The organism is Arthrobacter sp. ISL-28, assembly GCF_018613875.1.
Lineage (GTDB): Bacteria > Actinomycetota > Actinomycetes > Actinomycetales > Micrococcaceae > Arthrobacter.
Window position 1 is genome coordinate 114,103 of the sequence record NZ_JAGGPJ010000014.1, and the last position, 55,462, is coordinate 169,564.

Annotated in this window: 54 protein-coding genes and 1 riboswitch (1 of these 55 cut by a window edge); of the genes, 21 read left to right on the forward strand and 33 right to left on the reverse strand. The window is 65.9% G+C overall.

The genetic code is table 11. The features are described from left to right. Positions 1-1,015 carry the 3' portion of an APC family permease gene (locus J7E80_RS11280; protein WP_251036745.1) on the forward strand. 683 nt of this gene lie to the left of the window's left edge, so the window shows 1,015 of its 1,698 coding nt (coding positions 684-1,698); its start codon lies off the left edge, out of view; it ends in the stop codon at positions 1,013-1,015. A 129-nt stretch (positions 1,016-1,144) separates the two neighbouring features. On the opposite strand, the gene trmB is transcribed toward J7E80_RS11280, so the two are convergent. Then, positions 1,145-2,122 (reverse strand): tRNA (guanosine(46)-N7)-methyltransferase TrmB, encoded by a 978-nt coding sequence (gene trmB, locus J7E80_RS11285; protein ID WP_251036746.1) that lies wholly within the window; start codon positions 2,120-2,122, stop codon positions 1,145-1,147. A gap of 328 nt (positions 2,123-2,450) precedes the next feature. Here trmB and J7E80_RS11290 point away from each other — a divergent pair, with 328 nt between their 5' ends. Continuing rightward, positions 2,451-3,728: an MFS transporter gene (locus J7E80_RS11290; protein WP_311380811.1), complete on the forward strand. Its 1,278-nt coding sequence runs from the start codon at positions 2,451-2,453 to the stop codon at positions 3,726-3,728. Positions 3,729-3,821: 93 nt separating this feature from the next. Here J7E80_RS11290 and J7E80_RS11295 read toward each other — a convergent pair whose 3' ends face one another. After that, positions 3,822-5,111, reverse strand: coding sequence for an MFS transporter (locus tag J7E80_RS11295; protein ID WP_215051570.1), 1,290 nt, complete (start codon positions 5,109-5,111; stop codon positions 3,822-3,824). A 24-nt stretch (positions 5,112-5,135) separates the two neighbouring features. Next, positions 5,136-6,392, reverse strand: coding sequence for a M20 family metallopeptidase (locus tag J7E80_RS11300; protein WP_215051572.1), 1,257 nt, complete (start codon positions 6,390-6,392; stop codon positions 5,136-5,138). Between the two features lie 131 nt (positions 6,393-6,523). Here J7E80_RS11300 and J7E80_RS11305 point away from each other — a divergent pair, with 131 nt between their 5' ends. Beyond that, positions 6,524-7,558, forward strand: coding sequence for an Lrp/AsnC family transcriptional regulator (locus J7E80_RS11305; protein WP_215051573.1), 1,035 nt, complete (start codon positions 6,524-6,526; stop codon positions 7,556-7,558). Here J7E80_RS11305 and J7E80_RS24610 read toward each other — a convergent pair. After that, entirely contained in the window at positions 7,470-7,676 is a 207-nt protein-coding gene (locus J7E80_RS24610) for a MerR family DNA-binding transcriptional regulator (protein ID WP_396020757.1), read from the reverse strand. The genes J7E80_RS11305 and J7E80_RS24610 overlap by 89 nt on opposite strands. 120 nt (positions 7,677-7,796) lie before the next feature. On the opposite strand from J7E80_RS24610, the gene J7E80_RS11315 reads away from it, so the two are divergent. Beyond that, complete coding sequence (locus J7E80_RS11315; protein ID WP_215051576.1) at positions 7,797-9,179, forward strand: MFS transporter; 1,383 nt, start codon at positions 7,797-7,799, stop codon at positions 9,177-9,179. Positions 9,180-9,215: 36 nt separating this feature from the next. Here J7E80_RS11315 and J7E80_RS11320 read toward each other — a convergent pair whose 3' ends face one another. The 5 genes from J7E80_RS11320 to J7E80_RS11340 form a co-directional block, all read right to left on the reverse strand. Next, positions 9,216-9,920, reverse strand: a complete 705-nt coding sequence (locus J7E80_RS11320; protein ID WP_215051578.1) for a cyclopropane-fatty-acyl-phospholipid synthase family protein — start codon at positions 9,918-9,920, stop codon at positions 9,216-9,218. 3 nt (positions 9,921-9,923) lie between these two features. Further along, the gene (locus J7E80_RS11325; RefSeq protein WP_215051580.1) at positions 9,924-10,319 is read right to left on the reverse strand and encodes a DUF1801 domain-containing protein; all 396 of its coding nucleotides are present in this window, start codon (positions 10,317-10,319) and stop codon (positions 9,924-9,926) included. 119 nt (positions 10,320-10,438) lie between these two features. Continuing rightward, complete coding sequence (locus J7E80_RS11330; RefSeq protein WP_215051582.1) at positions 10,439-10,774, reverse strand: Rieske 2Fe-2S domain-containing protein; 336 nt, start codon at positions 10,772-10,774, stop codon at positions 10,439-10,441. Next, positions 10,771-13,284, reverse strand: coding sequence for a nitrite reductase large subunit NirB (gene nirB, locus J7E80_RS11335; RefSeq protein ID WP_215051584.1), 2,514 nt, complete (start codon positions 13,282-13,284; stop codon positions 10,771-10,773). The genes J7E80_RS11330 and nirB overlap by 4 nt, the downstream gene beginning before the upstream one ends. After that, positions 13,284-13,631, reverse strand: coding sequence for a molybdopterin oxidoreductase (locus J7E80_RS11340; protein ID WP_215051585.1), 348 nt, complete (start codon positions 13,629-13,631; stop codon positions 13,284-13,286). The genes nirB and J7E80_RS11340 overlap by 1 nt, the downstream gene beginning before the upstream one ends. A 501-nt stretch (positions 13,632-14,132) precedes the next feature. On the opposite strand from J7E80_RS11340, the gene J7E80_RS11345 reads away from it, so the two are divergent. After that, positions 14,133-16,022, forward strand: a complete 1,890-nt coding sequence (locus J7E80_RS11345) for a DEAD/DEAH box helicase (RefSeq protein WP_215051587.1) — start codon at positions 14,133-14,135, stop codon at positions 16,020-16,022. A gap of 90 nt (positions 16,023-16,112) precedes the next feature. Here the strand turns inward: J7E80_RS11345 and J7E80_RS11350 are convergent, their stop codons facing one another. The 7 genes from J7E80_RS11350 to J7E80_RS11380 form a co-directional block, all read right to left on the reverse strand. Next, positions 16,113-16,763: an MBL fold metallo-hydrolase gene (locus J7E80_RS11350; RefSeq protein WP_215051589.1), complete on the reverse strand. Its 651-nt coding sequence runs from the start codon at positions 16,761-16,763 to the stop codon at positions 16,113-16,115. Between the two features lie 128 nt (positions 16,764-16,891). After that, entirely contained in the window at positions 16,892-17,896 is a 1,005-nt protein-coding gene (locus tag J7E80_RS11355) for an aldo/keto reductase (RefSeq protein WP_251036747.1), read from the reverse strand. Positions 17,897-17,995: 99 nt separating this feature from the next. Beyond that, positions 17,996-18,394 (reverse strand): multidrug efflux SMR transporter, encoded by a 399-nt coding sequence (locus J7E80_RS11360; RefSeq protein ID WP_251036748.1) that lies wholly within the window; start codon positions 18,392-18,394, stop codon positions 17,996-17,998. Then, positions 18,391-18,714, reverse strand: a complete 324-nt coding sequence (locus J7E80_RS11365) for a multidrug efflux SMR transporter (protein WP_215051593.1) — start codon at positions 18,712-18,714, stop codon at positions 18,391-18,393. Before J7E80_RS11365 ends, J7E80_RS11360 begins: the two co-directional genes overlap by 4 nt. 8 nt (positions 18,715-18,722) lie before the next feature. Further along, a riboswitch (guanidine-III (ykkC-III) riboswitch) is annotated at positions 18,723-18,788 on the reverse strand. A gap of 113 nt (positions 18,789-18,901) precedes the next feature. Beyond that, positions 18,902-19,636 (reverse strand): GAF and ANTAR domain-containing protein, encoded by a 735-nt coding sequence (locus J7E80_RS11370; RefSeq protein ID WP_215051595.1) that lies wholly within the window; start codon positions 19,634-19,636, stop codon positions 18,902-18,904. Positions 19,637-19,685: 49 nt separating this feature from the next. After that, positions 19,686-20,216 (reverse strand): ferritin, encoded by a 531-nt coding sequence (locus J7E80_RS11375; RefSeq protein ID WP_215051596.1) that lies wholly within the window; start codon positions 20,214-20,216, stop codon positions 19,686-19,688. A 68-nt stretch (positions 20,217-20,284) separates the two neighbouring features. Further along, a complete protein-coding gene (locus J7E80_RS11380; RefSeq protein WP_215051598.1) occupies positions 20,285-21,007 on the reverse strand; it encodes a HutD family protein in 723 nt (240 codons plus the stop codon). A gap of 164 nt (positions 21,008-21,171) precedes the next feature. Here J7E80_RS11380 and J7E80_RS11385 point away from each other — a divergent pair, with 164 nt between their 5' ends. The 3 genes from J7E80_RS11385 to J7E80_RS11395 are packed head-to-tail and all read left to right on the forward strand — an operon-like array spanning position 21,172 to position 23,406. Next, positions 21,172-21,768: a phosphoribosylanthranilate isomerase gene (locus tag J7E80_RS11385; RefSeq protein ID WP_215051600.1), complete on the forward strand. Its 597-nt coding sequence runs from the start codon at positions 21,172-21,174 to the stop codon at positions 21,766-21,768. Between the two features lie 25 nt (positions 21,769-21,793). Further along, a complete protein-coding gene (locus J7E80_RS11390) occupies positions 21,794-23,008 on the forward strand; it encodes an MFS transporter (RefSeq protein WP_311380808.1) in 1,215 nt (404 codons plus the stop codon). Beyond that, a complete protein-coding gene (locus J7E80_RS11395; protein ID WP_215051603.1) occupies positions 23,005-23,406 on the forward strand; it encodes a YccF domain-containing protein in 402 nt (133 codons plus the stop codon). Before J7E80_RS11390 ends, J7E80_RS11395 begins: the two co-directional genes overlap by 4 nt. A gap of 13 nt (positions 23,407-23,419) precedes the next feature. Here the strand turns inward: J7E80_RS11395 and J7E80_RS11400 are convergent, their stop codons facing one another. The 3 genes from J7E80_RS11400 to J7E80_RS11410 all read right to left on the reverse strand — a co-directional run bounded on the left by J7E80_RS11400 (position 23,420) and on the right by J7E80_RS11410 (position 26,311). Next, positions 23,420-24,301, reverse strand: coding sequence for a DUF4031 domain-containing protein (locus tag J7E80_RS11400; protein ID WP_215051604.1), 882 nt, complete (start codon positions 24,299-24,301; stop codon positions 23,420-23,422). A 212-nt stretch (positions 24,302-24,513) separates the two neighbouring features. After that, positions 24,514-25,503, reverse strand: coding sequence for a glycosyltransferase family 2 protein (locus J7E80_RS11405; protein WP_311380809.1), 990 nt, complete (start codon positions 25,501-25,503; stop codon positions 24,514-24,516). A gap of 13 nt (positions 25,504-25,516) precedes the next feature. After that, the gene (locus J7E80_RS11410) at positions 25,517-26,311 is read right to left on the reverse strand and encodes a glycosyltransferase family 2 protein (RefSeq protein ID WP_215051608.1); all 795 of its coding nucleotides are present in this window, start codon (positions 26,309-26,311) and stop codon (positions 25,517-25,519) included. Between the two features lie 309 nt (positions 26,312-26,620). Here J7E80_RS11410 and J7E80_RS11415 point away from each other — a divergent pair, with 309 nt between their 5' ends. Then, entirely contained in the window at positions 26,621-27,496 is an 876-nt protein-coding gene (locus J7E80_RS11415) for a glycoside hydrolase family 16 protein (protein ID WP_215051610.1), read from the forward strand. A gap of 3 nt (positions 27,497-27,499) precedes the next feature. Here J7E80_RS11415 and J7E80_RS11420 read toward each other — a convergent pair whose 3' ends face one another. After that, positions 27,500-28,372 carry a metallophosphoesterase gene (locus J7E80_RS11420; protein ID WP_215051611.1) on the reverse strand — a complete coding sequence of 291 codons (873 nt, stop codon included), beginning with the start codon at positions 28,370-28,372 and terminating at the stop codon, positions 27,500-27,502. 479 nt (positions 28,373-28,851) lie between these two features. Between J7E80_RS11420 and J7E80_RS11425 the strand changes: the two genes are divergently transcribed. The 4 genes from J7E80_RS11425 to J7E80_RS11440 are packed head-to-tail and all read left to right on the forward strand — an operon-like array spanning position 28,852 to position 32,067. Further along, entirely contained in the window at positions 28,852-29,262 is a 411-nt protein-coding gene (locus J7E80_RS11425; protein ID WP_215051613.1) for a molybdopterin-binding protein, read from the forward strand. After that, positions 29,259-30,110, forward strand: coding sequence for a molybdate ABC transporter substrate-binding protein (gene modA / locus J7E80_RS11430; protein WP_215051615.1), 852 nt, complete (start codon positions 29,259-29,261; stop codon positions 30,108-30,110). Before J7E80_RS11425 ends, modA begins: the two co-directional genes overlap by 4 nt. 59 nt (positions 30,111-30,169) lie before the next feature. Then, positions 30,170-31,012 (forward strand): ABC transporter permease, encoded by an 843-nt coding sequence (locus J7E80_RS11435; protein ID WP_251036767.1) that lies wholly within the window; start codon positions 30,170-30,172, stop codon positions 31,010-31,012. After that, on the forward strand, positions 31,009-32,067 hold the full coding sequence (locus J7E80_RS11440; protein ID WP_215051617.1) for a sulfate/molybdate ABC transporter ATP-binding protein: 1,059 nt from the start codon (positions 31,009-31,011) through the stop codon (positions 32,065-32,067). Before J7E80_RS11435 ends, J7E80_RS11440 begins: the two co-directional genes overlap by 4 nt. A gap of 11 nt (positions 32,068-32,078) precedes the next feature. On the opposite strand, the gene J7E80_RS11445 is transcribed toward J7E80_RS11440, so the two are convergent. After that, the gene (locus J7E80_RS11445) at positions 32,079-32,414 is read right to left on the reverse strand and encodes a YciI family protein (protein WP_215051619.1); all 336 of its coding nucleotides are present in this window, start codon (positions 32,412-32,414) and stop codon (positions 32,079-32,081) included. Between the two features lie 247 nt (positions 32,415-32,661). On the opposite strand from J7E80_RS11445, the gene clpB reads away from it, so the two are divergent. Continuing rightward, positions 32,662-35,331 (forward strand): ATP-dependent chaperone ClpB, encoded by a 2,670-nt coding sequence (gene clpB / locus J7E80_RS11450; protein WP_215051621.1) that lies wholly within the window; start codon positions 32,662-32,664, stop codon positions 35,329-35,331. Between the two features lie 102 nt (positions 35,332-35,433). Here the strand turns inward: clpB and J7E80_RS11455 are convergent, their stop codons facing one another. Next, on the reverse strand, positions 35,434-35,985 hold the full coding sequence (locus J7E80_RS11455; RefSeq protein WP_215051623.1) for a septum formation family protein: 552 nt from the start codon (positions 35,983-35,985) through the stop codon (positions 35,434-35,436). 508 nt (positions 35,986-36,493) lie between these two features. Between J7E80_RS11455 and J7E80_RS11460 the strand changes: the two genes are divergently transcribed. Beyond that, positions 36,494-36,727 carry a DUF3073 domain-containing protein gene (locus tag J7E80_RS11460; protein WP_205652002.1) on the forward strand — a complete coding sequence of 78 codons (234 nt, stop codon included), beginning with the start codon at positions 36,494-36,496 and terminating at the stop codon, positions 36,725-36,727. 395 nt (positions 36,728-37,122) lie between these two features. Continuing rightward, positions 37,123-37,950, forward strand: a complete 828-nt coding sequence (locus J7E80_RS11465) for a VOC family protein (protein ID WP_215051624.1) — start codon at positions 37,123-37,125, stop codon at positions 37,948-37,950. 122 nt (positions 37,951-38,072) lie between these two features. Here the strand turns inward: J7E80_RS11465 and purM are convergent, their stop codons facing one another. The 9 genes from purM to J7E80_RS11510 all read right to left on the reverse strand — a co-directional run bounded on the left by purM (position 38,073) and on the right by J7E80_RS11510 (position 47,154). Further along, entirely contained in the window at positions 38,073-39,281 is a 1,209-nt protein-coding gene (purM, locus tag J7E80_RS11470; RefSeq protein WP_396020758.1) for a phosphoribosylformylglycinamidine cyclo-ligase, read from the reverse strand. Continuing rightward, positions 39,278-41,020: an amidophosphoribosyltransferase gene (gene purF, locus J7E80_RS11475; protein ID WP_215051626.1), complete on the reverse strand. Its 1,743-nt coding sequence runs from the start codon at positions 41,018-41,020 to the stop codon at positions 39,278-39,280. Before purF ends, purM begins: the two co-directional genes overlap by 4 nt. A 47-nt stretch (positions 41,021-41,067) precedes the next feature. After that, positions 41,068-41,529 carry a hypothetical protein gene (locus J7E80_RS11480; RefSeq protein WP_396020759.1) on the reverse strand — a complete coding sequence of 154 codons (462 nt, stop codon included), beginning with the start codon at positions 41,527-41,529 and terminating at the stop codon, positions 41,068-41,070. A gap of 27 nt (positions 41,530-41,556) precedes the next feature. Continuing rightward, positions 41,557-42,414 (reverse strand): fumarylacetoacetate hydrolase family protein, encoded by an 858-nt coding sequence (locus J7E80_RS11485; protein ID WP_215051628.1) that lies wholly within the window; start codon positions 42,412-42,414, stop codon positions 41,557-41,559. A gap of 10 nt (positions 42,415-42,424) precedes the next feature. Beyond that, the gene (gene uraH, locus J7E80_RS11490; RefSeq protein WP_215051630.1) at positions 42,425-42,763 is read right to left on the reverse strand and encodes a hydroxyisourate hydrolase; all 339 of its coding nucleotides are present in this window, start codon (positions 42,761-42,763) and stop codon (positions 42,425-42,427) included. Further along, entirely contained in the window at positions 42,760-43,257 is a 498-nt protein-coding gene (uraD, locus tag J7E80_RS11495; protein WP_215051631.1) for a 2-oxo-4-hydroxy-4-carboxy-5-ureidoimidazoline decarboxylase, read from the reverse strand. Before uraD ends, uraH begins: the two co-directional genes overlap by 4 nt. A gap of 219 nt (positions 43,258-43,476) precedes the next feature. Continuing rightward, positions 43,477-44,304 (reverse strand): IclR family transcriptional regulator, encoded by an 828-nt coding sequence (locus tag J7E80_RS11500; RefSeq protein ID WP_396020761.1) that lies wholly within the window; start codon positions 44,302-44,304, stop codon positions 43,477-43,479. Positions 44,305-44,381: 77 nt separating this feature from the next. After that, a complete protein-coding gene (locus J7E80_RS11505; protein WP_215051635.1) occupies positions 44,382-45,638 on the reverse strand; it encodes an aminopeptidase P family protein in 1,257 nt (418 codons plus the stop codon). Between the two features lie 109 nt (positions 45,639-45,747). Then, positions 45,748-47,154 (reverse strand): MFS transporter, encoded by a 1,407-nt coding sequence (locus tag J7E80_RS11510; protein ID WP_215051637.1) that lies wholly within the window; start codon positions 47,152-47,154, stop codon positions 45,748-45,750. Positions 47,155-47,685: 531 nt separating this feature from the next. On the opposite strand from J7E80_RS11510, the gene J7E80_RS11515 reads away from it, so the two are divergent. From J7E80_RS11515 to J7E80_RS11530, 4 genes are all read left to right on the forward strand, one after another. Then, positions 47,686-48,828, forward strand: coding sequence for an S-(hydroxymethyl)mycothiol dehydrogenase (locus J7E80_RS11515; protein ID WP_215051638.1), 1,143 nt, complete (start codon positions 47,686-47,688; stop codon positions 48,826-48,828). Next, a complete protein-coding gene (locus tag J7E80_RS11520) occupies positions 48,825-49,445 on the forward strand; it encodes an MBL fold metallo-hydrolase (protein WP_215051640.1) in 621 nt (206 codons plus the stop codon). The genes J7E80_RS11515 and J7E80_RS11520 overlap by 4 nt, the downstream gene beginning before the upstream one ends. Positions 49,446-49,574: 129 nt before the next feature. After that, positions 49,575-51,893 carry an FdhF/YdeP family oxidoreductase gene (locus J7E80_RS11525; RefSeq protein WP_215051642.1) on the forward strand — a complete coding sequence of 773 codons (2,319 nt, stop codon included), beginning with the start codon at positions 49,575-49,577 and terminating at the stop codon, positions 51,891-51,893. A gap of 137 nt (positions 51,894-52,030) precedes the next feature. Then, positions 52,031-52,327 (forward strand): hypothetical protein, encoded by a 297-nt coding sequence (locus tag J7E80_RS11530; RefSeq protein WP_215051644.1) that lies wholly within the window; start codon positions 52,031-52,033, stop codon positions 52,325-52,327. A 96-nt stretch (positions 52,328-52,423) separates the two neighbouring features. On the opposite strand, the gene J7E80_RS11535 is transcribed toward J7E80_RS11530, so the two are convergent. Together J7E80_RS11535 and J7E80_RS11540 are read right to left on the reverse strand one after the other, a co-directional pair. Further along, the gene (locus J7E80_RS11535) at positions 52,424-53,551 is read right to left on the reverse strand and encodes an RNA polymerase sigma factor (RefSeq protein WP_215051645.1); all 1,128 of its coding nucleotides are present in this window, start codon (positions 53,549-53,551) and stop codon (positions 52,424-52,426) included. A gap of 186 nt (positions 53,552-53,737) precedes the next feature. Beyond that, on the reverse strand, positions 53,738-54,031 hold the full coding sequence (locus J7E80_RS11540; RefSeq protein WP_215051647.1) for a hypothetical protein: 294 nt from the start codon (positions 54,029-54,031) through the stop codon (positions 53,738-53,740). Positions 54,032-54,467: 436 nt separating this feature from the next. Between J7E80_RS11540 and J7E80_RS11545 the strand changes: the two genes are divergently transcribed. After that, positions 54,468-55,151, forward strand: a complete 684-nt coding sequence (locus J7E80_RS11545; RefSeq protein ID WP_215051648.1) for an RNA polymerase sigma factor — start codon at positions 54,468-54,470, stop codon at positions 55,149-55,151. Positions 55,152-55,462 lie beyond the last annotated feature (311 nt).

The window sequence follows — 55,462 nt, forward strand, 5'->3', positions numbered from 1 at the left end:
GGTCTTCCTCATCGGCGCCATGGCTTCCGGCTACGTGATGTACGGCTTTGACACCGCCAGTTCCCTCGGGGAGGAGACCAAGGACCCGAAAAAGACCGCTCCCAAAGCCATCCTCCGTGCGATCACGGCGTCCTTCGTGCTGGGCGGCCTGATCCTCCTTGGCGGTCTCCTGGCCGCCCCTGACCTGAACGACCCCAAGGTGGGGGCCGCCGACGGCGGCCTGCAGTACATCGTGCTCTCCGTCCTCGGCGGCCCGTTCGGGAAGGCCTTCCTGGTGTGCATCGTCGTGGCAGTGATCGTGTGCACGCTCGCCGTCCACGCCGCCGCCATCCGCATGATGTTCGCCATGGCCCGGGACAACAACCTGCCCTTCAGCCGCCAGCTCAGCAAGGTCCACCCCGAGCGGAAGACGCCCACCGTGGCGGCCATCGTGATCGGACTCATCGCGATCATGCCGCTGATCGTCAACATCTCCCAGCCGGCGATCTTCACCATCCTCTCCAGCATCAGCATCGTCCTCATCTACCTGTCCTACCTCCTGGTCACCGTGCCGATGCTGCGGCGCCGCTTCCTGAAGAAATGGCCCCTCCCCGACACAGGATCAGAAGCAGGATTCAGCCTCGGTAAGTGGGGCCTGCCCGTGAACATCCTCGCGGTGCTCTGGGGCGGGGCCATGACCCTGAACCTGATCTGGCCGCGCCCCGAGATCTACAACTCGGTGCCGCCCTTCGAGTGGTACCTGCAGTGGGGCGGCGTCATCTTCGTCGGGACCGTTGTGATCGGCGGGACGCTGCTCTACCGGCTGCGCATCAGGCACCGCACCGGAGTCCTGGCCGAGCATGCCGCGGCACATCCGTCCCAAGGCTCCGCCCGGACGGCAGCTCCGGCTGCCACCCAACTGGCGTCGGATCCTGTCCAAGCCGGAGCCACGCGGTTCTCTGAGGACGTTGTCAGTGAGATCCCTGACGCGCTGGCAGGCGATCGTGCGATGTCAAAGCAAGGTACGGGGTCGTAGGTTGGCCCCCTGCCGATAATGTGCACCGGGGTCAGGCAGCACCCGCAGCCCCGGACGAGCATCTCTTCGCCAATGCCGACCGGCGGAGGGATGCTCGTCGGGCGTCTGCGTACACCGCAGGCGGGCTGCTCAGACGCGGCGGTAGCAGAGGTCGAAGATCATGCGGCCCGCTTCGTGGGCCTTGTTCTCGAAACTCGTGCGGATGCGGCCCTCGAATCGCGGCGCCCAGCCACCGGTTTCATCGATGCCCTCGTTGGGACCCGTGTGCTCCGTGCTGACCGGCGCCCTGCCTTCCTTCACGGGGGCGCCGCCTACGAGCGACTCCACACCGGTCTGCCAGACGTGGGTGAGAGGGCTCTCGGGCCCCCTGCGCTCACCATCATGCATGTTAACGAATGCCGTGGAGCCAGCGAGAACGTCGCGCACGTGCACCGCGTAGTTTGACCAATCCGTGGCGATCCGCCAGAGTCCGCCCGGCTTCAATGCCTTGGCCGCCAGTTCTGCGAACTCGGGCTGAATGAGCCGGCGCTTATGGTGGCGGGACTTGTGCCACGGGTCGGGGAAGAAGATCCACAGCTCGCTCACTGATCCTGGCGGAAGCATGGTGGCGAGGACTTCGGGGGCGTTGGCCTCCACGACGCGGACGTTGGTGAGGCCCCTGCTGTTGATCTTGATCATCGTGTTGGCCAGTCCGGGGGTGTAGACCTCCACGGCGAGGAAGTCCTTGTCCGGGTTTTCCTCGGCAGCGTGGCAGACGGCATCACCAAGTCCCGAGCCGACCTCAACGATCAGCGGGGCCCTGCGGCCGAACTCTGCCTCGGCGTCAAAGGTGTAATCCGGGTGGACCGAGGTGTTGGCCACGTGGCGGGGGACGTCCACTGCCCAACGGTCCGAATGCTCTTCCCAGGCAGCCTGCCGACGGCCCTGGAGGCGGGTTCCGCGCCGCACAAAACTGACGGGCCGCCCGCCATAGGTGCCGAACGAGGCCTGGCTTCCGGGCGTCACGGGCCGCGGCGGGTTCGGCCTTTGAGGCGGCTGGTTCTCATGCTGCCGGTTCTCGGCCGGCTCGTTCTCAAGCGGCCGGGGGGACTCTGGGGTTTCACTCATCACCTCCAGAATAGTGGAGTTCGCGGGGTAGAACCCGCCGGCATCAACGATGAGGGCGGCGTGCAGGGCGTTTCAGGACACGACCGTGATAATGCCGTGGATGGCCGCTGGAACAAGAAAAAATTCGGCTTCCGTTCCCACAATCCAGAGCCATGCCACACCCGTGCTCCAGGCCGTGGTGTCGCGTGCGTGCCGCCTCACGGCGGATAACTCCCCGGGCACCGGCCGCGTCGGCTTGGGGGCCGGCTACCCGTTCCGTCGCAGCCAAGAGCGGCACCGCCTAAGCTGCTGCAAGAATGGGCGGGTGACTGAAGGGGAGAATGCGGCAGTGAGGAACGAGGTGCGTCAGAGCTTCCCCGATGTCGGACCGGGCTCGCTGGTGGACGCGGAGGTGGATGAGGTCCCCTCCGCGGAGCCCACGCGCGTTGGCGGCCGCCGGGCGCTGGCGTACCTTGGCCTGTGCCTGGTACTGATCGGACTGAACCTGCGCACAGTATTCTCCAGCTTTTCGGCGGTTCTTCCCGAAATAACATCGGATGCCAGCCTGCCGGGCTGGGCAGTCGTGGTACTGACGACTGTCCCCGTGACTCTGCTTGGCGTGTTCGCGCCGCTGGCGCCGGTCCTTGCCCGGCGGTTTGGCGCAGAGCGTGTCCTGTTGGGGGCCATGGCGGTGCTTACGGCCGGACTGCTGCTGAGGCCTGCCGCCGTCCCGGGCGGCGGGCACCTTCCCGCGCTCCTGGCGGGAACGGCCGCGTGCGGAGCCGCTATTGCACTCTGCAACGTGCTCCTGCCGGGTCTGGTGAAGCGCGACTTCCCCCACCGGCTCGGACTGATGGGCGGCCTCTACACGACGGCCATCTGCGCGTCCGCTGCCCTCGGGGCCGGCTTCACCTACCCGGTCTTCAGCGCGACAGGACAGTGGACTTCGGCGCTGTGGTTCTGGGCGGTGCCGGCCGCCGTCGTCCTTCTCCTATTCCTTCCGGTTGCCGTTCGGCAACGTCACGGCCAGCACAAGGCAGTGCACAGCGGCGTGAACGTGTGGCGCTCCGCGATGGCCTGGCAGGTGACCCTCTTCATGGTGCTGCAGGCCATGATGTCCTTCAGCGTGTTCGCGTGGCTCGCCCCGATCCTCCGGGAACGCGGGGTCGACGGCGGAACGGCCGGGCTGATTGTGTCCGCCTCGATCGTGCTGCAGATGCTGGGCTCGCTCTTCGCCCCGGCGTTGGCAGCGCGCTTCCGGGACCAGCGGGCGATCAACACGGTGGTCGCGCTGATGACCGGGGGCGGCTTCGCGCTGAGTATCTTTGGCCCCCTGGAACTGATCTGGGTGTGGACCGGACTGCTCGGCCTGGGCCAGGGGAGCCTGACGGCTGTGGCCCTGACCATGATCATGCTCCGCACCCGGGACGGGCACACGGCTGCGCACCTCTCCGGCATGATGCAGGGCGTGGGCTACGGGGTCGGTTCCACTGGCACGCTCATGGTGGGCCAGCTGCACCAGGCAACGGGATCGTTTGCGGCCGCCGGCGTGCTGTTCCTCGCGGTCGGGTCCGCCGCCGCGGTTTTCGGGTACCGGGCCGGGCGGAACCGCTACATCGGCGGCTGACCACCCTAATAGATAGCAGCACGCGCCGTTCTGAACGTTCAGAACGGCGCGTGCTGCTACCTGGTTGGGGAAAGGGTCAAGGTGGGGAAAGGGTCAGTGCGTCAGGTCCTTGCCCTTGGTCTCGGGGAGTGTGAAGACGAACGCCGCGCTCACGGCCAGGAGCACCACCGCGTAGACGTTGAACAGGTTGGGCATCTGGAGCGTGGTGCCGAGCCACTGCTGCAGGTAGGGGGCGGTCCCGCCGAACAGCGCCACACAGACGGAATACGGCACCCCCACGCCCACGGTCCGGATACTCGTGGGAAACAGTTCCGCATACACGGCCGGGACAATGGCGGCGCTCGCGGCAATGAAGATGAGCATCACGGACATGCCCACGGCGAGCTGCCACGCGGAATCCTTCAGGAGCCAGGTCATGGGGAAGTGCATGACGGCGGAACCGATGGCGCCGGACCACAGCACCTTCTTGCGGCCGATCCGGTCGGAAAGCTTGCCCCAGAAAGGCAGGGCGGCGATGAACACGATGTTGCCGATGACGCCTGCCCACAGTGCTTCGCCGCGGTCGATCTTCAGGGCCGTGGTGGCGTAGCTAGGCGCGACGACGCCCCAAATGTAATAGATGACCGTGAGGCCGACCGTCAGCCCTATGACCTGCAGGGCCTGCCTGCGGTACCGCACGATCTGCGGCCAGATCGGAGCGCGCTTCTCGGCCGTGGTTTCGCCTTCGAACGCGTCCGTCTCATGCAGCCGGGAGCGCATGATCAGCGCGTAGAGGCCCATTGCAGCGCCGATGAGGAACGGAATGCGCCAGCCCCAGGCATTCATGACCTCCGTGCTCAGAGCCATGTTCAGGATCGCCCCCAACAGCGTTCCGAACAGGATGCCCACCGTGCCGGAGGTGTAGATCAGCGTCGCCCAGAAGCCGCGGTGCTCTTTGGGCGCCATCTCCGAAAGGTACGTTTGCGACGACGGCAGCTCGCCTCCGTGGGCCAGTCCCTGAACCAGCCGGGCTACCAGGAGCATGAGCGAGGCCCACGCGCCGACGCTCGCAAACGTCGGTGCAATGCCGATCATCAGGCTGCCGAGGGATGCCAGCCCGACGGCGAGCGTCATGGAGGCCTTGCGTCCCACCCGGTCGCCGATCCAGCCGAAGAGGAACCCGCCGAACGGGCGGGCAACGAAGCCGACGGCGAAAATCGCCAGAGTGGAAAGCACCGCCGACGCGGGATCCGACTTGCTGAACAGCTGGCTGGCGATGAACGGTGTGAAGGTCGCGTAGATGGCCCAGTCGTACCATTCGACGGCGTTGCCGATGCCGGTGCCGACGACGGTCTTCCGCGTGGACACGCGGTCCGCACGCTGCTGGCTGATGGTGGTGGTCATGGTTTCTCCCTGTGGTGGGCGGAGTTAGGAAGCTGCGGAGGAGGTGGTGGCGGAGGCCAGCGTGGCCAGCCGCGACATGGCGAGTTCCGCGTAGAGTGCGGCCCCGTCAGCCAGCACGCCGTCGTCGAACGTTGCGTACGGTGAGTGGTTGAAGGGTGACGTGGCATGGTCCGCATCCCGGGGCACGGCGCTCAGGCCGACGAACGTGCCGGGCACCTCGGCGAGCACGCGGGAAAAGTCCTCGGAGCCGCTGAGCGGGGTGCCCCAGCGCGCGAGCCTTGAATCGCCGAAGAGCCCGCTGATGACCTTCTCTGCGGTATGCGTTTCGTCCTCGTCCGTGACGGTGAGGGGGTACTCCTGCTGGTAGTCCACGTCGACGTCGAGGCCGTGCGCGGCTGCGATTCCCTTGAGGAGCCGGGGCACGGAGGCCATCATCTTCTGCCGGGACTCGTCGGAGAACGTCCGGATGGTGGCCTCGATGCGCGCCGTTTCCGGGATGACGTTGCGTTTGGTGCCGGCGTGGAGGACGCCGACGGACAGGACCACGGGATCGAACATGTTGAACTGCCGGGTGACCATGACCTGCAGGGCTGTCACCATTTCGGCCGCAGCCGTGACCGGGTCCTTGGCTGAGTGCGGGGCGGAGCCGTGGCCGCCGGCGCCAAGCACGGTGACCACGAGCCCGTCGGAGGAGCTGAGCATGACCCCGGGCTTCGTGCAGAACGTGCCGTGGGGTTCGAGGGAGGAGAACACGTGCATGCCGTAGGCGGCATCCACACGCCGGCCGGCGGCATCCAGCACGCCCTCGCGGATCATGTAGCTCGCGCCGTCGAAGCCTTCCTCGCCCGGCTGGAACATCAGCACCACGTCCCCGGCCAGCCGGTGACGGCGTTCAGCCAGGAGCGTGGCAGCTCCGGCGAGCATAGATGTGTGGAGGTCGTGGCCGCACGCGTGCATGGCGCCGTCGATCCTGGAGGTATATTCGATGCCGGTTTTCTCCTGGACGGGCAGCCCGTCCATGTCCGCGCGGAGGAGGACCGCCGGGCGGTCGGCTCCGGAGCCGGTAGTACCATCGGCGCCCGGTGCCTGGCCGCGCAGGACGGCGGTGACCGACGTCGTGTCCTGGCCCAGGGTTATTTCGAAGGGAAGCCCGTCCAGGGCCTTGAGGACCTTTTCCTGCGTCCGCGGTAGCTCCAGGCCGATTTCCGGCTCCCGGTGCAATGCGTGGCGGAGCCGGGCGATGTCTCCCTGCAACTCCCGGGCGTCTGCGGCAATCGGCACGTGTACTCCTTGTCTTCGGTTTCCTGCTCTGGTCTATTCTGAAGTGACCGGCTTCACAGTGCGGGAAAGTGCTGGAAAAATGCAGCAGACGCGGAGTGTCACAGGATTCATGCAAATCAGAGGAGGCGGCAATGGAGCTCAGCGAGGATGACCTGGCCCTGATCAATACCCTGCAGATCGCGCCGCGGCTCAGCTGGGCCGACGCTTCAGAGGTCCTTGGGGTTCATGCGACCACGCTTGCTGCGCGCTGGGACAGGCTTCGGGCGGCCGGGGCTTCCTGGGTGACGGCGCATCTGGTCGGGGACCCCAAGCAGATGTGCCTCGCTTTTGTGGCGGTGGACTGCGAGATGCACCGCAGGGAGCACGTCACGGCCAGTCTGGCCGCTGTCCCGGAAATCGTCACGGTGGAGGAGGCCGCCAGCAACCGCGACCTGATGCTGACCGTTGTCACGCGGTCGCTCGAGGAGTTCAGCACCAAAGTGGCGGCGCGGCTGAAGGGGACCGAGGGCCTGGTGAAGTACCAGACGGCGCTGTGCACCAGGCTCCACACCGGGGGTGATGCCTGGCGGCTCAACATCCTGAGCAAGGCACAGCAGGCGTCCCTCAGGGCATTGGCACGGCCCGGGCAGTCCGGCCCCGAACGTCCGGACGCCGTGCGCGAGCCGCTGCCCGCAAGCCACCTGGACCTGCTGCCCTACCTGGCCAAGGACGGGCGAGCGACGGCAGCGGACATTGCACGCGGCCTGGGACGCAACCCGGCAACCGTCCAGCGGCAGCTGAACCGTGTGCTCGCCAGCGGGATCCTGTCCCTGCGCTGTGAGGTGGCGCAGCGCTACTCGTCGTTTCCGGTCACCTGCCAGTGGTTTGTCAACGTTCCGGCCGGGCAGCACGAGGCTGCGGCGGCGGAGATCCGGTCGATCCGGAATGTGCGGCTCAGCGCGTCGACCACCGGCCCCACCAACTTCGTGATCATCATGTGGCTTCAGTCCCTCGCCAGCGTCATGGACGCCGAGCTTGCCCTGCAGCAGAAGGTCCCAGGGATCGAACTGGTGGAGAGCGTCGTCATGCTGACAACCGTCAAGCGGGTCGGTTGGATGCTGAACGAGGACTCCACGGCGAGCGGCGCCGTCGTCGTTGATGCCCAGGGCCTCGAGTTCGCAGGTTAGCCCCCGGCGTGATGAGCCCGTTGCGTTCGTAGAAATGAAGGGCCGACGGCGCCACGCCGCTGCGCTGCGACAGCTCACCAATGCTCAGTGCGTGCGTCCCGGCAGCCTGATGTGGCATGCTGTCCCCCTAGCTCCAGAGACGGCGCCCGCCGGCACCGTCGCCCGCCCATGACCGCCCGCCCCTCGTGGAGGCACAACCTTGACCTCAACCTTAGTTGGGGTTTTTACGGTTGCATCCATGACTACCGATCAGGCTGCCGTGCACGAATCCGCTCCGCCGCTCTCCGCAGCATCTGCCGCAGGGATCCTCCGGCGACCCTACCTCCTGGTGACCATCGGGTCATGCGCCCTCGTGTTCCTGGCCGCCTTCGAATCGCTGGCAGTCACCACCATCATGCCGCTGGTAAGTCGCGAGCTCGACGGCGCAAGCCTCTATGCCCTCGCGTTTGCCGGTCCGCTGGCTACGGGCGTGATCGGAATGGTGGGAGCGGGCAACTGGTCCGACCGGCGGGGCCCCTTGGCGCCGCTGTACGTTTCCGTGGCCGTGTTCGTGCTGGGCCTGCTGATTGCGGGCACGTCCGGCACCATGGCCGTCCTGGTGGCGGGAAGGCTGGTCCAGGGCCTGGGCGGCGGCGCGATGACCGTGGCGCTCTATGTTGTGGTGGCCCGCGCCTACCCGCCCGGGCTGCACGCCAAGATCTTCGCTGCCTTCTCCGCCGCGTGGGTCATACCGTCCCTCGTGGGGCCGTTTGCCGCCGGGATCGTGGCGCAGCTGGTCGGCTGGCAGTGGGTGTTCCTTGGTGTCGTGGCCCTGGTGGTCCCCGCCCTGGCGATGCTGGTCCCGTCGCTGCGCGGTGTCCGGTCGGGGCCCGAGGAAGAGCCGGTTCCCTGGGCCTTCCGCCCGCTGGCATGGGCTGCGCTCGCCGCCCTCGCCGTGCTGGGCCTGAACCTGTCCCCGCGGATTCCGGTGGCCGGCGCGCTCGTGGCGGGTGCCGCCGTCGTGGTTGCCCTGCTGGCCGTCAGGCCGTTGGTTCCGCGCGGAACCCTTGCCGCCCGACGCGGCCTGCCCAGTGTGATCCTGACGCGCGGCCTGGCTTCTGCCGGGTTTTTCGGCGCCGAAGTGTATTTGCCCTACCTGCTGGTGGAACGCTATGCCTTCTCGCCCACGTTCGCCGGACTGACGCTGACCGGTGGCGCGCTCTCCTGGGCGGCGGCGTCCGCGATCCAGGGGCGGCTCGGCGGGCGGCTGGCCAGTCCAGTCGCGGTCCGGATAGGCTCGCTGCTGGTGCTGTCCGCGATCGTTATCGCCCTGGTGACCACCGCCTTTGACTGGCCGGCCGCCGTCGTGATTGCGGGCTGGGTCCTCGCCGGCAGCGGCATGGGACTGATGTATCCGCGGCTGAGCGTCATGACGCTCGCACTCTCCACACGGGACACTCAAGGCTTCAACAGCTCAGCCGTGTCCATTGCCGACTCCCTCGGCGGGGCTCTCGCGCTCGCCGCTACCGGCATCGTATTCACCGCGTTTACGACGACGGCGGCCTCCTTCGCCGGGGTCTTCGCCCTCACGGCGGTGATCGCCGCAGCCGCGGTGATCACCGCGCCCCGGGTCGCGGACTGACGGTTGGGCCGGGTCGTTCGCTAATGGGCGGGCCGGTCAGGCGGCTGGGCGGGCCAGCCGGGTGGCGCGGAGGACGGCGTCCGCGAGGATGGCCGTCTGCCCGTCCGGACCTGTGGCTTCCCGTTCCCGGCTTTCCGCCACATCCACGCTCCACTCCGGCGCTGCAATGCCCAGCTCGGCCGTGAGCTGTTCCGCCGTGAAGAACATCCCCGTGTCCGCATGGCTGCCGCCCTGGTGACTGCCGTCCTGGTGACTGCTCCAGGGCGGAAGGCCGTCCGGGTGGTGCCCCACAATCAGGAGCGTCCCGCCTGGCCGCACGGCGTTGGCCGCAAGACGGTGGGGCGGCTGCCACGGTGCGACCGTGGAGTGCAGGAACTGCACGGACACGAGGTCAAACTGTTCCTCCGGGGTCCACGTTGCCAGGTCCCGCTGCAGCCAGGTGACGCGGTCCCCGATCCGGGCTTCGGCCGCGTGGGCGGCAGCCCGTTCAAGCGCGACGGCCGACACATCCACGGCGGTCACCGTCCAGCCCCGTTCGGCGAGCCACAGGGCATCGGCACCTTCGCCACAGCCGAGATCCAGTGCCCTGCCCGGGGGGAGCCCGGCTGCTTCCGCGACCAGCTGCGGGTTAGGCCGTCCGCTCCAGACGCGCGGACGGCTCCGGTACATTTCGTCCCAAAGCTGGGCGGCGCCGTCGTGCGCTGCTTCGTTGCTGCTGGAGTGGTGCTCGGAGGAAGGCATGGACTAACCGCCGCTCTTGATCTGGCGCCAGCCACCGGCGCGGTTGTTGGCGATCATCGCCCGGAACATCTCCGACAGGGCGGCGGCGTTGATCGCTTCGCCCTCGTAGAAGGCCACCGTGCGGGCCGTCTTGTTTTCATGCCCGCTGGTGATGATGTGCTCCGGGTCCGGCACGATTCCGCCGTCGTAGAGGAAGACGTTGACGTGGTCCTTGGCAGCCAGGAGGGCGCAGATGTTGCCCTGGAGCTCGAAGTAGGGCTGCCGCGTGCGCTTAATCGTCTCCGTCACTTCAGGATCGGCGGAATGGACCAGCTCGCGGACCTCCCGGCACACCGCCTGCTGCCACTCCGGCAGGGCGTCAATGTAGGCGTCCACGCGCGGATCTGCGGTGTAATCCATGGGGACTACCCTGCCACAGAATCGCCCGCCCAACTAGGTATCCCCCGCCCAACTATGTAGCAGCACACGTCGTTTTAGGCCCTGGGAACGGCGCGTGCTGCTACGTACTTGGGAGAGCGTCAGGGAAGCTGCAGGACGATGTTCCCCTCGCCGTCGGCGGTCACGGGATAACTGTGCAGCGGCCCCGCCCCGGTGGTGGAGCATCCGGTGGCGAGGTCGAAGGAGTGCTGGTGCAGCGGACACATCACCACCGTCCGGTCGATCGTGCCGTCGGCGATCGGGCCGCCCTTGTGCGGGCAGACCGCCGAAACTGCCCGGAGGGACCCGTCCCGGAGCCGGAACACCGCGATCTGCTCGCCCGCCACGCCGAACGCGCGCCCCTCGCCTACGGGTACCTGCTCGAGCGGACCGAGCACGTGCACGGCGCCGGGGACAGGACCAGCCCCGGCGCTCATCGGACCGGCACCTGGGGGAGGACCGTGAGCGGAAGCGAGGTGCGGAACTGCCCGGGGGTGAGGGGGTCGTCCCGCTCGGCCCAAGGGTCAACGTAGGCGTCGACGGACTGCTGCATCGCGGCGTCGAGCTGCGCGCCCAGCCCCTCGGCGTCGTCGACAATCACCGAGCGGAGGTGCTCGATCCCCACCCGCGGCACAAACGCGTAGGTCCGCTCCAGCCAGTTGGCACGCTCGCGGTAATACTGCATGAAGCGGCCGGCCAGCAGCGTCACGGTCTCGGGATCATCCACGGTGGCCAGCAGGTCGCCCTTGCGGATGTGCGCCCCCGCCGCGCCGCCCACGTAGATCTCCCAGCGGCCGCCCTCCACCGCGACCACGCCCACGTCCTTGACCAGCGACTCGGCGCAGTTCCGCGGGCAGCCGGACACGGCCAGCTTCAGCTTCGCCGGCGACTCGATGCCCTGGAAGCGGGATTCGATCTCGATCCCGAGCTTTGTGGAGTCGCCGGTTCCGTAGCGGCAGAACTCCTGGCCCACGCAGGTCTTGACCGTGCGGAAACTCTTGCCGTAGGCATAGCCGGACGGCATGCCGAGGTCGGCCCAGACCTTCGGCAGGTCCTCCTTGGGAACACCCAGCAGATCGATCCGCTGCCCGCCGGTCAGCTTCACCAGCGGAACCTTGTACTTGTCCGCGACATCCGCGATCCGGCGGAGCTGGTCCGGCGACGTCACGCCGCCCTTCATCTGCGGCACCACCGAGAACGTGCCGTCGCGCTGGATATTGGCGTGGACACGGTCGTTCACGAACCGCGCGTCACGCTCGTCGATGTACTCGCCGGCCCACATCATCTTCAGCAGCGACGCCAGGCCCATCTTCGACTTCGCGTCCTCGGCGCCGCCTGGGGCCAGCGCTGCGAACACCGCAGACACGGACCGCAGCCCCTGCTCGCGGACGGCCTTCAGCAGCTCGGCCTTCTCCAGCGGCACCCCCGGCACGTAGTAGCTTGCCGCCAGATCCTCCGCCACGGCGCCGTCGGCAGCCCATTCCACCACCTGGCGCACCAGCAGCTTGCACGAACCGCAGCCCTTGCCCGCGCGGGTCGCATCCATGACGCCCGCCAGCGTGGTGCAGCCGCCTTTGACCGTATCCACGAGCGCCTGCTTGCTGACTCCGTTGCAGTTGCAGACCTGAGCGTCGCCGTCCAGTTCCGCGACCCCCGCCTCCTCACCCGGCCCGCCGACGTCGAACAGCAGCGCGACCCGTTCCTCCGGCAGCGGCAGCCCGCGGTCGAACGCCTGCGTCAGGTACGCCACCTTGCGGCTGTCCCCGAGCAGTGTGGCCCCAACGATCTTGCCGTCCCGGATCACGATCGATTTGAAGACGCCCCGGCTCGGCTCCGAAAACACCACGTGTTCGTCGGTGTCCCGTTCCGGGGCCTGCAGTCCCATGGAAGCGACGTCCACGCCGGCAACCTTCAGTTTGGTGGCGGTCCGGGTCCCCAGGTACGCCGCTTTGGGATTGGCGCCCGTCACGTTGTCGGCCAGGACGGCGGCCTGCTCCCACAGCGGCGCCACCAGGCCGTACACCTCGCCGCGATGCTGGACGCATTCGCCGACCGCGTAGATCTCGTCCTCGTCCGGCACCCTCATGTGGTCGTCCACCACGATGGCCCGCTCCACCGGCAGGCCGCTCGTGACAGCCACTTCAACGTTGGGGCGGATGCCGGCAGCCACCACCACCATGTCACAGTCGATGTCCGGCTTGTCGCGCAGCCGGACGCCGCGGACCCTGTCGTCACCCAGGATGGCCGTGGTGCGGCTGCTCGTGTGCACCCTGATGCCGAGGGCTTCGACGCTGCGGCGCAGAACCGCCCCGCCGTCGGGCCCCATCTGGACGTTCATGAGGTGCCCGCCGGAGTGGACCACCTCGACGTCGATCCCGTGGCTTTGCAGCCCCCGCGCGGCTTCGAGCCCTAGAAGTCCGCCGCCGATCACCACGGCCCGGTGGTGATGGTCCTGCTGGGCGTAAGCGACCATGTTGCGGGCGTCGTCGATGGTTCGGAAGGCGAAGATTCCGGGCAGCAGCATCCCTCCCGGCATATACATGCCGTCCATGGGCGGCAAGTGGGATCGGCTGCCGGTGGCGATAACCAGGACGTCGTAGGGGGTGGCGCGGCCGTCGTCGGAAAACACCAGTTTGGCGAAGCGGTCGATTTTCTGTACCCGGACGCCGGCATGGAGCGTGATGTTGTTTTCCCGGTACCAAGCCAGGGAGTTGAGGAAGATGTTGCCGGTGTCCTCCTCTCCCGAGAGAACATGGCTGAGCATGATCCGGTTGTAGTTGCCGTAGGGTTCGTCGCCGAACATGGTGATCCGGTACTGGGCTTCGCCGCCGCGGGCGAGGATCTCCTCGACGGCGCGCGCCCCGGCCATGCCGTTGCCGATCACGACGAGTCGGCGGCGCAAGTCAATGTTTTTGGGCCGGAGGGAACGGCTGGCCAGCGTGGTCATCAGTGCTCCACCATGCCCAGGTCCACCACCAGGTAGCCGCCCACTCCCTTGTCGGCCAGCAGCAGGAGCTCGATCAGCGACCCGCCCTCGATGTCCTCCACCACGCGGAGGGGGACATGGACATCGCTCTTGGCCCCGATCGGGAAGTACCGCATGGGGATGCCGTCCCGCATCAGGACCACGGTGACCAGTTCGGGGGAGGAGTTGCCGCCGCGGAAATACAGGGTCTGGTTGATCACGCCGTCCGGCACGTAGTGCGACAGCTGGCTGTGGATGGGCACGGGCTTCTCCAGCCCGGCTCCGTCGAAGGGGAAGATGCCCTGGAGGAAGAGATTCTTCAAGGTCATGTCAGATCCTTTCGGCAGGGTGGTGCTGGCCTGGCTACCGTTGCCTGGCTGCGGTCGGCCGGGCATACGTCCATCCTGCGTGCCGGTTGTTTCGGGACGCCGCCCCCGAGGTAATTTCCGTTTAACACCTTTCTCACCACCTCCTCCTCTGCCGCCCAGTTGGGGAGGTTGCGGGAGGGGCGGGGTGATTCAGGGACAGCCGATGCGGGACTGGATGCGTCCGGATGCTAAGCTGGTGGAACTTGATGTGCAGTGATGCCCACTTTTGAACCGGTTCATCAACCGGTTCCCCGAAGGATTTATCCGGCAGGGAGTGGGTTTTTTCATGTGAGAGGCACATCCTGCGTCGATGAACGCGTTCTATTTGGTCCCGACTGCCGCCCTTGAAATATTGGCAGCAGCCTGGTTGATCACCTGACTTTTCTTCGGCGATCCCCTGGGCCAACCGGCGTCGGGGGCCGATATCCGCTTGGATACCGCCTGAAAGACCCTGATAAACACATGACTACTTTCGCTGCCCTCGGCACGCCCAAGGCCCTCGCCGACACCCTGACAGCACAGGGGATCGAAACCCCGTTCCCCATCCAGGTCAAGACCCTTCCGGACACCCTTGCCGGCCGCGACGTCCTGGGACGCGGCCGCACCGGCTCCGGCAAGACCATCGCCTTCGCGATCCCGCTCGTGGCACGCCTCGCCGAGCGCGAAGCAAAGCACTTCCGCAAGCCCGGCCGCCCCATGGGCCTGGTCCTTGCACCCACCCGTGAGCTGGCCACCCAGATCAACGCCACGATCGAACCGCTTGCCAAGGCTGCCGGGCTGAACACCACCGTGATCTACGGCGGCATCTCCCAGGCCCGTCAGGAAAAGGCCCTGCGCGCCGGCGTCGACATCGTCATCGCCTGCCCGGGCCGCCTGGAGGACCTGATCCGCCAGCGCATCCTGACCCTCGAAGCCGTCGAAATCACTGTCCTGGACGAAGCCGACCACATGGCTGACCTCGGCTTCCTGCCCGTGGTCAAGAAGCTCATGGACATGACCCCGAGCCAAGGCCAGCGCCTGCTGTTCTCGGCCACCCTGGACAACGGCGTGGACAAGATCGTCCAGCGCTACCTGTCCAACCCGCTGACCCACTCCGTGGACGACCCGCAGGCCGCGGTGACCACCATGGAGCACCACGTGCTGGTGGTCAACGACCAGACCGTCAAGAAGCAGCTGATCGTCGAGCTCGCCTCGGGTGCCGGCCGCCGCGTGCTCTTCATGCGCACCAAGCACCACGCCCGGAAGCTGGCCAAGACGCTGACCGACGCCGGCATCCCCGCCGTTGACCTGCACGGCAACCTCTCGCAGAACGCCCGTGACCGCAACCTGGCCGAGTTCTCCTCCGGTGACGTCCGCGTCCTGGTGGCCACCGACGTTGCTGCCCGCGGCGTGCACGTGGACGACGTCGAACTCGTCATCCACGTTGACCCGCCCACGGAGCACAAGGCATACCTGCACCGCTCCGGCCGTACGGCACGCGCCGGTTCGGACGGCACTGTGGTCACGCTGACCCTGCCCGAGCAGCAGTCGGACGTCAAGAAGCTGATGAAGGCTGCCGGCGTCGAGGTCAACTTCGAGCGCGTCACCGCCAACTCACCCTTGGTTGCTGAACTTGTGGGCGAAATGGCCGACAAGATCGATCCGCGTACCCGTGCAGCCCTGCTGGCCGCCAAGGCACAGCAGCAGGGCGGCGGCACTTCCACCGGTGCCAACGCTGAGCGGAAGCGCGCACGCCGTCAGGCCGCACCCCCCGCCGGTGGCCGTGGAGGACGCGGCGGACGTGGACGCGTCTCGGCTGAGGCTCCCCGCACCGACCTTCCCCGTGCAGAGCGACGCGCCGTGGCCTACGAGGGCCAGGCTGCAGCCCGCAACGCCGCAGACCGCGTCATCGAGCAAAACGAAGACCGGGCCCAGGCAGCAGCAGCTGCACGCCGCAACGCACGCGGCCGTGGCACGGCGTCCACGCATCGCAATGACGTTCCAGCGGCGGGTGGCCGTTCATCGGCCGGCCGCGGTTCGGACGGACGTGCCGAATCCCGCATTACCCGCAGCGATGCTCCCCGCGGCGGCACCGGCCGCCCGGCCACCGGTGGCCAGCGCGGCGGACGTCCGGCAACGGGCCAGCGTGCTGCCGGTACCGGCGCCCGGGCCGGCGCTTCGGCAGGCGGCCAGCGCGCCGCGGCCAGCGGGAACGCCGGCGGCAACAAGGCCGTCTGGTCCTCCAACACCGGCGGCACCTCGGGCGGATCCTACACAGGCGGCGGCAACGGCCGTTCCGGCGAAGGCCGTCCGGCCCGCAGCGGCCCCCGCCGTGCATCGGCTCCGGCCTCGAACGAACGCCGCGGCCGCTAATCCCCAGCTTAACCACCATCGAGTGCTCCGTAACCGCCGTTTAGAGGGTTCATAACGGCAGCTATGGAGCACTCGATGAGGTTTCATGGCTTACCAGCCGCGGGCACGCCACTCCGCCAGGTGCGGACGTTCCGCGCCCAGGGTAGTGGGCTTGCCGTGGCCCGGGTGCACCACAGTGTCGTCCGGGTAGACGTCGAACAGCCGTTCGCTGACATCGGCGATCAGCTGGTTGAACCGCGCGGGATCGTTCTGGGTGTTGCCCACGCCGCCCGGAAACAGCGAATCCCCGGAGAAGATGTGGGCCGGGCCCTCCGGATCCTGGTAGACCAGTGCAACCGAGCCGGGGGTGTGTCCGCGCAGGTGCACTGCCGTCACATCGAAGCCGTCGAAGTTGCCGACGTCCCCGTGGTGCAGCAGCACATCCACCGGCACCGGCAGTTCCGGGGCGTCATCCGCACCGGCGGCCGTCCTGGCGCCGGTCGCTTCCACGAGCTCCGGAAGGGCACGGACGTGGTCCCAGTGCCGGTGCGTGGTGGCTATCAGCGCCAGCTGGGGCGTGGCCGCGGTGTCCTTTGCGGCGTCCGCGAGCAGGCCCTGGATTGCGGGCAGGTCATCCGCGGCATCGATCAACAGCTGCGCGCCGGATTCCTTGGCGGTGAGCAGATATACGTTGTTGTCCATCTCGCTGACAGAAATCCGGCGGATGGTGATGTCCCGGAGTGAATGAATGAGCGTGTCCATGCGCTTCAGTCTACGAAGGTTGAGCGCTGACGCTCGTGCAGGCCGCCGTGCCCTCCGCGGATTCCACTATCGGAATGCGGAGGGGCGGCGTTTCTGCTGCTCGATGCGGCACAGCCGCCAGGAGCTTGTTACTCGCGGCCCAGGGACACCCACTGCGGATCGGCCGACCGGGAACCGACGACGGCGTCCGCGGCGGCGTCGAGAGCCTCGAGTTGCGCCGGGGTCAGCTCCACATACAGTGCGCCCAGGTTTTCATCGATGCGGTGCGCCTTGCGCGTGCCGGGAATCGGGACGACCGGCAGCCTAAGCCGCTTGCCATGAGCCAGCAGCCACGCGAGGGCCACCTGGGCCGGCGTTGCCTCCAGCACGGTGGCCACGAGCTGGACGGCAGCCACCACCGCCTGATTCGCATCCGCTGCCTCCTCCGCGAAGCGCGGGATCTTGCGACGGAAGTCGTCGTCACCCAGCTGCGAGGCATCAACCGTTCCGGTGAGGAATCCGCGGCCCAGGGGCGAATACGGGACGAAACCCACGCCGAGCTCGGCTGCGGTGGGCACTACATTGCGTTCCACGTCCCGGCTCCAGATGGACCATTCGCTCTGGACTGCGGCGATGGGGTGGATGCTGCTGGCTTCGCGCAGCTCCTCGGCGGTCACCTCGGACAGGCCCAGATGGCGGACCTTGCCCTGCTGCACCAACTCGGCCATGGCGCCGACCGTTTCCGAAATCGGCACCCGGACGTCGCGGCGGTGCATGTAATAAAGGTCAATGACATCCGTTCCCAGGCGCTGGAGACTGCGGTCCACGGCCGCCCTCACATAAGGGGCGTCCCCGCGGATGTCGCTGTAGCCCGTGGACGGCACGCCCACCAAACCGAATTTCGTGGCCAGCTGCACCTCGCCGCGGCGGTCCTTGAGCAGCTGTGCGATCAGCTCCTCATTGCTTCCGCCGCCGTAGATGTCGGCCGTATCGATGAAGCTGATGCCGGCATCCACCGCGTGGTGCAGGGTCTGCAACGCCTCGGCCGGGTCCACCTCGCCATATACGGGGGTTAGCGCCATGCCGCCAAACCCGAGGGGGCTGACGTGGAGGCCGTCCCCCAGATACACCGTTGTTGCCGAGTTATTCGTCATCTCAATCTCCATCTCCGGGGGATGCTGTCCCAGCCAAGAACCAAGGCAGCCGGGCGGGTATTCCGGCAAAATGCTTTTCTACGGCCAGCAGCGGAAGACTCAGCGGCCCTGGTCCGCTGCCGCGGCTGGTCGAGGCTCCCTTTGGGAAGGCAGCAGCTTCAGGCCGGCGGCGCAGCCCGCGATTCCGGCAATGAACAGCAGTTTGACCGCACTGACAGGCTCGACGCCGGTGGCCATGGCCCAGCCGACTGTCAGAGCTGCGCCGATCCCCACCCAGACGGCGTAAGCGGTACCGAGCGGGATGTGCTTCACTGCCAGGCCGAGGCCAAGCATGCTGAGCGCCGCCGCCCCGGCAAAAACCAGCGACGGTATCTGTTTCGTCAAGCCGTCGGACAGTCCCAGGGCTGTCGCCCAGACCGCTTCAAGAACGGCGGAGGCCAACAGGATGAGCCAGGCGGCACGGGGCTTTTTCGGTGACATCAGCTCCGACATCATCATGCCACCACCTTCAGGCCAACCACGCACGCAGCAATGCCGCCGAGCAGCAGCAGCCGCGCCGCCGTCGGCCGTTCAACTTTGGTGACGATCGCGTAAGCGGACGTCAGCACCACCCCGACGCCGACCCACACCGCGTAGGCGGTGCCGGTGGGGATGGACTGCATCGCGATGGTGAGGCCGGCCGTGCTGGCCATGAGCGAAACGAGGAAGAGGAGACCCGGGGCGATCCGGCGTCGGCCTCTGGCCTGGGAGGTGCGGTGCAGCGCGGCAGCCCACACCGCCTCGAGGGCCCCGGAGAAAATGAGGATGAACCACGACATGACAGCTCCTTGGCCAGTCTTGTCGCGTGCCGGGTACTGAACCGTCGTCCGGAGGTCCACGAACGGGACCTTGGTTTTCACCCTAGCAATGCCCGACGGCAGCTGCCACCGTTGGTGGTCATGCTCACCGACAGTGCCGGGCCGTGAGCCGGCGGCCAGTCCGGGGGGTGGTATGGCAGGATCCGGGTCAGGGTGCGAAATGGGAGTGCCCGCCGCTGCCGGCAATCTGGAGCAGGATTTCCTCGGCAACGAGGTGCAGTTTCATGTTCCGGTGGTTTGAGGCCCGGGTCAGGATGGCGAAGGCCTCCTCCTGGCTGCACCGGTTCTGGCCCATGATGGCTCCACAGACAAGGTCGATCGTGGTGCGGTTCACCATGGCAGCGCGCAAGTCTTCCGCGAGAAGCTGCTCGGTGCCGATGCGGACCGCCAGGCGCAGGGCGTGCCCGGCGGTCTTCGCGAATCCTTCGGCCACGGTAACAGTACGGGAATCGAAGACGCCGGCGGCCCGCGCATAGATGTTCAGGGCGGCCCAGGAATCCTTACCGAGTTCCAGCGGGAGCCCGAGCACGGAATAGATGCCGTGGCTGGCTAGAGCCTTCTGGTACTCCGGCCAGCGGGTTTCCGTGCGGACGTCATCCAGCAGGACAGCCGTATTGCTTTCCAACGCCTCGAGGCATGGCCCACTTCCCAACAGGTGCTGGATCTCATTCACTTCGCGGGCGTTGGGGCTGCTGCCGGCAAGCGTGCCGGAGCGATTCCGCCGGCGCAGCGTGATGGCGCACGCCACGGGCTCGTCGATTGAGTTGCTGATTGCCTTCGAGGCGTAGACAGTCAGCTCTTCCAGGAATTCACCCACGCTGGCGGTGTCGATGATGAGGTCTTGCAGCTCAAGGATGGAGGACTCGTCGTGCGGAGTCGTCATAGCATCATGCTACGCCTGCAAGATGCCCGCTGGACTCTGGCTTTGCCCCCTAAAGAGTGCCGCCAGCCGCTTCCGGTGCCGAGGCGTCACGCCCGCTATCCCCGATGGTTTCCCGCGCCACGAAGTTCTCGATATCGAAGAGGTTCTCGGCCCGCTCGGCGATGTTGAGCAGCGTGCTCATCGAGGCGACTTCCTCGACCTGCTCCTTGAGGAACCAGAGCATGAACTGCTCCCCGAGCGCATCATCTTCGGCCCGGGCTGCCCTGAACAGGCCCTCGATGCTCTGCGTGACTTCCTTTTCCTGCTGCAGCGCGAGCGCCAACGGCTCCGTCACCGAGTGGAAGTCGTTCCGGACAGCGGGGACACCCGGAATTGAGACCGGGTGGTTCCGGTCCAGCATGTACCGGACCATCATCATGGCATGATTGCGTTCCTCCACGGACTGGCGGTAGAAGTACTTCGCCAGCTGGGGGAGGTCCTGATTATCGAACCAGACAGCCACCGCAATGTACTGCTGGGAGGCAGCAAACTCATGGCCGATCTGGAGTGAGAGGAGATCGGTGAACTTTGATTTCGTCATGGACCAGAGTCTAGGTCGGGCTCTCCCGACGGAACCAGTGTGGCAAAGCTCAGCTAAGCAAGCACAGGCTAGCCTGCCACCTGGTCCTGGGACGCTGCGTCGGTGGACGTCACCTCGGTAGACGCCGAGCCAGGGGACACTTTGTCGATGGATATGACCGCCAGGAAACCGCGGCCCAGGATCTCAGGCGTCCGGGTGTCTGAACCGACCACCGCGTCATAGCGGCCTAGCGTCTCCGGTTCACCCTGACTGCCATCAATGCGACTGCCTTGAGATTCGCTTGCCTCAATTTCGCCGGCGGCCGTTTCCTCACGGTCCTCAGCCGCCGGCTCCGAGCCGGGGCTGGCCGTCGCCTGCCCCTGGAGCAAAACGGCGATTTGCCCGCCAAACACGGGGTGGGCCCGCTTCTTGGAAAGCTCCACGATCGATGTGTAGCCCTTGAAGGCACCAGCCCGGGTGATGACGTTGAGGTTGCGGATGTCGCCCGTGGGCAAGGCGCTGGAAGCGGCCGCATCCCCCGAAAAGCGGAAGGGGCGGTACTTCTCGAGGGGGTGGTCGCTGCCGTCGACGGTCAGGAGCAGGAGCTCGCCGTCGATCACCGTCAGCACCCGCTCCATACCGGGGAAGGGGGAGTAATCGCCGGCTTTGGTGACGTCGGCGATGCTGACCCGCCAATCCCAGGCACCGTCCTGCGCCGATGCCGCCAGGGGATGGCTGGCCAGGTCCCGGGTCACCCCGCCGCCGTTGCGCCACGGTTGCGGTCTGAGGTCTGCGAAGCGAATGATCTCCATCCGCCCAGCCTAGCGGGGGGACGAGTCCACACGGCAGCGAAACGGCCGGCCTTCCGGTGCCGGCCCTTCGCTGCCGGTCCTTCGTTGCCGAGGGCTTGCCGCCCGCGTAAAGTCAGCGCAGTATGACTACGTCGTTGCGGAACACCAACCAAAGGAGCCGGTGAATGTTCGTCAAAGTGTGCGGGCTGAGTACGCCTGAATCGATCCGAGAGGCAGTGGATGCCGGAGCGGACGCGGTGGGATTTGTACTGACGGCCAGCCCCCGCGTGGTCTCCCCGGCGCAAGTAACCCAGCTGCTCAGCAGCGTTCCCGACGGCGTCGCCGCAGTCGGCGTTTTCCGCCACGAACCTGCCGAAGACGCCGTGGCCATTGCCCGTGCGGCGGGCCTGGAATGGATCCAGCTGCACGGCGACCGCACCCCCGAGGACGTCAAGACCGCGCACGACGCCGGCATGAAGGTTATCCGGGCCGTCGCCATCGGGTCCGCCGAGGACGCGTTCGACAGTTGGGGCGAGGAACTGCTCCTGGTCGACGCCGCGTTTCCCGGATCAGGCGAAAGCTGGGACTACTCCTCCATGCGCAGCAAGGGCCTTGAAGGGCGGAAGTGGCTCCTCGCCGGCGGACTGAACTCCGCCAATGTCGCCGAGGCAGCCAAGGCGGCGGGGGCCTGGGGCGTGGACGTCTCCTCCGGCGTGGAGGAGTCCCTGGGCATCAAGGACCCGGCGAAAATCCGCGCGTTCGTCGCGGCGGCGAAAGCCTGACGGCTGCGTGGGTCCTTCCCCGGTCGTGACTGCCAAGGCACCCTTGGCCCCGCTGTATGCAGCGGGATTCGTGACCGCCTTTGGGGCCCACAGCATTGCCGCGGGGATGGGGGCGCAGAGCGGGAACATCGGCCTGACCCTGCTGAACCTGGGCGTTCTGCTTGCCGTCTATGACATCTCCGAAGTCTTCCTCAAGCCCTTTTTCGGGGCGTTGAGCGACAGGATCGGGGCCAAACCCGTCATCGTCGGCGGGCTGCTGGGCTTTGCCCTGCTTTCGCTGATTGGGCTGTGGGCGGCTGATCCGCTCATGCTCGGCTTGGCCCGCTTGGGCCAGGGCTCTGCCGCTTCGGCCTTCTCCCCGTCCTCGTCGGCCATGGTGGCGCGCTTGACGGCGGGCAAGAGCACGGGCGCGGTCTTCGGCAGGTATGGCTCTTGGAAGAGCCTGGGCTATGTGATCGGGCCGCTCCTGGGTGCCGGCCTGATCCTGGCCGGAGGTTTCGCGCTGTTATTCGGTGCCCTGGCGGTGCTGGCCGCAGTCACTGCAGTGTGGGTGATGGTCTCCGTCCCGCATCTTGCACCGCTTCCGCGCCCACGGTACACAGTGTTGGACCTGACAAGGCAGGTTGCGGAACGCAGCTTCCTGATCCCGACCCTGGCGCTGGCAGGATCCATGGGCGCCATGGGAGCGGCCATCGGATTCCTCCCGGCACTGGCCGTGAGCCACGGACTTGATCCGCTGGCGGGCACGGCGTCGGTCAGCGTGCTGGCCGTGGCCTCCGTGCTCGTCCAGCCGCGGGTGGGTCGCCTGCGCGACCGGCGCCGGATCGGTGACGCCGGCGGCATGACGGCAGGACTCCTGCTCACGGCCGCCGGTGTCGCACTCCTGGCCCTCGCGCCCTCGCCCGTCACCATCTTCCTGGCCGCTGCTGCAATCGGTACCGGTGCCGGCACTGCGACGCCGTTGGGCTTTGCCCATCTGGCGGACACCACCCCGCCTGAACGCATGGGACGGACCATGGGCTCAGCCGAACTGGGGCGCGAACTTGGCGACGCCGGCGGTCCGCTCCTCCTCGGCGCGGTTGCCACCCTGGCAGGCCTCCCGCTCGGCCTCGGCGTGCTAGCGATGCTCGTTGCCGCGGCCAGCATTCCCAGACTGGAGTCCGGACCAGCAGGTTCAGGGTTAAATCAGGGCAGGCCCCGAGGCTCCGGCCGCGTAAGGAAGGGCAGAATGGACGGATGAAGACACTCCTGAATATCATCTGGCTCGTATTCGGCGGCCTTTGGCTTGCAATCGGCTACTTCGTGGCCGGCGTGATCTGCTGCGTGCTGATCGTCACCATCCCCTGGGGCATCGCCTCGTTCCGCATCGCTAACTACACGCTCTGGCCCTTCGGGCGCATGGTGGTGGACAAGCCGGGAGGAAACGGGGTGTTCGCGCTGCTGGGAAACGTGATCTGGCTCCTTGTGGCCGGGATCTGGATCGCCGTCGGACACGTGCTCACGGCGATAGCCATGGCCCTCACGATCATCGGAATCCCCCTGGCCATCGCCAACCTGAAGCTCATCCCGGTCTCGCTCATGCCGCTGGGCAAGCAGATTGTTCCTACGGACCGGCCGTTTATCACCAGCTACCGCTAGCCCCGGCTGAACATCAGCGGCCGGCAGCTTGAAGCTCACCGGCAAGATTCCGGCGTGCGGACTCCAGCCACAGCTCGCGGGCACGTTCGGTGTGGAACAGCGGATCGAGCGCCAGCAGCCGGCGGACGACGGCGGCCCTCCCGGCCGCGAAGTCAGCGTCGCCGATGTGCGCGTAATCTTCCCGGACCGCGGCCACGTACCGTGCGTACGGCTCGGGTTCGCCGCCGAGAACGGACAGGTCCGCATCACAAAGGAGGGCGCCGTCGTCGTCCCCGGGGGCCGGCCGGTGGTCCGACGTGAGGCGGACCAGGCGCGCGACCTCATCGATTTCCCTGCCGGGGAGGCCCGCATCGGCGAGCCTGAGCTCGGCGAGCCGTGCCGACTCTTCCTCGTCCTGGCCGGCGATGCCCCGGTAGACGGCGTCGTGGAACCATGCCGCGAGGAGTACGGTGCGTGGCGGCTCGGCAGGTTCGGAGAGCAGGTCCAGAGCCTCAAGCACCGCCAGAAGGTGGGTGCAGCCGTGGTACTTGCGGTGGCTCTCGCTCCAGCGGTCCAGGAGATCCAGGAAGAGGGCGTCATGCCCTGGCATTACCTTGTTCCAACGGTTCAGGAGCGGCGTCTTCAGGGACTTGTTTCGCTCCCGGGCGGGAATCCGCAGGCCGCTCGCTATGAGCTTCCGGACCAGGATCCGCGCTTCCACCGGAATGGCGCCCGCGGCAACCAGTGCTTCATAACGGCGCTCCGGCACGTCGTAGTGGTCGCCGTCGAAGGCCCGCTCTGGTATCTCCGCCGCGGCCGCGAAGGCGTGCAGTTCCGTCAGCGAGGTGTCCGATATCAGGTGCGAGAAGTGGGTTTCGTGCGCAGGCCAGAGCGGGGGATCCAGGTAAATGGCCATGGAGGAAGTCTAGTCCTGGGGCTGGGCAGCTGCTGTCCAGAAGGCCGCGACTTACTCTTCCAGCCTGGCGCCTTACTTTCCAGCTCCGGCCCCGGCGTCCTGGTCCCGCTGAAGTGAAGCCTCAGCGGCGCCCTCGACCCGCCCCGGAAGGGGGCCAGGACGCCGCGCAACTCAGATTCGCCTTACAGGCGGCCGCAGGGCAACGGCAGGAGTCAATTGATCTCTCTCCAGCTGGACACCGATGCGTTCTGCCCTTCTTCTTCTGCACTGGATGAGCCGGCAGGGAGCCGCCGCCCCTGGATATATCCGAAGGTGGTGACGGCGAGCACCGCGACGACCGTCGCTGCCCGGCGCAGGCCGTCCTTGTCCTTGCCAAGGAGCCAGTCCCGGACGCCGATGAACACTGCGCGGGGAAGGACCCGCCGGACATACTGGCGTTCCGGCCCGAGCGCTCTCTTGTGCCCGACGACCTTGCTGACCTGAGCCTTGGAAATTCCCTCAGACCAGGAACGCCGCAGCATATATTTCAACGTGCCGCGGTCCGCCGGGACGAAGTGCTCCACCAGGGCCTCAGGTTCATAGACAATGCGTGAGCCGGGAGAGCCAATAACCGCCCGGATGCAGATTTCAGTCTCTTCGCACCCGAGCGGCAACGTGTTCTGCCGGCCGAGGGCCGTATTGAATCCGCCGACGCCGTTCAGAACCTCCGAGCGGAAGGACATGTTCGCCCCGATGACGTTGCGTACCTCGGCAGCGACCTTAGGCATGCCCCGATAGCTGCAGCCGACGATCCAGTCAAGTTCCTCGGCGAAGTATCCGGGACGCCCGGCCTCCCATGCCGGTTGGGCCCGGCCGCCTACAGCCAGCACATCCGGATCGTCGTAGAGAGCCGTCAGCCGTTCCAGCCAGTCGGGGGCTGCCTGGGCGTCGTCGTCGAGGAAGGCGACTATGCCGGTGGTGGCGGCGGCCACGCCGCTGTTCCGTGCTCCGGAGAGGCCCTTGGGGCCGGTGTTTTCGAGGATCACCACATCGGACACAGTGAAGATGAGCCGTTTGTAGAGATCGGTGTTGTAATCGACGACGACGATCGTCTGCGCCGGGCGGACGGTTTGGGTACGGACCGACTCGACGGCGGACATCAGCATGTCCCATCGGTCTTCGGTGTAAGAGCAGATGACAACTGAAACGTCGGGGGTGTTCACAGGTCGAAGCATCTTATTCACCTGCCGCGAGGCCAAGGACGGTCCGGGGATCCGTCGGGACGTGCGGGAAAGCGATACTTGGATACTTGTATTTAACCCGCCTGAGCGCCTCTGGCCGGGCGCCGGCAGTCGGTGCCTCCCACCCAACGTATTCGCGGGCCAGGGTGCGCAATACCCGCCAGCCGTCGCGGAAAGTGTTCAGATTGGAGTTGCCGGAAATCCGCGACAGCTCGTGGCTGGGAACCTCGGCAATGCGCAGCCCTGCCCGGGAGGCCCGGACAATCAGCTCGGTTTCGATTTCAAAACCATCCGATTCCAGCTCCAGAACCTGGAGGCACTCGCGGCGCATGGCAATGTAGCCGTAGCACAGGTCCGAGTAGTTGCTGCGGAGCACGAGGTTGGCAAGGCTCGTCAGCGCGAGGTTGCCGGCGCTGCGAAGCAACGTAATGTCATCCGAGCCCCCGCCAGTCACATAGCGCGAGCCCTTGACGAAGTCGAAGTCATGCTGCAGCGGCGATACGAACCAGCCGATTTCGTGGGGGTCCATGCTTCCGTCGGCATCCAGCATGACAATGATGTCGCCGGAAGCCGCGGCCAGTCCGGCCCGCACAGCGACGCCTTTGCCCTTGTTAGGCTCAGCAACCACCACCACGTCGAGCCGCAGCGCCCGTGCCACGTCAACTGTGCTGTCCAATGATCGGCCGTCGACGATCACCACCTCGTCTACATACGAGGGCATTCGGCGAAGCACCCATGGAAGGTTGAGGGCCTCGTTCAGGGTCGGAATCACCACACTTACTGAAGGCATGCTCGCAGGGGGCACAGAATTGGAATTCGCCGTTGGAAGGAGTATCGGGATGGTCACTTCGCCTCACCGCTCATTGGAGTCGTTTGCTTCTTGCCCTGGCAGCAGGACTTCCTGGCTGCAAAGCCCAGGATGTAGACCCGGCGCTCGCTGCTGCTGGTGGCAACTTGCTTGTACTCCCCCTCGTCTAAGTTTGATTTGTTGACTTGTGAAAAGCTTGGAATTAGTTGAAGCCCCCCTACATTTTCTTCCTGCCCTTGGCGGCCCGTCAGGACCATTGAGCGGGTGGACCTCCGATGCGAGACTGTCCCCATGTTTATTGCCCGCCAGCGGGGTGTTTCACCTGGTCATACGGTCCGGTCCGGCTTATTTGGGCTGCTTGTTTCCTGGGCGGTTCTGATGTTGAGCGGGTGCGAACTGACGCCGGCGGAGCGGGCGAAACCATCACCGGCCGAAAAGCCCTCCGGCGACCTTCCCGGCTGGAAACAAGTGTTCAGGGAAGACTTCGACAAGGCAGATGTTCCGCTTGGGGAATTTCCAGGCGATGCCTACCGGGCGAAGTGGAGTGCGGGATACAAAGACGGAACGCCGGACACTGCAGGCCAAAAGGGAAAGGATTCCGCGTATTACCCGTCCAAGGTCCTGAGCGTCAAAGATGGCGTCCTGGACTGGCACCTCCACACCGAAGACGGCATAGCCATGGGTGCCGCGCCCAGGCCGAGGTTCACCATTAGCAGCGGTAATACGGGGCACGACAACAGCCTGCTCTACGGCAGATATTCGGTCCGGTTCAAGGCGGATTCCCTGAAGGGCTACAAGGTGGCCTGGCTTCTTTGGCCGAACAGCGGCCGGTGGCCACAGGACGGCGAAATTGACTTCCCGGAAGGGGATCTCTCCGAATCACCCTTTGGCGCTGTGCATTTCAGAAGCGACGACCCTGCGGACTTCAAAACGTACAAGTCGGACGAGAAATTCACGAGCTGGCACATCGCCACGACGGAGTGGAGCCCGGGCAGGGTGGAGTTCTTCCTCGACCGGCGCTCCATCGGAGTGGCAACCAAGGACATTCCGAAAAACCCCATGCATTTGATCCTGCAGACCGAGGCGTGCCTGCCAAAATGCCCAAAGCCGGAAACGGAGGGGCACGTTCAGCTGGACTGGGTGGTTGTGTGGACACGGGCCGAATAGGTATCACTTCCCGATGGTGAAGGAATCCTCGAAGGTGTAACCCTCAGCCGGAACAAATCGTGCTACAAGCCGGTCCGGTGTTGCCTTCACCTCCAGGGTGCCAAAGGCCGCATTGCGGTTCTTGCCCGACCACGCGGCGAAGTAACGGATTTCGGAGTCGTCCTCCTTCACGTCGTGGAGGCCAACGCCACCGAGTCCCACCGTGGCAAAAACTGTGCCGGCTCCCCTCTTCATTGTCTGGTCGGCGTCAGTGATGCATTCTTCCCTGAACGCCCCGGGGACCAGCCTGTCGCAGGCGGAGTTGATGCCCAGTTGATGAGTTCGCTGGTACGAGTGATTATGTCCGGTGAGCACAAGGTCCACTTTCTTGTCCACGAGCAAGTCTGTTAGGTCCGTGCCGGCCACGCAGTCATATTTGCCGATGCTGAGGCATGGTGGGTGCATGCCCACAACGGTCCACGGAATCTTCTTCGACGCCGCGCCGTCCAGAGCCTCTGCCGTCCAGCGCCAGCGCTTGCTGTCCTTCGAATAATCCAGAGTGTTGCCGTCATGGAATGCGATCCCGGGTGACACCATAACGATCCGCACGACGGGGTTCTGCTCCGGAAAATCCACGTACCACTGTGTTCCGTAGTCTCCTTGCAGACCCGGAAGCCGGTTGGGCAGGCACTTGATGAAGTTTGCTATGTCACCGTCGTGACCGTCGCTTTCGTGGTTTCCAGTGACCAGTTCGTAGGGAAAATCCGCCCCCAGCTTTTCCGTGACCATGTCACAGAACTCCTGCTCCCGCCCCGCTTGATAGGCAAGATCCCCAAGGGCGAGATTCAGTTGAGGCTGGAGACCCGCAATGGTGTCCAGAACCCGATTGGTGTCCATGCCCATGCCGATGTCCCCCTGGGCAGTGAAATGGACAGACGGTGCTGCAGCCGCCGACTTTCCGGACGTTGCACGGGGTCCCGGCGTTTCCGGCAGGTCTGTCTTAGGCGGGTCTGATGTATCCGTCGGGAGGGACGTCCCGGGTGGGGGAACGGACGGTGCCGATGTTGCCGGCGCGCCCGCCGGTGGTGGGGTTCCGGGCAGGCAGCCTGTCAGCAATAAGCTCACGGTCAGGACGGCGGCCGGGAACAGGCCGTCCTTCCTTAGTCGCCGACGTGCCGGTCCAGTCATGATCCCCCACATGCAGAACGGAGGTTGATGCCCGCGGATCAGGCTGTCGCGAAGCGCGGCCACTGCTAGGGCTTAGCGTAATGCCGGCCGCCCGGCTGATGCCAGAGGCAGGTCCAAGCCCGTCCGGCAATTCTCACCTGCGGCGTATTCTTTCGAACGACGCCGCAAAATCGGTCTATGCTCGGATCATGACCCTGATCCGCGTTTCTGAGGCTGCCCGCTTCCTTGGCGTCAGCGATGACACCATCCGCCGGTGGACCGAGAGTGGGAGCCTGACGCCGCTCAAGGACACGTCCGGGCGGCTGGCCGTGGACGGGCTTGAACTGGCCCGGCTGGCCGGCAGGCAGGCCCATCTCCCGGATGACCCTTCCAAGGCAGGCAGTTCGGCGCGCAACCGTTTCGTTGGCCTGGTCACGGGAATTACCGCCGACAAGGTCATGGCTCAGGTGGAGCTGCAGTGCGGACCCTTCCGCGTGGTGTCACTGATGAGTAGCGAAGCTGTCCGTGACCTTGGACTTGAGCTGGGATCGGTGGCCACCGCAGTGGTCAAAGCCACCACCGTCATTGTGGAAACGCCCCAGGGAAAGAGCCTCATATGAACCTCAGCGACCGGAACCTTGCAGCCAGGCTTGCCGCCGCCACGCTTGTGTCCATCCTGGCTGCCGCTTTGTCCGGCTGCACTCCGAATGCGGCCGACACTCCGAACGCAGCCACGGGAGGCGGCAGCAGCGATGCCACTCGACTTTCCGGAACGGTCACCGTCTTCGCGGCGGCGTCCCTGAAGGAACCCTTCACCAGGCTCGCCGCCGAGTTTGAACGCCGGAATCCCGGAGCTACAGTCATGCTGAGCTTTGCCGGGTCCTCGGACCTGGCCACACAGATTTCCCAGGGCGCCCCGGCCGACGTCTTTGCCTCGGCAGATACCCGGAACATGGACAGGCTCTCCGAAGCCTCGCTTATCGACGGGAAGGTAACCAACTTCGCCACAAACGTCCTGGGGATCGCCGTCCCGCCGGACAATCCGGCGTCGGTCTCATCCTTTGCAGATCTCGCGCGGCCGGGCGTGAAAGTGGTGGTCTGCGCCAGCCAGGTGCCGTGCGGCGCCGCGGCGGACCGTATCGAAAAGGCAACGGGCACCTCGCTCCGGCCGGTCAGCGAGGAGTCGTCGGTTACCGACGTCCTCGGTAAGGTCACGTCGGGCCAGGCGGACGCGGGGCTGGTCTACGTCACCGATGTGAAAAGCGCGGGTACCAAAGTCAACGGCATCCGGATTCCCGAAGCCGAAAATGCCGTGAACGTGTACCCGATCGCGGCGATCGAAGGCGGCAGGCACCAGGAGCTTGCGGCGGCGTTCATCGCCCTGGTCGAAGGCAGCGACGGGCAGAAAATGCTGAAGGACGCCGGCTTCGGCGCCCCGGCCAATCCTCGGGGAAGCTCGGGCCAGTGAACACAGGCCTCCATCGGATACCTGGCGCCTACACCGGCATCCCGTCCTGGATCTACGTCATGGCGGCACTGGGCGCACTGCTCGTGCTGCTTCCGCTCGCGGCCATGGTGGCCAAGGTCAACTGGCCACAGTTCGTTCCACTTGTGACCTCCGAATCGTCGCTCACCGCCCTCGGGCTCAGCCTGCGGACCTCGGCCGCCAGCACCGTCCTGTGCATCGTCCTCGGCATTCCGCTGGCGCTCGTGCTGGCCCGCGGCAGCTTCCCCGGGCAGCGGCTGCTCAGGTCGTTCGTGCTGCTGCCCCTCGTCCTCCCGCCCGTGGTGGGCGGCATCGCACTTCTCTACACATTCGGCCGGCAGGGACTCCTGGGCCGAAGCCTGGAGGTCCTGGGGATCCAGATTGCCTTCTCCACCACGGCAGTGGTCCTTGCCCAGACGTTCGTGGCACTGCCGTTCCTCGTGGTGAGTCTGGAGGGCACCCTGCGGACCGCCGGCGGGCGGTATGAGGCCGTGGCCGCAACGCTGGGTGCCCGTCCCGGCACGGTTCTTCGCCGGGTGACCCTGCCGCTCGTCCTGCCGGGCCTCGCCTCCGGGGCGGTGCTGTCCTTCGCCCGGAGCCTCGGCGAATTCGGTGCCACGCTCACATTTGCCGGCAGCCTGCAGGGAGTCACCCGCACCCTTCCGCTCGAGATCTACCTCCAGCGTGAAACGGACGCCGACGCCGCCGTCGCCCTGTCCCTCGTCCTGGTGGCCGTCGCGGTCTCCGTGGTGGCGCTGTCCTACCGCGGGCCGCGGCGGCCGCCGCCAGGTCCGTTCCCCGACGCCGGCTCGGGGGCCTCGGGCGGGTCCCGAGCTGCAAGGCGTACGACGGCGGCGCCCGCCTCACATGGGAACGTCCAGTGACGTTCCGGCTGGAGGCCGCCGTGGCCGCCCGCGGCTTTGACGTCTCGCTGACCGTAGGGCCCCAGGAGACAGTGGCCATCATGGGTCCCAACGGGGCAGGCAAGTCTACTCTGCTGGCAGTCATCGCCGGATTGCTGCATCCGGACTCAGGCAGTGCTGAAGTGGACGGCAGGGTCCTGTTCCACCAGGCTGCCGACCGGTCCGTATGGATGGCCCCGCATCACCGCGGAACGGCACTCCTTGCCCAGGAGCCGCTGCTGTTTCCGCATCTGACGGTGCTGGAGAACGTGGCGTTCGGACCCCGAAGCCGGGGCGCATCGCGGCACGAGGCGCGGAAAACGGCCCGCCACTGGCTCCGCGCCGTGGAGGCAGCAGAGCTCAGCGGCCGCCGGCCCGGTGAGTTGTCCGGTGGGCAGGCCCAGCGGGTTGCCGTGGCGAGGGCGCTCGCAGCCGACCCGGAACTGTTGCTTCTAGATGAACCCATGGCAGCCCTGGACATCCATGCCGCTCCGCTGCTCCGCCGGCTGCTCAAACGCGTCCTCGCCGAGCGCCGGGCCATCATCATCACCCACGACGTCCTGGATGCGCTCATGCTGGCGGACCGCGTGATCGTCCTGGAGGGCGGCAGGATCACCGAGTCCGGGCCGACGCGCGAGGTGCTTCAGCGGCCCCGGAGCAGGTTCGTTGCGGGGCTGGCCGGACTCAACCTGGTGGCGGGCACCCTGACGGAACGCGGCGTCCGGAGCGCCGCCGGGCAGGACATCGCCGGGCAGCACGACCCCACGCCGGCCGTCCTTGCGCCCGGCCAGGAAGGCGTGGCGGTGTTCCCGCCGTCGGCCGTTTCCGTTTTCCTGACCGAAGCGCACGGCAGCCCGCGGAACTCTTTTCCCGTCACCATCACGGATCTCGAACCGCATGGGGACCAGATCCGCGTCCGCGCGGGCGAGCTGTCCGCAGACGTCACGCCGGCCGCCTCAGCAGATCTTGGCCTCGCACCCGGGATGACGGTGTTCTTTGTGATCAAGGCCGGGGCGGTGTCCGTCTACCCGGCGTGAAGCGTGCGGGGCTACATCCCGGGAATGTCGAGGGCCTCATAGACCTGGATGTTGGCGCCGGGCATCATGAGGTGCGGATGGCCCTCAACCAGTGCGAGGGCGCCGTCCATGTCGTCTGCCTGGAGGATGCCGTAGCCGCCCACGTTGGTGCTGGTGTCGGAGGTGCCGGTGGCGCTGACCTCCTTACCGGCCCCCAGCGGGTTGCCCATGTCCACAATGCCGTCGCCCGCCCGCTGTGCCCACTCCATCCAGGCCTTCATGCCCTCCTGCGCGGCCTCGGGAGAGCTCTCCGCCATCTGCGCTTGTGCCGACTGCGGGGCGTTGTAAAGAACAACAAACTTCTTCATTACAGGTCCTCGTTTCGAATTGCCGGTGTTTCGAGTGTGCCGGTGGAACCATCGACGGTGGCCACAGGTCGATCCTAGGGGGATTCGGGCGACGGGGATACAGTTCAAGAACGATGGTTTTCCTGGAGCTCATCTGTCCCGGAAGGGCCGTTTCGCTGTCGGCAAACTTTGATCCCGGACCCCCCTCTTACAGACTTGAGCGTAGTAGACTCAACTTAGTTGAATCGCATCCCGGAAGGAGCTCGCTTTGGACGTCAAATTCACCACCAAGAGCCAGGAGGCTCTTTCGGCGGCAGCCATGAACGCCTCGACGGCCGGAAACCCCCAGGTGGAACCGGCGCATCTGCTCAAGGCGCTGATGGACCAGCGGGAGGGCGTCGCCGTCGCGCTTCTCCGTGCCACGGGCACCGACGTCGATGCCGTCAGCGTCCAGGCCAGCTCAGCCATTAAGGCGCTGCCTGCGACTTCCGGCTCCTCCACCCAGCAGGCTCAGCTGTCCCGCCCTGCGCTCCAGGCAATCCAGAATGCCCAGAACGAGGCGGACAAGTTGGGTGATTCGTTTGTGTCCACGGAGCACCTGCTGCTGGGCCTGTCGGCCGGAAATGACGCCGCCGCCAGATTGCTGCGTGAGGCGGGTGCCTCCCATGAGGCGCTGCTGGCCGCCCTGCCCGGTGTCCGTGGCGACCGAAAGGTCACCGGCCCGGACCCGGAGAATACTTTCCAAGCACTGGAAAAGTTCGGCACCGACCTCACAGCCATGGCGCGTGCGGGCAAGCTGGACCCCGTCATCGGACGGGACTCCGAGATCCGCCGCATCATTCAGGTCCTGAGCCGCCGCACCAAAAACAACCCCGTGCTCATCGGCGAACCCGGCGTCGGCAAGACCGCCGTCGTCGAAGGCCTGGCCCAGCGGATGGTAGCGGGCGACGTTCCCGAAAGCCTCCGCGGAAAGTCGCTCATCACCTTGGACCTGGCGTCGATGGTGGCAGGCGCGAAATACCGCGGCGAGTTCGAGGAACGCCTCAAGGCGGTGCTGGAGGAGATCAAGAACTCCGAAGGCCAGATCGTCACGTTCATCGACGAGATCCACACCGTCGTGGGTGCCGGCGCGACGGGAGAGAGCGCCATGGACGCGGGGAACATGCTGAAGCCCATGCTGGCCCGCGGCGAGCTGCGCCTCATCGGCGCGACCACCCTGGACGAATACCGCGAGAACATCGAGAAGGACCCCGCGCTGGAGCGGCGCTTCCAGCAGGTCTACGTGGGCGAGCCCAGTGTCGATGACACCATCGGCATTCTTCGCGGCCTGAAGGAGCGCTACGAGGCCCACCACAAGGTCGCCATCGCGGACTCGGCCCTGGTGGCCGCCGCCACCCTCTCCAACCGCTACATCTCCGGACGGCAACTGCCGGACAAGGCAATCGACCTCGTGGATGAAGCGGCATCGCGGCTCCGCATGGAAATCGACTCCGCCCCGGAAGAGATCGACCAGCTGCGCCGCTCCGTCGACCGGCTCACGATGGAAGAGCTGGCGCTGCAGGGCGAGACCGATCCTGCCTCCGTTGAGCGGCTGGCCGCCTTGCGGGCGGACATGGCGGACAAGAAGGAAGCCCTCGCCGCCCTGAACGCCCGCTGGGAAGCCGAAAAAGCGGGCCTGAACCGCGTGGGTGACCTGAAGGCCAAACTGGACGAACTGCGGTCGGCCGCCGACAAGTACCAGCGTGAAGGTGACCTCGAGTCCGCCTCGCGCATCCTGTACGGCGAGCTTCCGGCGCTGGAGCGTGAACTGAATGCCGCCGCCGCCGAAGAGTCGGCCCGGGCGGAGCGCGGCGAGAATGCCCCCGCCCTGATGGTGGCGGAGGAAGTCACCGCAGATGACATTGCCGAGGTGATTTCAGCCTGGACGGGCATCCCGGCAGGGCGGATGCTGCAGGGCGAAAGCCAGAAGCTGCTCCGCATGGAGGAGTTCCTGGGCAAGCGGCTTATCGGCCAGAAGAAGGCTGTGGCAGCGGTGTCGGATGCGGTGCGGCGCGCCCGTGCGGGTATCAGCGATCCCAACCGACCCACCGGCTCATTCCTGTTCCTCGGGCCCACCGGCGTCGGTAAGACCGAGCTCGCCAAGTCCCTCGCTGATTTCCTCTTCGACGACGAACGCGCCATGGTGCGGATCGACATGTCCGAGTATTCGGAGAAGCACTCCGTAGCCCGGCTCGTCGGCGCTCCTCCCGGCTACGTGGGTTACGAGGAAGGCGGCCAGCTGACCGAAGCGGTTCGCCGCCGGCCGTACTCTGTCATCCTGCTGGACGAAGTTGAGAAGGCCCACCCGGAAGTCTTTGACATCCTCCTGCAGGTGCTCGACGACGGTCGGCTCACCGACGGTCAGGGCCGCACCGTTGACTTCCGCAACGTCATCCTCGTCCTGACCTCCAACCTGGGCAGCCAGTTCCTGGTGGACCAGAGCCTGGATGACAGGGCGAAGAAGGATGCCGTGATGGCTGCGGTGCAGTCCGCCTTCAAGCCGGAGTTCCTGAACCGCCTGGACGAAGTGGTGCTGTTCGACGCGCTGAGCGTGGAGGAACTCGCAGCCATCGTGGAGCTGCAGGTTGCAGAACTCACCAAACGCTTGCACGAGCGGCGGCTGACGCTGGAAGTGACCGACGGCGCCCGCGCCTGGCTGGCAATGTCCGGCTTCGATTCGGCGTACGGCGCTCGCCCGCTGCGGCGCCTGGTGCAGCGCGAAATCGGCGACCGCTTGGCCAAGGCGATTTTGGCCGGGGAGATCGCCGACGGCGACACGGTGCTGGTGGACACGGCGACTGGCGTCGACGAACTCACTGTTGACGCCCTCGTGTCGGCCGGCAGGCAGGGCGCCGGTGCGCTCACCGGCAGCGGTCTGTCCGTGCGGCGGAAGGACTAGTCCGGCGGGAGGGTAGCGGCGGAGGGCCCGGCGTCGGACGGGCTGGCGGCACAAGGATTGGCGGCGCCGGCCGCAGGGCCGGCTGTAGGGCCACTTGCAGGACTAGGGGAGCAGGCTGGCCTTGATGATGTTGCCGGCGTCAGCGGTGACGTAGCAGTCCACGCGGCGGTCGCCCTGCCTCCAACTGTCGGAGCTGGGGTAGGCCAGCCGATACTCCAACACGTAGGCGTTGGATTTGCTGGTCAGGGATGCCGTTTGGCAGACCTCGCGTGCCTTGGCCTTCATCGCCGTGCTGCCGGGGAAGGAATCCTCGGCAGCGTAGCGGTGGGCTGCCACAAGCTGGGCCGAGTGAGCAGATGCGCAGTCCACCACGGTGGCGCCTGTTGCGGAAGGGTCAAAATCCTTGAAGCAGTCGCCCACCCTGAAGTCCAGCGGGCTCACGCCCTTCAGGGGAAGGCTGGGGCGGGGCGTTGCGGGAGGCGTGGCAGGGGAGACCTGCCCGGCAGGCGAGCCCGGCTGGCCCGCCGCCTTCATTGTTGCGTTGGCCAGCAGGGAGGTCAGCAGCCAGACGAACAAGCCGCCCACAACGAGCAGCGCCACCACGAAACCCACTTTGAACAGATTCTGCTGCAGCTCCGCACGGAGCCTCGGCAAGTGGAAGGTTTCCCCCACAGTTTTGGGTGGGGCTGAGTTCTCAGCGGCTGATGTGGGAGCGGCCGATGTGGGCGGGGCCGATGGAGTCGGCGGGATTGGCCGCGGCCGCGCGTCGGGGACTGGATTGTTTTCATTCACTTGGGACGGCACCCCTTCCATGTGGTCGTTTCGCCTGGTCTCTGGTTCCTGCCTCGGCTTCCGAAGCGGCTTCCGAAGCGGCTTCCGTGGGGCTCTGCTCCCTGTGCTGCCCCTCTCCGCTGCCGCTCGGGCCGTTTCCCAAAGCCGATTATTTCAGTCGTTTCAGGAGACTCTATCGAACAAAAAATCCTTGGAACGCCGTGATTACGGCGGAAGTTGTGCGGACACCGGCCTGGCCGACGCGCCCGTGGGGAGCAGTTGCCGCAGAAAGCATGTAATCTAGGGATACGACAAATTGACCAAACATTCCGGGGCCTCACCGATAGCCAAGGTGACCACCTCCGGTCCAAGTACAAAAGGGGGTCACGCCATGGGGCGCGGCCGTCAAAAGGCAAAAGCTACCAAGCAGGCTCGGGACATTAAGTACTACTCCCCGAACACTGACTATTCGGCCCTTCAGCGTGAGCTCACGGGTCCGGGAAGTCGTGCCACGAGCCATTTCGCGAATGAACCGGTCGAACCGGACTATTCAGCCTACGTGGATAAGTACGCGGACGATTTGGAAGACGACGACGACGAGGTAGACACCCGTCGGATCGGTTAGTCGTTACAGCATGAACCTGCCGTAAGGCAATCAGCTGCACGCCGCCGTCGTACACCTGTGTACGTCGTTTATTCCGGCACCACTTCTCTCCGGGATCAGGTGCCGCCACAATTATCAGGCCCGTTGGGCACGTCACTCTGTGGCGTGCCCAATGGGCCTTTTGCGGCCCCGGGGGGCATCTGGGAGCCACTCCCGACATTTCTGCACCTATTTACTATTCCAACGCCACGTCCGGACCGTCAGATCCAAGGTTTGCTGACGGCGAGGGGGCGCAAAGGCGTGCAGAAAAGTGCGGCCTCGAGGGGTGACCGCAGGCAGAATCCGGTCGCCTTCACCGGCCGGCCTGTTCACGTCTAGGCTGGTAAGGGTTTCTGTCCAACGAAAGGGATGACGGCATGGTTCAGCGCAACGGATACACCCGCGGGGAGCTGTGCTGGGCGGACGTCCAGACCCCGGACGTGGCGGCCGCCAAGTCGTTTTACACCGCGGTGTTCGGCTGGCGCTATGAGGACCGGCCCACGCCCGACGGGCGCAGCTACGCCCAGGCTTTCCTTGACGGGGATCTCGTCGCCGTTGTCGCGCCGCAGCCCGTGCCGGAGGAATCCACGCCGGCGCGATGGAATGTCTACTTCGCCGCGGATGATGCCCGGGACGTGGCCGAAGAGACCCGGCACGCCGGCGGGACCGTGCAGTTCGGCCCGGAGGAAGTGGGGGACACCGGCGTCCTGCTGTTCCTCGCGCCGCCCGGGGGCGGCACTACCGGTGTCTGGCAGGCCGGAACGCACGCCGGCAGCGGGCGTTACCACGAGCCTGGTGCGTTTGCCTGGGCCGAACTCCTCACGCCCGAGCCGCAGGCCGCCGTCGGGTTTTTCCAGCAGGTGTTCGGGCACGAGGTGACCGAATACCCGCAGGACGACGGCGGCACGTACACCACCCTCATCGTGAATGGCGCGGAGGTGGCCGGCGTGGCCCCGGCGCCGGACGCGGAGGGGGAGCCGGATACTGACGCGGAGTTGGAGGCTCAGGGGACGGACGGCGCCGAAAGGCGCGCCCGGCTGGGCTGGCAGGTCTACTTCGGCGTCTCCAGCGTCAAGGAAGCCGTGCTGGCGGCCGTGGCTGCCGGCGCAGAGGTGCTCGTGGAGCCGGAGTTCGAAGACGACGAAGGAACCATTGCAACCCTGAAGGATCCGCAAGGCGGCGTCTTCAGCGTCCTGGAGGTTTAAACGTCGAGTGCTCCGTAGCTGCCCTTATGAACCCTCTAAACGGCAGCTGGGCCCACGCCGGCAGGGTTCCCTGGCCGAGCGTGCGAGGCGAGGGGGCCGGTGGGGAGCACTCGATGAGTTATTTAAGCGTAGGTGTTGACCATCCGGACAGCGCCGCCGTCCACACCCTTGGCGCCCTGGACGTAGTCCGGGCCGGTCTTGAGGACGGCGTCGGAGTCGGCGCCGACCGTGCCCATGATCCAGGAAGGCAGGCCGCGCTCGTTCAGCCGGGCCGCCGCGGCGTCAGCGACGTCGGCGGAGACGATCGCCACCATGCCCACGCCGAGGTTGAGCGTGCGTTCGAGGTCGGCCAGGGGGACGCGGCCGAGCTCGGAGACCAGCTTGAAGATGGCCGGCAGTTCCCAGGTGGCGCGGTCGACCGTGGCCACGAGGCCCTGGGGCAGGACGCGGGCCAGGTTGGCGGCGAGGCCGCCGCCGGTGACATGGCTGAACCCGTGCACGGCTCCGCCGCCTGTGGCAGGGTCAGTCGTCACCGGGAAGGTCCGGGCCAGGTCCAGGCAGTCAGCGGCGTAGACACGTGTGGGCTCCAGCAGTTCCTCGCCCAGCGTGCGGCCGAGTTCAGAGACCTGGCGGTCGAGGGCCCAGCCGGCGTGGTTGATGACGCGGCGGACCAGGGAGTACCCGTTCGAGTGCAGGCCGGAGGAAGCCATGCCGATCACCACGTCGCCGGCGCGGACACGGTCCGGACCCAGCAGGGCGTCGGCTTCGACAACGCCGGTGGCTGCGCCGGCAACGTCGTATTCGTGCTCGCCCAGCAGGCCGGGGTGCTCGGCGGTTTCGCCGCCCACGAGGGCGGTGCCGGCGACGGAGCAGGCCGCTGCGATGCCGCGGACGATGTCCGCGATGCGCTCGGGGACCACCTTGCCGCAGGCGATGTAGTCGGTCATGTACAGCGGCTCGGCACCCACCACCACGATGTCGTCCACCACCATGCCCACGAGGTCGAAGCCGATGGTGTCGTGGATGTCCATGGCCTGCGCGATGGCCACTTTGGTGCCCACACCGTCGGTGGACGTGGCCAGCAGCGGGCGCCTGTAGGTGAGCAGCTTCGAGACGTCGTACAGTCCCGCAAAACCGCCGACGCCGCCGATCACCGAGGCGTTGTGCGTCGCCTTGACGGCGCCCTTCATCAGTTCGACGGCGCGGTCTCCGGCTTCGACGTCGACGCCGGCGGAGGCATACGTGATGCCGGCGTTGGTCTGCGCCAGATTGTTCTGGGCCAAACCGTTCTGGGCGGCGTTCATGTCAGCAGTGGGGGAGGCGGAAGTCATAGGGACTCTTTCTTGTCAGCGCCGACGGGAGCAGCGTCGTGGTGAACGTCAGGGACGAGGTCGGCCTCGGTCAGGAGGTTCTCGAATTCGGAATCCGGTCCGGGGTCGCACCCCGTTGCACCGGGCTTCTCCGCCGGGTCTTCGGTGACGGGAATGGTCGCCGGGTTGCCGGCGGCCACCTCGGCCGGTTCGACGGCGGCCGCGGCGCTGCCGGCGGTTGCCGCACCGGCCGACACGGCAGGACCCGTAGCAGCAGCGGCAGGGAGGCCGCCGAGGTCCGTGCGCTCCAGCAGGTTCTTGCCCAGCTTGTCTGAGCCAGGAAGCTCGATGGGGTACTTGCCGGTGAAGCAGGCAGTGCAGAGCCGTTCGCGGGGCTGCTGGGTGGCGCCGATCATGCCGTCTTCGGAAATGTAGGCCAGCGAATCAGCGCCGATCGCCTGGGAGATTTCCTCGATGGTGGCGCCGTTGGCGATCAGTTCCGCGCGGGACGCGAAGTCGATGCCGTAGAAGCAGGGCCACTGGACCGGCGGGGAGGAGATCTTCACGTGAACGGCGGCGGCGCCGGCCTCGCGGAGCATCCGCACGATGGCGCGCTGCGTGTTGCCGCGGACAATCGAATCGTCCACCACGACGACGCGCTTGCCGCGGATCACGGATTCCAGGGCGTTGAGTTTGAGCCGGATGCCGAGCTGGCGCAGCGTCTGTGAGGGCTGGATGAACGTGCGGCCCACGTAGGAGTTCTTGACGAAGCCGTGAGCGAATGGAATGCCGGACTCCTCGGCGTAGCCGACGGCGGCGGGAGTACCGGATTCGGGGACCGGAATGACGATGTCCGCTTCCTGGGTGTTTTCCCGGGCCAGCTGGCGGCCCATTTCCACGCGGGATTCGTAGACGGAGCGTCCCGCGATCGCAGCGTCGGGGCGCGCGAGGTAGACGTACTCGAAAACGCAACCGGCCGGCGTCGGCTCTGCGAAGCGCTGGGAGCGCACGCCCTGCTCGTCGATGGCGATGAATTCGCCCGGCTCGATTTCACGGATGAAGCTGGCGCCAACGGTGGCGAGGGCGGACTGCTCGGAGGCAACCACCCAGCCACGCTCCAGCCGGCCGAGGACCAGCGGGCGGATGCCGAACGTGTCGCGGGCGGCGTACAGGGTGCCTTCGTCCATGAAGACAAAGCAGAAGCCGCCGCGGATCTTGGGGAGCAGTTCAATGGCGGTCTGTTCGAGGGTCTTGCCCTCTTCGCCCTCGAGCAGAGCCGTGACCAACGCGGTGTCCGAGGTGTTGCCCTGTTTCATCTCGCCGCTGAGCTGGCCGCCGTTGCGGTCCGTGATCATGGCGTTGAGTTCGGCGGTGTTGGTCAGGTTGCCGTTGTGTGCCAGGGCAACCGTACCGGTCGCGGTGGCGCCGAGCGTGGGCTGGGCGTTGGCCCAGTGGCTGGCTCCGGTGGTGGAGTAGCGGCAGTGGCCGACAGCCAGGTGCCCGGTGAGGGTGTTCAGCGTGGTCTCGTCGAAGACCTGGGAGACGAGGCCCATGTCCTTGTAGACGTTGATCCGCTTGCCGTCGCTGGTGGCTATGCCAGCCGACTCCTGACCGCGGTGCTGCAGTGCATACAGCCCGTAATAGGTGAGTTTTGCTACTTCTTCACCTGGTGCCCAAACCCCGAAGACGCCGCAAGCGTCCTGGGGGCCCTTTTCGCCAGGGAGAAGATCATGAGAAAGTTTTCCATCGCCGCGTGCCACTGGTCGATTATCTCATGTCATCAGGTAGAGAACTTCCGGCGGCCGGTTTATGACCGGTGGCCGGGACCGCTGCCGTTGTCACCCTGCTGCTGCTGCGGGTGCCCGGGGGCAGGGTGCTGTTCCGCCTCAGGCGTGGGCTGTTCCGCGTCAGGCGTGGGCTGTTCCGCGTCAGGAAGGGACTCTTCCGTTTCGGGAACAGCTTCGACGAGGGCGTGCTCGGCACGTTTGACGCTCAGCCGGTCCAGGACCAGCGCGGCAATTGCGCCGAGGATCACACCGCCGGCTCCGCACAGCACCATGAAGAAGCCGAAGACGGTTCCGGGGTCGTAGCTGGCGCTGGCGGGCAGTGCGTAGGCGATAATTGCCGCCACAGCGATGCCGACGAGCCCGCCCAGGATCAGGAACGGGACGTACTTTGGTGCTCGTCGAACGGTTATGCCGCGCCGCTCAGGCGTGGCGTGCCGCTCAACGTTTTCGCGCCGTTCAGGGGTGGGGTCGTCAGAAGCCATGCCATCTAGCCTACTGTCAGGGCCGTGTCAGACCAGAACCGAAGCGTCCACGAACCGCTGCCGCTGCTCGCCCAGCACGTCGCCGCCGGACATCCGGATCACGTCCCCGGCTTTGAGGTACGGGAAGCGGCCGGAGAGCGCGACGCCGGCCGGGGTGCCGGTGGTGATGAGGTCGCCGGGTTCGAGCACCATGTAGTGCGAGAGGCGGCGGACCAGCTCGGCCGCTCCGAAGATCATGTCCCGCGTCGAGCTCTTCTGGCGCGGTTCATCGTTGACCCACGAGGCGAGCTCTATGCCGTCAGCATCGGCAGCGGAGGGGGGTACCAGCCACGGGCCCAGCGGGTTGAAGGTGGGGCAGGACTTCCCCAATGACCATTGCGGTCCGGAATGCTCCAGCTGGTACTCGCGCTCGGAGACGTCATTGGAGAGCACGAACCCGGCGATGCAGGCGGCGGCATCAGTGTCGGACGTCAGGTAGCTGGCGGGCTGGCCGATCACCACCCCCAGCTCAACCTCCCAGTCCACCCGCTGCGCGCCGGGCAGGATGACGACGTCGTCGTTGGGCCCAACGACCGTGGTGGGGTGCTTGAAGAAGATGATGGGCCGCTCAGGCTCCGGAAGGCCCGATTCGGCGGCATGAGCTGCATAGTTCAGCCCGACGCCGATCACCGCGCCAGGCCTGGCGATGGGCGCGCCGATCCGCTTTCCCTCGAGGGAGACGTAGGGCAGGCCCGTGAGGTCCAGTTCATCCAGCTGGTGGGCCCAGGTCTGCAGGAAGCTGCCGTCGATGTCTGAAGTGACAGGGCGCAGGTCGTACGCGTGACCTTCGTCGTCGATGATTACCGGGATCTCGTTCCCGGCCGTGCCAATGCGCATCAGCCGCATGGTTGTCCTTTCAGCTGCCGCGGTAGGTGGAGTAGGCGAACGGGCTCAGCAGCAGCGGCACGTGGTAGTGCTCGGCGCCGGTCACCTCGAAGATGAGATCCACCTCGGGAAAGAATGTGCGCGTGCCGAGCCGCGCGTAATAATCGCCGGTGGAAAAGTTCAGCCGGTAGTTGCCCGGGGCCAGCTCTTCGGGCCCGAGGTCCTTCGCGCGGCCGTCGGCATCAGTGGTGCCGCTCGCCAGCTGCGTCCAGCTGCCGCCGTCGTTCGCATAAAGCACGACGGCGACGCCCGCCGCCGGGCGGCCGGCGCCGGTGTCCAGGATGTGGGTGGTGATGTGGGAAACGCTCATTCGCTGATCACTCCTTCGAGCCGCAGCAGGGCAATTTCGCGCAGCTGCTGGGCCACAATGACATCTTCTTGGGCGGGGGTGTTGGCCAGGCGTTCCTGGAGTGCCGCCAGGATTTCCGGGGCGGTTCGGCCGGCAGCGCGGATCAGGAAAACCCGGCCAAACTTTTCTTCATAGGCGCGGTTTCCGGCCGCCAGAGCGTCTGCGACCGCGGCATCGGCAGGGTCGACGCCGGCCTGTTCCGAACGTGACATGGACGCCTCGGCGGTTGCCGCCGTCGGGCGCTCACCGATCCGTGGATGGTGCGCCAAAGCGGCCTCGACCTCCTCCGGTGTGAACGGGGAGGCGGCATCGCGGGCAAAGCCGAGCAGCTCCTTGCTGGAGGCGAAGGGGCGGGCGTCGGCGATCTGGTCCACCCAGCGCTCGACGTCGGCGCAGGGCCGGAGGGCCGCGCTGGCCTCGGTGCGGTCCGCTTCATTGAATTCCGCAAGCTTCATGCTTGATGATCCCTCGTACAGATGCTGGCATCCATGGTGACGGCTATGCGGTAAGCCGGATCTGGTCCCGACGAAACCGGCCTCCTCAGGTCAACCGGTCTTCCGCATCATGGAACTGTTATTTCAGCATGCGTAATAGTAAGCCGAACGGGCGTGCCGATGTCAAGAGAGTACCGCGCCGACTGAGCTTTCGGGCCGCAGGCCCGGGGCACGGACAGGCTATGGCGACGGAGGGCTTGGAATGGCTCCGCCGAGCCGGGAGGTGACGCGGCGAGCCGCAGCCAGGCATGATTCACCGAGGCTTTGCAGCGTGTCCGGCGAGACACGGAACCGCGGAGCCGGGATGAGGACAGCCGCCACGGTGTCGCCGCGGTGGTCGTAAACAGGGGCCGCGACGCCGACTTCATCCAGTGAGGATTCGCCGTAATTGATGGCCCAGCCGCGCCGGGCCACGTCCTTAAGCCGGACCATATAGTCGTCGAGGCCGGTGTCATCCAGGCCGGGGTAGCTGATCGAGCCACTGCGCAGCAGCGTCCGGACGCGTTCGGGGGATTCCGCGGCGAGGAAGACCTGGACGGAGGCGCTGAGCGCATCGTTGTAGCGGGCTCCCAGGGGGGTGGTGTGCTTGATCTGGTGATGGCTCGCGATCTGTTCGACGCACATCGCATCGGCGCCGCTCCACACCATCAGCGCACTGGTTTCGCCGGTCTGTTCGGCCAGTTCACGAAGGACAGGGTAGGCCACCCGCCGTTCTTCCAGTTCAGCGAGCAGCGGTCCCGCCACCGCGATCAGGCCCAACCCGAGGCGGAACCGCCGGGTTTCCGGATCACGCTCCACGAGGTGTTCCTGTTCGAAGGTGGCCAGGATCCGCGACACCGTGCTCTTATGCAGTCCCACACGGTTGGCGATCTCCGTGACCCCGAGCAACGGCTCGTCCACCGAGAATGTTCGAAGGACGGCAATGGCATTGACGATGACCGAGGCGCCTTTGGTGTCGCCGTTCCCGGTGGTGTCAGGTGATTCTGCTGGGCTCATGGTGGTTACCATCATTCCCTAAGAGGACACAGAAGTGGCGCCACCCCGATGTGGCGCCACTTCCGGTCTATACTGCGGGACGGGTGAGGTCAGGCGCCCAAGATGTTGTATTCGGGCCCGAACGGGAACTTCGTGATGTTCTCCGCTCCGTCCTCTCCCACTACCAGAATGTCGTGTTCGCGGTAGCCGCCCGCACCCGGCTGGCCATCCAGAACGGTGATCATCGGCTCCATGGAAACCACCATTCCCGGCTCCAGGACCGTGTCGATGTCCTCGCGCAGCTCCAGCCCGGCCTCCCGCCCGTAGTAGTGGCTGAGAACGCCGAAGGAGTGCCCATAGCCGAAGGTCCGGTTGGCCAGCAGGCCGTGGCCGATGTAGATCTCGTTAAGTTCCGCGGCGATGTCCTTGCAGACCGCTCCCGGCTTGATCAGCTCCAGACCCCGCCTGTGAACCTCCACATTGATATTCCACAGTTCAAGCGAACGTGCGTCGGGTTCGCCGTAGAACAGAGTGCGTTCCAGCGCCGTGTAGTAGCCCGAGGTCATGGGGAAGCAGTTGAGGGACAGGATGTCGTGTTCCTGGATCTTGCGGGTGGTGGCCCAGTTGTGGGCGCCGTCCGTGTTGATGCCGGACTGGAACCACACCCACGTATCCCGGATCTCAGAGTCGGGGAAAGTCCGGGCGATCTCGTGGACCATGGCCTCGGTTCCGATCAGCGCCACCTCATACTCAGTGATCCCCGCGGTGATGGCGTTCCGGATGGCTTCGCCGCCCAGGTCCCCGATCCGGGCACCGTGCTTGATGACCTCGATCTCTTCGGCGGACTTGATCATGCGCTGGCGCATGGCTGCCTGGGCCACGTCCACGAGCGTGGCGGATTCGAAGGCCGCCTGGATCCTGTTGCGGTTGTCCAGCGGCAGGGAGTCGTCCTCGACGCCGAGCCGGCGGACGGTGATGCCCCGCGTTCGGAGGGTCTCCTGGATGGCGTGGATGTAGTTGTCGCGGCGCCAGTCCGTGTAGACGAGGTTGTCGCCGAAGCTGCGGCGCCACGGCATGCCGGCGTCGATGTTGGCTGTGATGGTGACTGTGTCCTCTTTGGTGACCACCATGGCGTAGGACCGGCCGAAGTAGGTGAAGAGGAAATCGGAGTAGTACTTGATGGAGTGGTAGCTCGTAAGGACAACGGCGTCCAGGCTCTTTTCGGCCATGATGCGGCGGAGGCCCGCGAGGCGGCGCTCGAACTCGGCGTCCGAGAACGTGAGCCTGACCTTCTCGCCGTTGTTCAGGACCTTGAGGCGCTCGAGCTTTGCGACGTCGTTGACGGCTTCGGATTGGGTGATGGTCATGGCGTGTACCTTTCATTGGGGCAGCCGCCATTGGGGCAGCCGCTGGTCATGGTGCGGAAGTTGCAGAAGGAAGTTGAAGAAGAGGTAAGCGGGGCCCGGCGCGGATCGTTTATTCCTGCCTGAGCGGCTTCCTGGACGTCTCGGCTGCGAACAGGACGGCGACGAGGGAGACGACGGATGCCGCCACGAGGTACCAGCCCGGTGCGAGCTTGCTGTGGGTGAGGCCGATAAGCAGTGTGGCCATAAACGGGGCAGTTCCGCCGAAGAGGGCGTTGGAGAGGTTGAAGCTGACGGCGAAGCCGCTGTAGCGGACGCGGGTGGGGAAGAGCTCAGCGAGGAAGCTGGGGAGCGTGCCGTCGTTGAGGGTCAGCATGCCGCCGAGCAGGATCTGGATCAGGACAATGACCAGGAAATTGCCGGTGTCCAGCAGCACGAAGGCCGGCACAGTCAGGAGGATGAAGAGCACTGACGCGGTGATCAGCATGCGCTTGCGGCCGAACTTGTCCGAGGCGATGCCGGTGATGAAGATGAAGCCGATGTAGCTGGCCAGGGCGATGGTGGTGGCCAGGAAAGATTCCGCCGCGCCGAAGCCGAGTTCCTCGGCCAGGTATGTGGGCATGTAGCTGAGGATGACGTAGAAGCCGACGGCGTTGAGCAGCACGGCGCCCGTGGCGATGACGAGTTGCTTGCGGTAGGTCTTGAACATTGCGAAGACGGGTGCCTTGACGGTGTGGTCCTCAGCTGCCAGGGCCCGGAACGCGGGCGTATCTTCGAGCTTGGTCCTGATGTAGCGGCCGATGAGGCCCATGGGCGCAGCCAGCAGGAACGGCAGCCGCCAGCCCCAGTCATGGAGCTCCTCGGCGGTGAGCACGCTGCTGAGCAGTGCCGCGATCAGGGAACCGAGCAGCAGGCCGGCCGCAGTGCTGGCCGGTACGACGGCGGCGTAGAGTCCGCGCTTGTTGGCAGGGGCGTACTCCACCAGGAAGGCAGATGCGCCGGCGTATTCGCCCGCTGCGGAGAACCCCTGGACGATACGGACCAGCAGGAGCAGGATCGGCGCCAGTATGCCGATGGCGTTGTAGCCGGGGATCAGGGCAATGCAGAACGTGGCCCCGGACATGATGAGGATGGATAGCGAGAGGGCTTTCCTTCGTCCCAGGCGGTCGCCGATATGCCCCCAGATGAAGCCGCCGAGGGGGCGGATGAAGAAGGAAACCGCGAAGACTCCGAAGGTGGCCAGCAGGGCGGTCTGGCGGTCGGTTTCGGGGAAGAACACTGAGGAAATGATCGCTGCCAGGTAGCCGTAGACGGCGTAGTCGAACCACTCGACGAAGTTGCCGATGAAGCTTGCCGTGACCACGCGCCGGCGTGTTTCCCTGCTGACGCCGCTGCCGGCCTCTTCAGGGTTCTGGCCGCTCACCGTGCTGCGTCCGGAGCGTGTGCCGTCATGCCCGCTATTCGACTCCGGGCCCGGGCGTCCCGCAAGAGCGGCGGGGGAGGGGGATTCGTTACTCATTAGTCCACCAAGGGGTTTGGGGTTGCATTGGGTGCAACGCTGTTGCATCAGATTAGGCGTGATGTGCGGCACAGTCAATGGTTTTGTGGGCCAGGACTGAAGGACTCTGCTCGCACTGCACGTGCGGACGGTAGACATGGTGGAGATTTGCCGTTGAAGGGCGATGTCAGCGGCATGTTGCGTTCAAAGAGACGTGGTTGCGCGAAAGCAAATAGCCGCGAGCGGTTCCGGCGGGGTGCAAGGTGTCGCACTTCCGAAATCTATTGACACCGCCATGTGATGGCTGTCATATTCACAAGTACGCGCTATGTGCACCGTGTTGTGTAATACGCAATAGATTTTGGGGTGAGAGTGCAGCGGCTTCGGGTGCCGCAGGAGGTTCCGGCCATGCAGGACATCGAGGCCCGTCAGTGTCCCGGACGAGAGCCCGGAACCGCGGGAAGAAGATTTTGAACCACAACGAGTCGGCTAGATTTGGCACTGGGTGCCGCCACCCACGAGTCCCCGGACTCAGGAAAGGAACGCAAAATAATGGTTCATAAAGTAAAGGCAGTCATTGCCAAAGAAAAGAACGCTCCGGTTTCGATAGAGACCATCCTGGTGCCGGATCCGGGCCCAGGGGAGGCTCTGGTGGACATCCTGACGTGCGGGGTCTGCCACACGGACCTCCACTACAAGCTGGGCGGCATCGGGAATGATTTCCCGTATCTGCTGGGCCATGAGGCTACCGGAGTGGTGAATGCTGTCGGACCGGGGGTGACCGAGGTGGCGCCGGGAGACCGGGTCATCCTGAACTGGCGTGCCGTCTGTGGCCAGTGCCGGGCGTGCTCCAAGGGGCAGCCGCAGTACTGCTTTAACACCCACAACGCCACGCAGAAGATGACGCTGGAGGACGGCACGGAGCTTTCGCCCGCGCTCGGCATCGGCGCCTTCGCTGAGAAGACGCTCGTCGCCGCCGGTCAGTGCACCAAGGTGGACGACGACGCCGATCCCGCCGCCGTCGGGCTGCTCGGCTGCGGCGTCATGGCCGGCATCGGTGCCGCCATCAACACCGGTGAGGTCAAACGCGGCGAGTCAGTGGCCGTGATCGGTTGCGGCGGCGTGGGCATCGCGGCAATCGCCGGGGCGAAGCTGGCCGGTGCCACCACGATCATCGCGGTGGACATCGACGACAACAAGATCGAGATGGCCAAGTCGCTCGGCGCCACCCACGGCGTGAACTCCCGCACCGCGGACCCGGTCGAGGCAATCCGCGCGCTGACCAACGGCAACGGAGCCGACGTCGTGATCGAAGCCGTCGGACGGCCTGAGACGTACAAGCAGGCCTTCTATGCCCGCGATCTGGCCGGCCGCGTGGTCCTGGTGGGCGTGCCGACGCCGGAGATGCAGCTTGAGCTGCCCCTGCTGGACGTCTTTGGCCGGGGCGGTTCGCTGAAGTCCTCCTGGTACGGCGACTGCCTGCCTTCCCGCGACTTCCCGATGCTGGTCCAGCACTACAAGCAGGGCAACCTGGACCTGGACGCGTTCGTCTCCGAGCGCATCACCATCGACCAGGTGGAAGAGGCCTTCGACAAGATGCACGAAGGCAAGGTCCTCCGCTCAGTTGTCGAAATCCAGCCCGCGGCCGGAAACCGGTCCGCCGTCGGGACCCAGCCGGAGGTTGCCGCCGTATGAGTGTCACCATCGAAAACCTCGTCACCTCGGGCACCTTCTCACTCGACGGCGGCACCTGGGATGTGGACAACAACGTATGGATCGTGGGCAATGAGGACGAATGTGTCATCATCGACTCCCCGCACGACGCCGCCGCAATCATCAGCCAGGTCCGCGGCCGGAAGGTCCTTGCCATCCTGCTGACCCACGCGCACAACGACCACATCGGGGCGGCCCGGGAGGTCGCAGCGGCAGTGGATGCCCCCATCCACCTGCACCCCGATGACCTGATGCTGTGGGAGCAGGTCTACCCGGACGCCAAGCCGGACCGGGAGATCGCCGACGGCGACGTCTTTCAGGTGGGCGGAGCAATGCTCAGGGCCATCCATACGCCCGGCCACTCACCGGGCTCCACCTGCTTCCTGCTCGAGGAGGAAGGAACGGTCTTCACAGGAGACACGCTGTTCAACGGCGGCCCCGGTGCCACCGGCAGGTCCTACAGCGACTACCCGACCATCCTCGCCTCCATCCGGGAACGTTTGTTGCCGCTTCCGGCCGAGACGGTGGTCCGCACTGGCCATGGCGACAACACCACAATCGGTGCTGAGCGGGAGACGCTGGCCAAGGTGAACCAGTAAAGCAGGGTTTTTCCCACATCAAGCAGGACCCGGTAAGGCGCGCCATGAATGCTGGCGCGCCTTGCAGGGCGTTTTGAGCAAGCACGGCGTTCAACAAGCACGACGCTAGCCGGTAAGAAAGTTGGAACAATGAAGTTCGGCAAACAGCCCGCCCCCGTTGCGGACATCAACGAGGACGCCCTCGCCGTCGGCAAACCGAAAACGGAAGCTGCCGGCGTCAAGGCCGTGATGGTGGCATTGGAGCGGGCCGTGGCCCAGGCCGGTGTCACCAGGACGGCGCAGTCGCTGCTGCGCCTGAACCAGCGCGGCGGCTTCGACTGTCCGGGCTGTGCCTGGCCGGAATCCGACAAGAAGCGGAAGGCGGCCGAGTTCTGCGAAAACGGGGCCAAGGCAGTGGCCGAGGAAAACACGCTCCGCACGGTCGGGGCAGAGTTCTGGGCCCGGCACTCCATCGCGGAACTGGCGGAGAAGACGGAGTACTGGCTGGGCAACCAGGGCCGGCTCAGCGAACCGGTGGTCATCCGGGAAGGGGAGACCCATTATTCACCGATCTCCTGGGCGGATGCCTTCGAGCTCATCGGTGAACACATCCGGGCCAGCACGCCTGACCGCTGCGTCTTCTACACCTCCGGCCGCACGGCCAACGAGACCGCGTTCATGTACCAACTGCTTGCCCGTGCTCTCGGAACAAATAACCTGCCGGACTGTTCCAACATGTGCCACGAGTCCTCCGGCTCGGCGCTCAACCCAACGATCGGCATCGGCAAAGGCACCGTGTCGCTGGACGATATCCACGACGCCGAGCTGATCTTCGTCGTCGGGCAGAACCCCGGCACCAACCATCCGCGCATGCTCTCGGCCCTGAAGGAGTGCAAGGACAAGGGCGGCAAGGTGGTGGCGGTGAACCCGCTGCCCGAGGCCGGACTCTTCAACTTCAAGGACCCGCAGACAGTTTCCGGCGTGGTCGGCGGCGGCACGCCGCTGGCCGATGAGTACCTGCAGATCAAGGTGGGCGGGGACCTGGCGCTCTTCCAGGCACTGGGCCACCTGCTGCTGGCGGCCGAGGAACAGAACCCGGGCACCGTCGTCGACCGTTCCTTCATCGACGCCCAGACCGACGGGTTCGACGCCTACCGCGAGGCCCGCCGGGAACTGGACTGGGAAGAAACCGAGAAGGCCACGGGCCTGTCCCGGCAGCAGATCGAGGACGTGGCGGGGATGCTCATCCGGTCCAAGGCGACCATCTTCTGCTGGGCCCTGGGCGTGACGCAACAGCCCCACTCGGTGGACACCATCAAGGAAATGGTCAACGTCCTGCTGCTGCAGGGCAACTTCGGCAAGCCCGGCGCCGGGGCCTGCCCGGTCCGCGGCCACTCCAACGTCCAGGGCGACCGGACCATGGGCATCTGGGAAAAGCCGAAGGAATGGCTCCTGGAGGCGCTGGACAAGGAGTTCGGCATCCAGTCCCCGCGGGGCCACGGGTACGACGCCGTCGAGTCCATGGAGGCGTTCGAGCGCGACGAAGTGGACGTCTTCGTGTCCATGGGCGGGAACTTCTCGCTGGCCTGTTCTGACACCGAGACGCTGGAAGCGGGGATGCAGCGGATCGGTCTCACTGTCCACATCTCCACCAAGCCCAACCGGTCCCATGTGGTGCACGGCCGCACCTCGCTGATTCTTCCCACGCTGGGGCGCACCGACAAAGACGACAAGCACCCCAAGGGCGCCCAGTTCCTGTCCGTGGAGGACTCCATGTCCGTGGTCCACACAACGCAGGGCAGACTCCAGCCGGTGTCCGAGCACCTGCTCGCCGAACCAGTGATCGTCGCCCGCATGGCCGCCGCCGCCCTCGGTGCGGACCATCCCGTGGACTGGAAGGCGATGGCCGAGGACTACGACGTGATCCGGGACCACATCTCCCGCGTCATCCCGGGCTTCGAGGACTTCAACGCCAGGGTCCGGACGAAGAACGGCTTCGTGCTGCCCAACCCGCCGCGCGACACCCGTTCGTTCAACACGGACATCGGCCGCGGGCGCTTCACGGTCAGCCCGCTGGAATACCTGAGCGCGCCGGAAGGCCATCTTGTCCTGCAGACCATCCGCAGCCACGACCAGTACAACACCACCTTCTACGGCCTGGATGACCGGTACCGGGGAATCTCGGACGGCCGCCGGGTGATCCTGGTGCACCCGGAGGACCTGGCCGGGCTCGGCTTCCAGGACCGGGACCTCGTCGACGTCGTCAGCACCTTCCAGGGGCAGGACCGGCAGGCGGACAAATTCCGGCTGGTCGCCTACCCCACGGCGAAGGGCTGCGCCGCGGCGTACTTCCCCGAGGCCAACGCCCTGGTGCACAAGGAAAACGTGGCCCGGGAGTCGAACACGCCCGGCTTTAAGGCCATGTTCGTTCGGTTCGTGCCGCACCTGGAGGAGTCTGTGGCGAGCTAGCATCTTCAGGCGAGCTAGCACTCTCAGCGTATGGCGCGCGTCACGAAGTGCTGGATTCGGCGTTTGTTCTCTAGCGAACTGAGAGCACTGTGTGACTTCAAGGGTCCACGGCAACTCCTTCGCGGAAGGAACATTAAATGAACGCGCAGGCCACACCGGACACCAGATCCTCGTCATACGGGGAGAAGGAGGCGGTCGATTCCGTGGAGGATCGGCTGGAGCTGATTCTCAGGCTGCGGCGTCAGGCGATCTACCCCCTGGGGCCGGTGGCGGGGGTTTGGGCGCAGTCGCAGCTGGCCCATGTCGAGGTGCCCTGGCTCGTTGAAACCCTGCAGGACGTCACGGCCTGGGCGAGGCAGCTGGAACAGCTGGCCGTAGCTCCCTGCGAAGGGTGCGGGGCTGGCAAAGGCAAAGCGGAGGTCCGGGCGGCGTGAGCCCTCTTCATTGGATCGCCGTGGCTGATCCAGCTGTGCGGCGGCAACTGTCCTGGCGGTAACTGTCCCGTCGGTAACCGTCCCGGTAGGCGCTGCCTACTGGGAGCCGCGCGATTCGGCCCGTGCCTGGAGGTAAACCGGGTCAAAGGCTGCATGGGGCATGCAGCCGACGGATGTTGCGTAAGCGGAGCAATCGGCGAAACGGCCGTCGTGCTCCAGCTCCGTCACCGCAGCGTTCGGCGCCGCAGGCAGCAGCATGAGCACGACAACGGCCGCCGCTGCTCCAAGGGCTTTCAGCCCTTGGAGGACTGCAGGAACAATGTCAGCGGATTCATGGATGGATTCCGCGATGTGGGCAAAGGGGTAATGGGCAGGGGAAGACAAGAGTTCGAGGATCCGGACGGCCATCACCGGCGAGAGCACCGCTGGAAGAAGTCCCGGATGGACGCCCTGCATTTTAGAACTGAGGTCGCCCAATCCTTGAAGTGCCCGGCGGCAGCTCCGGCACGTGCGGATGTGACTGTCCACCTTGGCCTGGTTCGCCGCGGTAGCGCGGTCCAGTGCAGCCCCGGCCAGAAACGGAAGCATGGACTCGCAGCCGCTGTCTTGTGCGTTGCGCAGATACACCACGAGATAGGCCTCACGAAGTCCGTTCCGCGCACGCCTGAGGAGGGCCGAGAGTGCGTTGGGCGTAATGTCGAGAAGAGGGGCGGCTTCGCGCGGCTTCAGTCCTTCAATTTCCACATACCAAAGAGCCCGCTGCCAACGAAGGGGCAGTGTCGCGAAGGCCTCCGCCACGAAATCGTGCTCCTGCTGGCCGGTGTGGTCGAGCCCGGGGTTCCGATCGTCAGCCAGCTCGGTTATTCGTTCTGATGGATGCTCAGCGGACGAATGACGGTCCAGCGCCGCTGAGCGGACGGCCCTGAGAAGATAGGGCCGGACGGGGCCAACTGGCCCTTTCCCGCGTCGCATCGCAGAGAGTGATTTGAGGAAGGCCGTCGCAGCGATGTCTTCTGCGTCATGTATGGACCTGCTCAGCCTCTGGGCATACGCCAAGGCAGGTTCCCAATGGATCCGGTACAGCTCAAGAACTGCCCCGGCCCTGCCTTCCCGGCAATCCTGGACAAGGCTGGCTTCGGCCTCAGCCGTTGCCTCCGCCTCGGCCATATCGCCTTCCATGCCTGCAGATCCGCCAGGCAGCATGGTGTGGGAGGAGGCCTTCACAACCACGCCTGGTACGTAGATGCGGCAGTTTGCTGAGGGGAAACTGTAAACATGGTGACTCCGGGCGGACGATGAATTCCTGGCGGGTGCGAAAGTTGTTAGCCTTCACAAAATCACCTTGTGCAGCTTTCAATGAGTTTTGGTCATAAAAAACATGAACAAGTCACTGTGTGACGGAAACCGCCTCTATTCACGCTGGTCATTGATGCTCGTGGGCCCCGGCGGATGCTGGGTCATGCCATCCTCGCGGTCCAGTGAAGCCAGCAGTCGGTCCAGGGAGCGCAGGATCCGACCAGTGCGCCGTAGTGTGAGAACCGGGTCAACCGGGCCTAGGCCCCCACTGGTCGCGGCAACGTAGTCAGCCCATTCGCGGTTCAGTTCCTCGAACTCCCGCTGGCCCACCGATACGGTCATCCTCGGGTCAGGTCCTTCAGGCATGCCGATCACCCCCGGATTGCTGCCTATGCTGATGGTCTTCATCCTACCGGTCCGGGCCGATCCGGTCTCTCTGCAGGACACGAGATTAGGTGCAGGCTTGGCCGGCGGTGGTTCGGTCGGGAAAGGGACTCTTGGCGGTGTGGGGGCAAGTACGCTTTGGGCGGTGCTTGTGGGACCCTGACCGGTCGAAATTCCGCTGGAAATGCTGATGATGAACCCCCCAAGTGACATCGCCAGACAGGCACCTGCTCAGCGATACGGATTTACTACCCCATTAACGGCCCGGAGGCGAAAAGCTGACGCCTGGCGGCGGCAAGAGAATCACCGGCACGGCGCGATCACGTCGGATCCGTCAGCACTTGCGAACGTTTCGCAAAGAATTATGGGCCACCGCGTCATGGAACGGGCTTATCCGAGGTGAATGGAGTGAGGCGCCGGGAGTGTGGCCTCGCTTTCAGCGTCGACGGCAGGCAACCACATGGAAACACTTGAGCACGCTTCACCGGGGGACGGGCACCTGTGCCCTGCAGCATCCAGCGAGCCCTACGGAGCCAGGCAGGACGTGTCGGAGGCTGGCGCCGCAACCGAGCCCTCTGCGATCCCGGTTCCGGCGGCTTTGGGTCCTGAATCGGATTTGATTGACGGCGTCCGGGCCGGGGACGCGGAATCCATGGCAGTGCTGTATGAAAGGTATCGCGAGCCGGGGCTACGGTTCATCCGGGGTCTGATGTCGGGCGCCCAGGAGTCCGAGGACGTGCTTCATGATGGGTTCGCAAAGGCTGTCGGCGCCATCAGAAACGGGTACGGACCGACCGATGTGTTTGGCCCGTACCTGAACACCGCAATCCGTTCAGTCGCGATGACGTTCTGGACCAAGCGCGGTCGAGAGCAGCCAGCACCGGACGAGGACCTGGACCCGGGTCCTGTTGACGACCATGGGCTCGAGACTGTTCTGTCTGTGTTCGAACATGAGCACGTCGCTGCGGCGATGCGTTCCTTGCCGGAGCGGTGGCGGAAAGTGCTCTGGTATGCCGAGGTCATGGGACAGAAGCCAAGAGACATCGCGCCGATTTTGGGCATCGAACCCAACGCGGTCTCGGCGTTACTGATCCGTGCCAGGGCCGGGCTGCGCACCGCGTACGAGCAGCAGGGCGGATCGTGACCTGTCACTTCGGGCCGAGGTCCATGTCTGGCCCCGGCGGTCCCCGCGTCAGGAATCACAGCCTGGGCAGTTAAGGGAGTGTGCAGGCGATCAGTTGTCCATGCTGCGTCCGGCGGCCACCCCCCAGCCAAAGGACGTCTGACTGCACATTCGCGACGCGGACGTGAGACACCCGCGAGCGGACGGGACGGGCGGCATCCGGAAGGCTTGAGTTCTTGCCGGAGGCCCCCGTCCCACACAACCGAACGTCACACATGGACGCGCATCCAACACGGCCGCACGTCGCACCGCCGCACTCCCCACACGTCTGC

Coding starts and splice junctions, on each gene's coding strand:
- trmB (WP_251036746.1), bottom strand. CDS start 2,122: ATGAGTGAAACCCCAGAGTCCCCCCGGCCGCTTGAGAACGAGCCGGCC.
- J7E80_RS11295 (WP_215051570.1), bottom strand. CDS start 5,111: ATGACCACCACCATCAGCCAGCAGCGTGCGGACCGCGTGTCCACGCGG.
- J7E80_RS11305 (WP_215051573.1), top strand. CDS start 6,524: ATGGAGCTCAGCGAGGATGACCTGGCCCTGATCAATACCCTGCAGATC.
- J7E80_RS24610 (WP_396020757.1), bottom strand. CDS start 7,676: ATGCCACATCAGGCTGCCGGGACGCACGCACTGAGCATTGGTGAGCTG.
- J7E80_RS11315 (WP_215051576.1), top strand. CDS start 7,797: ATGACTACCGATCAGGCTGCCGTGCACGAATCCGCTCCGCCGCTCTCC.
- J7E80_RS11320 (WP_215051578.1), bottom strand. CDS start 9,920: ATGCCTTCCTCCGAGCACCACTCCAGCAGCAACGAAGCAGCGCACGAC.
- J7E80_RS11325 (WP_215051580.1), bottom strand. CDS start 10,319: ATGGATTACACCGCAGATCCGCGCGTGGACGCCTACATTGACGCCCTG.
- J7E80_RS11330 (WP_215051582.1), bottom strand. CDS start 10,774: ATGAGCGCCGGGGCTGGTCCTGTCCCCGGCGCCGTGCACGTGCTCGGT.
- nirB (WP_215051584.1), bottom strand. CDS start 13,284: ATGACCACGCTGGCCAGCCGTTCCCTCCGGCCCAAAAACATTGACTTG.
- J7E80_RS11340 (WP_215051585.1), bottom strand. CDS start 13,631: ATGACCTTGAAGAATCTCTTCCTCCAGGGCATCTTCCCCTTCGACGGA.
- J7E80_RS11345 (WP_215051587.1), top strand. CDS start 14,133: ATGACTACTTTCGCTGCCCTCGGCACGCCCAAGGCCCTCGCCGACACC.
- J7E80_RS11350 (WP_215051589.1), bottom strand. CDS start 16,763: ATGGACACGCTCATTCATTCACTCCGGGACATCACCATCCGCCGGATT.
- J7E80_RS11355 (WP_251036747.1), bottom strand. CDS start 17,896: ATGACGAATAACTCGGCAACAACGGTGTATCTGGGGGACGGCCTCCAC.
- J7E80_RS11360 (WP_251036748.1), bottom strand. CDS start 18,394: ATGATGATGTCGGAGCTGATGTCACCGAAAAAGCCCCGTGCCGCCTGG.
- J7E80_RS11365 (WP_215051593.1), bottom strand. CDS start 18,714: ATGTCGTGGTTCATCCTCATTTTCTCCGGGGCCCTCGAGGCGGTGTGG.
- J7E80_RS11370 (WP_215051595.1), bottom strand. CDS start 19,636: ATGACGACTCCGCACGACGAGTCCTCCATCCTTGAGCTGCAAGACCTC.
- J7E80_RS11375 (WP_215051596.1), bottom strand. CDS start 20,216: ATGACGAAATCAAAGTTCACCGATCTCCTCTCACTCCAGATCGGCCAT.
- J7E80_RS11380 (WP_215051598.1), bottom strand. CDS start 21,007: ATGGAGATCATTCGCTTCGCAGACCTCAGACCGCAACCGTGGCGCAAC.
- J7E80_RS11385 (WP_215051600.1), top strand. CDS start 21,172: ATGTTCGTCAAAGTGTGCGGGCTGAGTACGCCTGAATCGATCCGAGAG.
- J7E80_RS11395 (WP_215051603.1), top strand. CDS start 23,005: ATGAAGACACTCCTGAATATCATCTGGCTCGTATTCGGCGGCCTTTGG.
- J7E80_RS11400 (WP_215051604.1), bottom strand. CDS start 24,301: ATGGCCATTTACCTGGATCCCCCGCTCTGGCCTGCGCACGAAACCCAC.
- J7E80_RS11410 (WP_215051608.1), bottom strand. CDS start 26,311: ATGCCTTCAGTAAGTGTGGTGATTCCGACCCTGAACGAGGCCCTCAAC.
- J7E80_RS11415 (WP_215051610.1), top strand. CDS start 26,621: ATGTTTATTGCCCGCCAGCGGGGTGTTTCACCTGGTCATACGGTCCGG.
- J7E80_RS11420 (WP_215051611.1), bottom strand. CDS start 28,372: ATGGACACCAATCGGGTTCTGGACACCATTGCGGGTCTCCAGCCTCAA.
- J7E80_RS11425 (WP_215051613.1), top strand. CDS start 28,852: ATGACCCTGATCCGCGTTTCTGAGGCTGCCCGCTTCCTTGGCGTCAGC.
- modA (WP_215051615.1), top strand. CDS start 29,259: ATGAACCTCAGCGACCGGAACCTTGCAGCCAGGCTTGCCGCCGCCACG.
- J7E80_RS11435 (WP_251036767.1), top strand. CDS start 30,170: ATGGCGGCACTGGGCGCACTGCTCGTGCTGCTTCCGCTCGCGGCCATG.
- J7E80_RS11445 (WP_215051619.1), bottom strand. CDS start 32,414: ATGAAGAAGTTTGTTGTTCTTTACAACGCCCCGCAGTCGGCACAAGCG.
- J7E80_RS11460 (WP_205652002.1), top strand. CDS start 36,494: ATGGGGCGCGGCCGTCAAAAGGCAAAAGCTACCAAGCAGGCTCGGGAC.
- J7E80_RS11465 (WP_215051624.1), top strand. CDS start 37,123: ATGGTTCAGCGCAACGGATACACCCGCGGGGAGCTGTGCTGGGCGGAC.
- purM (WP_396020758.1), bottom strand. CDS start 39,281: ATGACTTCCGCCTCCCCCACTGCTGACATGAACGCCGCCCAGAACGGT.
- J7E80_RS11480 (WP_396020759.1), bottom strand. CDS start 41,529: ATGGCTTCTGACGACCCCACCCCTGAACGGCGCGAAAACGTTGAGCGG.
- J7E80_RS11485 (WP_215051628.1), bottom strand. CDS start 42,414: ATGCGGCTGATGCGCATTGGCACGGCCGGGAACGAGATCCCGGTAATC.
- uraH (WP_215051630.1), bottom strand. CDS start 42,763: ATGAGCGTTTCCCACATCACCACCCACATCCTGGACACCGGCGCCGGC.
- uraD (WP_215051631.1), bottom strand. CDS start 43,257: ATGAAGCTTGCGGAATTCAATGAAGCGGACCGCACCGAGGCCAGCGCG.
- J7E80_RS11500 (WP_396020761.1), bottom strand. CDS start 44,304: ATGGTAACCACCATGAGCCCAGCAGAATCACCTGACACCACCGGGAAC.
- J7E80_RS11505 (WP_215051635.1), bottom strand. CDS start 45,638: ATGACCATCACCCAATCCGAAGCCGTCAACGACGTCGCAAAGCTCGAG.
- J7E80_RS11510 (WP_215051637.1), bottom strand. CDS start 47,154: ATGAGTAACGAATCCCCCTCCCCCGCCGCTCTTGCGGGACGCCCGGGC.
- J7E80_RS11515 (WP_215051638.1), top strand. CDS start 47,686: ATGGTTCATAAAGTAAAGGCAGTCATTGCCAAAGAAAAGAACGCTCCG.
- J7E80_RS11520 (WP_215051640.1), top strand. CDS start 48,825: ATGAGTGTCACCATCGAAAACCTCGTCACCTCGGGCACCTTCTCACTC.
- J7E80_RS11525 (WP_215051642.1), top strand. CDS start 49,575: ATGAAGTTCGGCAAACAGCCCGCCCCCGTTGCGGACATCAACGAGGAC.
- J7E80_RS11530 (WP_215051644.1), top strand. CDS start 52,031: ATGAACGCGCAGGCCACACCGGACACCAGATCCTCGTCATACGGGGAG.
- J7E80_RS11540 (WP_215051647.1), bottom strand. CDS start 54,031: ATGAAGACCATCAGCATAGGCAGCAATCCGGGGGTGATCGGCATGCCT.
- J7E80_RS11545 (WP_215051648.1), top strand. CDS start 54,468: ATGGAAACACTTGAGCACGCTTCACCGGGGGACGGGCACCTGTGCCCT.